Genomic DNA, 57,671 nt, shown 5'->3' with positions numbered 1-57,671 from the left:
ATAAACAGAGAAATTTATATATAGAAGTTTTAAAAAGTGTTTTAAGCATATTTCATGCGCCTTATATGTATGAAGAGACAGTTATAACAAGTGATTTGAACGGCCTGTTGTTCACCACAAAAGGAAAGGCGGAAAAATCATTAGGATGGAAAGAGTTGTATGTGACGGATAAAATTGAGGAAGAGGACGATCAAGAGAAAGTATCCATCTTACCTGTAGTTAAACAAGGTGAATTTGTTCAGGGTTTAGTAAAATCAAAAGAAGGTGTAACTACTCCACCAAAACCATATACAGAGGGTCAATTGATTACTATGATGAAAACGTGTGGTTCTTCAGTGGAAGATGAAGAAAGTAAAGATATTCTTAAAGAAGTAGAAGGGCTGGGTACGGAAGCAACTCGTGCCGGTATTATAGAAACACTAAAAAATCAATGTTATATAGAAGTAAAACGTAATAAGGTAAATGTTACACCGAAAGGAGAAATACTTTGCCAATCTGTCCAGGGTACGTTGTTAGCAAAACCTGAAATGACAGCGAAGTGGGAAGGGTATTTACGTAAAATTGGTAAAAAACAAGGCTCTAAGGATGTGTTTGTTAGTCAAACTAGTAAGTTTGCAAAGGATCTAATTGAAGGGGCTACAAAGTCCATTGCTGGGCTGAAAATAGATAATAAAATTCAAGAAATGAAATCAAAGGATACGATTGGTAAATGTCCGAGATGTGGGAAGGACGTTGTAAATCGTAAAACTTTCTATGGGTGCAGCGGTTATAAAGATGGATGTAAATTCTCAATTCCAGGAGAGTATTTAACTAAGAAAATTTCAGAACCAAATGTAAGGAAATTATTAGAAGGAAAGAAAACGGGATTAATTAAAAAGATGAAAGGGAAATCAGGGAAAGAGTTCGATGGTTTCTTGAATCTTACAGCATCTGGGAGACTGGACCTTGAATTTGCAGCAAAATGTAAAAAGGTAAAATAGATCTTTACGGAATAAAATAGATTTTGACTATATAGTAGAATCTTATAGAAGCTTAATAGAGTTTACCAATGTATTTATTGACCGATATGAATTGATTTGATAGGATAATATAGAAATCAAGAACAACATGTAGAGTGTATAGATTGGACAGGAAGGTAGTATTAAATGTTCAAACAAACTGCATGTGATTTTATCACTTGCCTAATAAGGTAGGTGATAAAATGCTTAAATTTAGACTAAAAAAAAGTGATGATAATTTGGAAATGGATTTTTCATGTGATTTTGAAAAGATTATTTCTTTAATTATTGGGACGTCTACATTAGTAGAAGCGATTTTAAATTCACTTTAAGTAAAAAGACTGCAACGATTGTTGCAGTCTTTTTACTTTTACTGATGCTAAAGGTTAAAAAGTTTTTTAATACGATAGTAAAGTCATATGAAATCTTAATTTTAAGATGAAAGTATCTTGTAATAAGAAACAAAAAAGTTTGTTATTTATTCAAAAATGTGATGATTATGTGGTTTGTTAGTAAAGAATTTTTTATAAAAAGACAAAAAATAACCAGGAACCATAGTAGGTAAGGGGAGAGGGAAATTGAATATAAAAGCTACTTTGCAAAAAGGTAAGTGGGTGTTAATAACAACTGGACTAGCAATTTTGTCCAGTTTGCTTTTTTCATACATAAAGGCGAGTCTATCAATTGGGACTGGAAATGTGGTGAATGTAAATCAAAAGATAGAAATTAATTTCTTATATGTATTGATACCTGTATTAGTTGCTCCTGTGATAGAAGAATTTTTATTTAGAAAGATTTTGCCACTTGGATTAGAGAAATTGTTGGAGCGGATCAATCGGACAACAGCGATTATTATTGCCAACGGTATCTTTGCAGCAGTGCATTTTGACTGGTTTTTCTTCCCTTACTTTGTAAATGGTTGCATATATGCATGGGGTTATGAAAAGACAAAAGATTTGAAAGTACCAATGTTAGCGCATATTTCTTATAATTTGTTTGTGTATTTAGTAACAAGTTTGTTAGCAAATTAATATAGCGCTATGCTTCATTTGTTAATAAGGATGTGCAAATGGAAATATCGAAGATGAAAGATTAGAATTTTACCCTATTCAAGAGTTTATAAATTATATCCATGAAAAATATTTTAGTAATCTGTAAATAAAAGTGAGAAACTGTGACTTAACTCATAAAGTTGCATACCAATAACCCATAACTTTGCATATAATTGCGGATTTTAATTCCTAAGAATTTAAAATTTCACTAAAAACAATCCATAAATTTGCAGAAAGTTTGTTTTGGAAACATAACATTGCAGGAAGTTTCTATAAAATAACCCCCTTTTTATACTTATATACCAACATAATCCCTATAAATTTAACAAATAAAAAATAGTAAGGATTTTCATTCCTTACTATTTTTTATTGACATACATCACAATTAGGTACATTAGGTTCGCGGAGTTTGTCATAGCCTGGTAGAGTAGGACAGGCTGTTCCAAAATTTACACATACATTCCTTAGAGTACCATATTCTCTGTGTATATATTCGCAGCACTTCTTAGCAGGATAGTATGGTGAGTCGTAACTACAATGATAATAATTTGGATATACATATGGGAAGAAATTATACTCTGGATAATACATGTCATGTGGTGGCAAAGGTCCAGAATAATCAGGGCATATGTTACAATCATTTACATTATAGCCTCCAACTAGTTCATATCCTTGCCATATCGGAGGACAATCTTTTAAATTAAAACACCTTCTATAAAAGTAAGGTGGAAATTGTCTCCTATAAGTACAACAAGAAAAAACATTATTAGTATACAAGTAAACACTCCTTTCAAAACAACAATGTAATAAAATTATATTCTTAAGTATTCAATATGGAGCTTATCTTTTTAGCCTAAAAAATAGGATTTAAAGATAAGAGGGTATAAGTGAGTTAATGGTAACCCTGCGGAAGCATAACCCTGCATTTTATGCAAAGATATGCTTCTTTTAATAGAAACGAACTAGTAATATAGTGTATATTGCTAGTTTTTTACTTTTATACTTTTATATTTTTATACTTTTATANNTATAAAAGTATAAAAATATACTTTACGTGAACCTGGTTATGGTTTAGAATTTAGTTATGGATGTTATTGGATATTAAGGTTCGAGGAGAAAATATAATGGAGGGTTTGTATTGAAGTTTTTTAAAAGGATTAACAATGATAATTTCTATGAACTAGTAAAAGATTTCCCTGAATTAAGAAAGTTGCTAGATCTACATACAGAAGAGGAGTTGTTTGAATTAGGTTATTGTATATTAGAAGATTCCATACTTGCTATAAGGTCAATAGATTTGAATTCAACTTTTAATAAATCCATTAGAAGTGAATTGTGTTTTTGGGTACAAGATATTAGTAGTGTAATTCATAATATTCCTGAAAAGCTTCGTTTACGTGATACTACTTTTCTTAAGGAGGAACTATATAAAGCAATTACTGTTTTATATAGCCTAAAACAGCGTAGGTTTGAAGGAATATTAATATCAAATGCACGAACTGAAGAATGTATAAAAAATATAAAGAAAAGAGGAATAGGGAAATGCACAAAGCAGAATATATAGAATGTCCATATTGTAAACATATCCATTCTGATTATCATGATTATTTAGAGGTTGGTGATCTAGGAGGAGAATTTCAAATGAATTGTGTAGGTTGTAAAGAGCAGTTTAAAGTAGATTTCTACAGCGTTTTTTGGTTTGAAACAACAAAGAAATAATAATTATAGGGTCTATTAAATCGAGAAAAGTAATTTTCTTAAAGAAGGGTGAAGAAATATTAATGTGGATTCAAGGACTATTTGCAGTTCTATGTTTAGTTAGTTTCATATCATTTTGTACTTTTACGGGGATTTATTTGTTTTGGAAGAAAACTGATGAAGTAGCTATTGCGGTATATGGAAGCGCAATCCTTACAGGAGCAACCTCGATCACAATAAACATTTTGTAGAAGGAGTTGAGGGTATGTCAACTAAGTATACGGCTCTACGTGGAAAGGTAGTTATTAAAGAAGAGTTTATAGAACTGGTTAATTTAATAAATAATGGACATTGGAAAGAAGCAATTATTAAGTATCCTTTCCTAAAAGAGCATTACAAAGTTAAAGGGAGTACGGCCGTACCTTTTTGTAAGAATGCTATTACTATTTTTACTAATCCTGACTTAAGCCCAAGTATGTATGGAGAATTACATCTTGAGACAGATCCTGGTCATTGGTCAACAGATAGAAGTTACTTTACAGATCTACAGGGATTAGAGTGGAGTTTTATTACTTGCTTAAGTGATTATCCAGACGGAAATGAATTAAACAAAACACCTATAGCATCCTTCATTAATGTTGTTTTAACAAAAGTGGCCAGTCACATTATAAGACTAGAAGAATACTACCAGGAGTGGGATTATGAATCTGTTGGCTACGATTTTGATCAAACCTTTAAAAATAAAATTGTTAGAACATCAAAATTTAGTTATATCTGTAATAAGTGTGAAAGGCCTGTGTTTTTTTGTGATGGAGAATGCTAAGTTGTTAGAAAAGGAGGTAATATTATAGCATGAGGAGAATCAAGACTAGATCAGTTTCAAAAAAAATAGAGGGAATGCAAGCCTTATTTTTAGGAGTACTTGTTACAAGTAGTGGGTTAGCTGGTTTATCTTTATTAGCTACATATGAAACGATAAAGACAGTTTGTGGGGTTACTTCTAGTATTGCAGCAATAATATTTGTCCTCTTGCTTAAAATAGAAGATAAGGAGGAAAAGTGAGAAAATATAAGAATACTAAAAATAGTTGGATATGTATAAATTGATGGTAAATATTTCACTGTTTGAAATTTATATAAAAGGAGTGTCGTAAGTGGGTGTTTATGTTTATTCATTAAATAATTCTAGAGGGATTGTCTATGAAGACAATGAATATTTAGCAGAATTAACGGTTGCAGAATTTTACAATACGAATAGCGATGAGGTAGACATTAAATTAAAAGAAATAACAAGTTTAGAAGAATTAAGAGAATATACTAGTGAACCAGGAGAAGTTATAGCATTTCTATAGTTATATTTTTTTGCGCTGGTTTTTGAATCCTACTGAATTAGATAATAGGGTTTAATCAAATAACATTTTGTATGAGAAAGGAATGAGTGAATTGAAAGAAATTATAACAACTCAAAAGGCTATTGAACAATTAGAAAGGGGATTACGACACCGCCGTAATATGTTGAATTCTTTAAATGATTACGATGAAAGCGCAGAACTTATAAAAAGGGAGATTGGTTCTATTGCAGCATTTTTAAATAAACAAGGGGTTGAAATTAAAAAGGAATCTCCAGAAATTTTAGTATTAAGATTTATAGAGGTCAGATCAGATTACGTTGCTAAAGAATTGCGTGAAGAGACTACAAAAAACTTCTTTTACCTTGAATCGGGCACCCTAAAACCACTTGCTAATTACAAAGTTTTTGAGAAAGAAATTATAGATAATCCTGATGAAATTAAATGCTATGAACAATTAAAAGAAATCGAAGAAGAAGTTTGATATTCGTTTGTAATTTCACTTTACGTTTTCAAAATACATCGCCATGTTGGAGGAGGGAAACTAGTTTATGGGAGTAGCTTGGCAATACTTTAGACAATATGAAATAGTAAAACACGAGGAGAACGATTTTGATTACATGATAAGGTATTTAGGTGGAGATAAATTACTTCTTACGTATCTAACAAGTGGTAATTTAACCGGGGTTTTTTCAAGTTTTAACATTGATATACCAATGTATTGTGAATTTGATCCACCAAATTCAGGGGTATTAGAATTAGTTTCTCCAATTAAAATAATTAAAGTTTGTGAGAAAGTGATTAAGATTTTAAAAGAGGAGATCAATCCTGAATTTACTGATTCATCTAATGAAGAAAAGTGGAGATTGTGGGGTCCTGACGATTTAAGTAATTATAAAAGTGATACTATAGAGGACTTAAACAATAGGTTTATCAGACAATTAATATGCATTCAAGAACTTTCAAGACAAGGATTTTATTTTGTAAAAGATATTGATTAAATAAGAGGTCTGAAATAAGTTGAAAACAACTGTAGGTAAATTTCAGGGGAGGGGAAATCCGGAAAGTAGATAATAAATTAATATTTTCTTATAAACGAATGTATATATGCTATTATTTGTAATACAGAGGATTGTGTAAAGGAGAAAACAAAATTGAGTTATTATTTTAGTACAACGAGAAATGAAAATTCAAATAAAAAAATTGATTTGTTTTACATATTTTGTTTTGTAGGATTAGCGGTTCTTATTGTTATATATGCGTTTTATTTACCAGCTAGAGAACACGAAGAAAAACAAAATAGTAAAAATATATTAATTGCTGAAGAGTTGATAGCGAAAGAGTTGAAAATAGATAAGAAAAACTTTGATGTAGAACTAAAAAAAGAGGAAGCGAAATTAATGCTCAATAGTTGGACGAGTAATAAGGTCAATTGTTTTGTTTTTGCAAATGGAAAAAGATTTGAAGTTTCATTGGAAATGGAACAAATAGATGATCATAATACATTTAAGCCTGTTAAAATTAAAAGAATTGTAGAACGTTAGAAGTATATAAGAAATACAAATGGAGGCTTAAATATGGTGATTGAAGGTATAAATCAAATGTCTATGGCTATAGGTATTGCAGGTATAGTGACATCAATTTCTTTTGGTTTTTTTGTAATAAAAAATAGATTAAATAAGTTTGATGAATATAGCAAAGAAATAACAGGAAGAGATGTTGATGAAGTTGTTAATTACTTAAAAAGTAACAACATTAAATCCTGTGTAGTAAGTAGAAGTCATAAGGGGATTAAAATATCTAAAAGATCTCAAAAATAGTATAGTAAATATATATATATAAAGATCACTTGTCTTGGAAACAGGTGATCTTTTTAGTGAATAAAATTGCTACTTGCCAAAAGCAGGTAGTGGTTATCCTATTCATATGTTCTGTAAATATTATAACACAATTCTTTTCGTTAAAATGAAAACATAGCGCTATATTCTTATTTTTTATATGTTATAGAAGTTAATTTTTAGGATGATTTAATTGTTCGAGTTCATATTCCAACTTCTGTATATCTTCAGCTTTTTTTATTTCTTCCCTGGCATTTAATTCTTGCTCTAAACGAGCTGTGGATTCGCTGTTTATATATCTTTCGTTTTTATCTTCTAAAATAGTTAATTCCTCACCGGTAGCAGTGTGATCTACAGCAATTCCACCACATTTTTCAGCTATCCTCATAGCGCCATGTTTCTCTAAGAAAGGGAAGGCATATGTTTTATCGTTAACAAATTCATAACTGAAATTGCAATCATCTTCATTTTTTCTTAATAAGCCACCAGCGTAATACATATTACCTAAATTCACTAGCCAATATGTTATTTGTTTATCTTTTAATGGGTTCATCATTGATGATCTCCTTTGGAATATTTAGTTTTGTATAGCGCTATGTTACTTTTTATTTGGGTCTATTTTAATCATTTGAATTTGGAAGATGTCACTATGTTTTATATCCAGTTCTCGCATCTCCTCTTTTAGTGAGCGCCAGGATTCAATCTTGATAGATTTAGTAGACCTATCCCGTAAAGTGTATTGATGGATATAATTTGCTTCTTCGTTTTTTGTCATTATTTAACCTCTGTTTTTATTATATTTATTTGGTTTCTGTAGATGTGTAAAAATTATATATTAAAGGAAGAGTGTGAGTCTGAAATTGACTCTGTTCGTCTATAGTAATCATAATATCTTTTTAATGATAAATTAGATTTAAAACCTGCCCGTTGCATAATTTTCTCAGGGCTATTTTTCTCCTGGATCTGCTTTAAAATATAAGTATTTCGGAAATGCTGCGCAGCAATCCCTTTTCTGAGATTGGCTCTTTTCACCTCCAAACGAATCATTTTTTGTATTGAGATTTCAGTTAGAAATTTTGGCGCGTCATCATCGTAGCTCCAATGATATGTCCCACGGGTAAAATCAAAAGCAACAAATAGTGGATCGTTGCTGTGATATTTAGGACGTACAGGTTCAGGGATAGTTTTATAGTAATTGTATAAGTGTAATTTGTCTTCTTCCTTCAAATGAATGATTCTATTTACTTTTGAGTCTTCAGGAATCGATAAAGTGTTATTTTCGAAATGAACATGTAGCATTTGTAAAGAAACAAGTTCTTTTAAAGATAATCCATAGTCCAGGAGTAATGTAACAATAGAAACGTTTCGCCCTAAGATCATTGGGCGTGTTGTTTGTTGTTTTTCTGTAAGGCCTTCTAGAGAAGAAATGACTTCTTTTAAGCGTTTTTCTTCCAGGAAAGAAACGAAATCTTCCTTACGTAATGCCCGATCAGGTGGTTCTATTTGAATAACTCCTTCAATGGGGCTTGGTAAATCTAAGTATTCGTACAATCTGTTTAACACAATATATATGCGGTGTATAGTTTTGTTAGAGTACTTACGATCATCTTTTAAATAAGTAAAAAATGCTTCGAAATCTTTTTTGTGTAATAATTCCCAAATGTCATTCGCGTTAAACCTTTTTGATAGATGCAGCCATTGAATAAAACTTTCTACATCATACATATATCGTTTAATTGTTGAAGGTTTTCTTCCCTTACTTAATAAATATGAGGAGAATCCTTGTATTGTATCCTGGATCATTTGCATGAATATCAGCCCTTTCAACTTTTCATTTATAACAGAAAAACAGTGTGAATTTAAACCGTTCCACACTGTTTATTAATTAAATTTGATTATTTTTTATTATGTTTAATAGAGATTTTTTAATCCACTTCCAGATAACATAAATAAGTGTCCACGTTACAAGGAAATATAGATAGCTAGGAATTAAAAGTTTTATTGTTGAAGCCTTTATCAAGTTCCATACGGATATAATTATGGATTCCTGTAGATTGAAGTAAAAGTCACCTAAAAACTTTGTCGGCTCAATATTAAATGAAATTAGGGTGCAAAGGATAAATAATGTAAAAGGAATAGCCATTGCGATTGGTATTGTGAAAAAACTCAATGTTTTTTTAAGTGAATATTTCATGATTTTCATTCCTTTCTTATTTAGTGTCTGATAGCTACTAGGTACAATATTATTGATATCATTTTCATATAGTGTGTATCCTTATTTTCGAAAATAACTATTTATATTTTTTTATAATCTGTTATTTCTCTCTCGTATCTTTTTACTACTCTGTAGAATGTAGAACTACTTGTTATATCACTCCTTCTCATAGCAGCTGTAGCTGTGATTCTTCCTTCTTTCCATTCATTATAAGCATCGATAAATTCCTGAGTGATGGGTGTACGAGGTCTGCCTAAGTGCTTTCCTTGTGACTTAGCTAAAGCAATTCCTTCAGCTTGACGTTGCCTTATGTCCTGGCGTTCTTTTTCAGCAAATGCTGAGAGAATGGTTGCGGTTGCCTTTTGGATAGCGCTTTGTATGACATCATTTGTGGCATTACCGTTATAAGTTACATTTATAAATGGTTCTTTCAAGAATTCTAAATTTATTTTTTGTTCTTCGTAATACTTAAATTCCTCTAAAATGTCATTCATAGTTCTTCCTAATCTTGTTAAAGAGTCAAAAACGATTGTATCACCTGATCGGGCATATCTTTTCATTGCTTGATAATTTTCTCTATCCATATTACTGCCGGTTTTTTTATCGATAAAAATATCTCGCTCGTCAATTCCGTTTTTTCTCATATTTACAATTTGGCGTTCTTCATTCTGATCTTTACTAGAAACACGAACATAGCCTAATTTTTTTGTACTCACAAAATAACAACCTCTTTCAAAGTAAGAATCTTAATATTATTCAATCTAGTTAACTTGAATTATACCAAAAATACACCAAAAGGTACATTCGGATTTTGAAGTGCACCAAAATTATTTTTCTTACCTTTTGAAGTGTATTCTTCAATAGTTTTTCGTATTCCTAAAAGGTGTACCTTTTGGGATGGTTTTGATAATAGGTGAAAAAATTAAATGGTATAAAACAGACTATTACAATATTATCCAATTCATTTAAATATTCCACTTGTTAGAATGATGTTACATTTATGTTAAATATTAGTTAAAATGGAAGTGTACCAAATATTGTTAAAGGGGATGGGAAAGATTATGAGAAATGTATTAAAAAGATTGGGAGTTTCTTCACTTGCTCTAACTTTAGGAGTTGTTTCATTTGGTGTACTATCACCTAATGCAAATGCGGAAGTAACTAGCAACACAAAAGTAGTAGAGGTAAAACAACCAACTCTTACGAAAGACCAAATTATTGAGAGATTCGAAGAAATCAACCTAAAGTATCCTAATAATGTGGAGTTCTCAAAAGAAGATGCAGACTTTGTAAGAACTTATGCAAAATCTACGGTATTTGGTGAATCCGAAGCAGCAACTCTCGCTAGAAAATCCGAATATTTTAACAAGGGTGGCGGCGGTTCTGGTATTTCAGCAACTATGAATGGTTATGTATGGGATGATATTGGTGTTATTAATCACTCATTTGGAGCTTATTTCTCAACAAAAATAAATTCAGGACAAGCCAAAAAAATTACAAATTCTGCTACAATTACTGCATATGGTGCTGTTGGGAAAGGTGGGATCGGAAAGGTATATAGTAATACGTTAAGTGATTCTATTAACAATACTAATTATCTATACTCAGATCTAAGTGAAGGTTATACAGCCTATGCGGTTGCTTACACTAGTAAGTATGCAAAAACAACTGTAAATGGACAATACGGAACTTTTACAATTGCTACTTATTAAATTCAAATAATGAAGGCAGGTGAAAAGCTTGTTTTCTAATTTCAATCTTACGGGTACGATAATTACAATTGCTATTATTGCAATTGTAGTGCTATTAATAAGGTTTATGCTTAAGAGTAACAAGCAAAAATAAAAAGAACCTATATTGGGTTCTTTTTATTATGTTAATAATTATTTGTGTTACGCATTGTAATGGGGTAATGACATAACATTTTAGTATTTTATTGTGTTAAATAGTTTCACCATGTGCATATTGAACAAAATCTACTTTTTCTTTTGATACAGATTGTAAGTTTGTAGTGTTACTGAAGCTGAAAGATAAAAAACCCGTGACTATAGCAAAGACTAATAGAGATTTTTTCATTATTTTAAAGCTCCTTTCTCTGAAGCCTTTTTATCAGCTTCATTTGTCATGTGTAGATACTTGCTCGCTTTTTCATACGATTTTAACTCGTAAAACTTATTGCCTAGAACAGCTGAATAATCTTTTACGTATTTCCATAACTCTTCTTTCTTAAAATAAGAAATCCCTGCCAAAATGATGTCTTCTAATTCATCTGTACTTATATTGTCATTTAATCCTTTTAGAATATTGAAATGATGAGTATACTCTTCATTTGAAATTTTTAATCCGTTTTCAATATGCAATCTGACAGCGTTTGTATCATTTAATTTGAAATACTCCTGCGCTAATAAGAACAATGTTTTTTGGTTATTTACAAGTGATCCATTTAGGTATTTAATTGCTAGTTCGGAAAGGTTTTGATCTGCATACAATAATCCTAAATTATGTTTCACCTTTGCTGATAGTTTATCCTCGTCGTGTTTATTGAAAGTATTTAAAGCCGCAAGGAAGTGTTCTTCCGCACTTTCATACTGACCGAGGGAAGTACAAGCAAGGCCTAGTGTGTTATTACAAGCAGCAACTTTGATTTCATACCCTGCATGCTTTGAAAATAATTCCTTTGCCTTTGTAGTATATTTGATTGCTGGTAGTGGCTGATAAATATGATAGTGGAAAGAACCAAACATATAATTAAATTCAGCTATTTCAAGTTCATCTGGGATTTCTTTTAATAATGTTTCAGCTTCTTCGTATTGTTCTTTAGCAGAAGTGTAATCTCCCATGTTAATTGAATAAATTGCTTTAAAAAAAGAATGATAGTATCTTAGGAAGGTATCTGCTTGATCAGGTAAACAATCTATCTTTTCTAAACTATCTTTATAGTTTTTAACGTCATGGGTAAGTAACTTATATCTGAAGTCTAGTAATGAATAATAGATAAGGATATTTTGATCTTCTTCAATTTGATGAATCTTACTATCAATTTCTTTCTTGTAATTCGTGGATTTTAGTACATTTTGTGAAATGATGGATTGATACCAATTGTTCAGTAAGTTTGTTATTTCCCCTTTGGAGACAGTTTGCACATTCATATTTAATCCCCTCATTCTATTAGTATATATTTCCATAACTTTACCATATTACCTTAATTTAAAGGGAGTGGTGTTGTTGAAAAATAAAAAACTGAATATTCTGTTTTATGTTAGCTTCTGGAGATTTTGATTACTTTGTTTTTATATGTATGCCTTTCGGCATAACTATTTATGTTTATTTACTTACTAGTATTCATTGATAATGAAATTTTTGTTAGGTAAATAAAGAACCCTCTGAAAAAGGGTTCTTTATTAATTCATAAGTTTTATGATTTTATAGCGATGGGGTAGTACGCTAATAATCCCTGTATATCAAAATGACTTCTTTTCACTCTGTACTCATTTAATTTTTCTAGCGAATTTCTGAAGTTTTCTATACTGTTATCAAACAACTCTAATACTGGCCAACTTTCACTCTCTTCCGAACCTAATTTTAAGAATTGCTGAATGTGTGATATATCAAATTTGTTGGCGAAAAGCCCAATTGGAAATAAATTAATTCCTGAATATCGATGTTTTAGAGAAAGTAATAATTCGAAAGTATCGTAATACTCGTCCAGTTCTTGTTCATCAAACGAAAGTTTACTTGTATTATAGATTTCAGACATGTAAGGATGCACAAACATTTTTTCAAATGGATGAATATAGTTTTCCTTTTCATATAAATCGTTAAAAGTTATGTGTATTGAGCCATATGATCCAGTGAATTCCAAGAAATTTTCTGGACGATTTATGTGTGTCCTAATTCTAATCTCTGTAAATAATTTATTTAATAGTTTGTAGTTTTTCTTCATGGTTGCAGCGATACCGGTACTATATAGCCCGATTATCGCTGGTAATTTAGAACAACAATGATAAAAATCTGATCCAGTTATATTTTTTGCTGTAGTTAGCCTTTGTAAAGTTTCACAAATAATTGATTCATGAGTTTCTTTTTTTGAATAATAGGTAAGTATTGTTAACAATACTGCTAGCGTACGTGCTTTTTCTTTAATGATTTCAATATGTTCTTTTTTATCTTCGGTAGTATGATTATCAGGAAGAGTAAATGATTTTATAAATTGGACTAGATTTTGCGTTTCTTCTGTAATCATTTCACGTAACTCTATTTCTAAATTATTTGTAATATACTTCTTTAATTTGTTTATCTTAACTTGAATATTTTCATGATTAGTTTTTTTTAGTTTAGAAATACTTTCTACGTTTTCAGCAAGTGTACTGAAGAAGCTGTCAGCTCCATTACTATCTATTATTTTAATTCCATCTCTAATTTTTATTAGTTCCTCTGCTGGATCACCTAATTTTTCAGTGAAAGCATGCCAATACCAAGAATACCGGCGACCTTTTACAGATTGTATAGTATTTCTTAACGCAGTATCCCATTCGGCAGACCAACCAGATGTAATGATTCCGTATTCGTCAAATACTCGCTGCAATAGATTTGATAGATCTTTATGATAAGTTTCTAACTCATGACCAACATTTTTAAATCTTACGTCTTTATAGTCACCATGAACTTTTATAATAGTGCAGTTCGCATGAACTAATGGCTTTATTCCTTCTATATTAGATACATCATGTAAAGTTTGAAAATCAATATTCATTTCTTCTAAAGCTTGTTCCATTAATCGATCAAAGTTTGTGGTTACTATTACTTTGATATACCCATCTTTAACTAACTTTGCAATTGATCTGTGTGCCCTTGTTGGTATTTTAATGTTCTCTTCATCGTCTTGTTTAGGTTCAAAGAATTCTGCTAATAATCCCAATCTAGTAGCAGGAGTGTAAGCTAATCTTTCAATTACTTTATCATATGTAGGTTCTTGTTTGTATTGCTCCTTATACCACTCTATTGGGTCGTTATGGTTAGCCTTTTCTATTTCCATTATTCTTCTACATAATTCTTTAACTATTTCCCAGCCTGTAGGAATGTTAGCGGAACGTGATATACCAGAACCTAATAATAAAGCGTATACGCCTTTATTTGCTTCCATAGAAAAAGATAGTGACATTAAGTGGTTGTCCATGTGTTTCTCCTTAGTCTTGTGTATTTTTAAATAATCGTACCATATTTTAACTGTATTTGGTTGAAAGTTACTTATAAGTAACTTATAATTTGAGTATATGTTGCTTATAAGTAACGAAAGGGGGCGTTATGATGTTATTTATGCTAAATGAAATTATGACACCAAGAGAGGCTTGTGATCGTTGGGGGATTACACAAGAAGCGCTGCGAATGAAATTGAAGCGAGGGAAAGATAACAAATTAATAGATGCATTGATTGAGGGTGGAAAAGTTAAATACTACAAGCCTGAAGGGAAACAACGTGGAGAATGGATTTTAACGGTAGAAGCTATGGATTTGCTCTTTCCTAAAAGGAAGGAAATAATTAAATGAATTGCCCTAAAAGTGTTAACAAAGTTATCTATTTCTGTTATTATAAAGATAACAAAGTTATCACTTTTGAAGGGGTTGTTATAAATGGAAAAATACATCGTAAACTATCATACTGGTGTAACAGAAGAAATTGAGGTAAGTGATTTAAGTGAAGCGAAAAAAGTTGCTGAAGAAGGTATAGCTTACACGCAAGAGAAAATCACAATTGAAACTTTAGATGGCGAAGTAATAACAACCTCATATTGGTATGGAATATCCCCACAAGAGGATGATAATGTACTTGAAACGGTTGGTGGCGGCTTTTATCAAGTGTGGAGCGATGAACTGGGGGAGTAATTCCCCTTCTCGTTGGTTTAAAAGAATTTGCTGAGATACTAGGTTGGGATAAAGCACGTTTAAGTACAAAGTTTTCTCGACAACGAGATGGGAAGAAAGTAAGACCATTATTACCTGAGCCAATCCAGATCCTTGCTTCTACACCTATTTGGACATTGAAACAGGCAAAAAAATATAAAGCTATAATTGATGGTAGGTCTGCTGAATAAGCAGACCTTTTTTATATAAATTCTACATAAAATTTAGTATCGATGATTCCGAATGCAACTTTACAGGGAAACGGATTTTTTCCTACTGAAGCAGCACGCATACAAGAAAGTACCCAATGTTCTAGTTCTAAAGGTAAGCGATATAATTGAATACTACCATCATTGTTTTTTACTGTTATAACAGGCGCAGTTACCCTGGTTGTAGCAAAATCATCCGTAGTTATTATTGCTACAGCATCATTAGTGTGAAAACCAGCACTTAGAACTTCATAAATCATTCCATCTTTTTCATTAATAATCATTGGTATATTTAAATACGGATAATTATTTATATCGTTATGAATAATTGCTCCTGCTGCGTTCTTCCTTACTTGAGCCTCTTGCATTGTTTACACTCCTTTATAATGGTTTAAACGTACTGACGTAAATATATTCTATTTTGCATCTATTATATTATAAAATTGCAGTTTCATCCTATTATAAAAAGCATCAGTACATATGACAGCGCTATTTGGTGGATCAATATCAACAACAGTCATATAGCTAGAGAGCAAATAACCATCTTCATAATATGTAATTAGTATTTCTTCTTCAGATAATAAGGAACATAACAACGTGTTTTCAATTAGTTCTTTTTCTTCATCTGTTAAGATTGGTCGAGTTACTTTGTTTTTCTCCTTGATAATTTCACGTATTCCAGCAAACTGTTCAGGAATTGCTGCAAATGGGGTGAATTTTACCATTCCTCTTCCTTTTGGCATATTAGCGTTATTCATGATTTGTGGCCTCCTATTAGTGTATTTCTGTGTCTAGTTGTAGCGCTATGCGTGTAGGAAATCCCTCGTAAAATACTGTTCTTCCCAAACTTTGTGCGTATTTCATCCATTACTTTTGTTAACTTCACTTCTTGTTCTCGTTTCGTAACATTATCAAAAAGAGAGATTTGTTCTTCCCCTTCTTGAATTAGGTTTGTTAAGGATATGTTTATGCTGCGAATGGGTTCGCCAGTATATTGTTGATGCAAAAAGTATGTACATATATGATAAATATCCATCGTTAAATTTGTTGGCCGGTTTAAAGTATGTGTTTTTCTAATACCGCCTGTATAACTTTTGCTATAACCGACAGAAAAATGAACAGTTTGAGCAAGTTTATTTTGTCTTCTAAGCCGATAACAAACCTCTTCAATATGCTCCAGCAGGATGATCGGAAATTCTTCAATTGTATAATCACGCATTAGAATTTGGCTTTTTCCAATAGAAGTTGTGGCAGGAACATATTTTTCTGAGATACGACTAAAGTCAATTCCGTGACTATGTAAGTGTAATTCTTCTCCAATCTTGCCGAAGCTCTGCTTTAAGTATTTAAGGGGATAGCGAGCTAGATCTCCAATAGAGTGTATTCCCTTTCGATTTAACTTTTCTTCAGTTTTATGTGATATGCCCCAAAACTTATTAAGGGGGCGTATGCTCCATAGCTTTGTAGGTACATCCTCGTACTTCCAACAAGTAATTCCATTTTTGTTCTTCTTCGCTTCAATATCTAAAGCAACCTTACTCAATAATGGGTTAGGAGCAATTCCAATCGTGCATTCAATTCTTGTATGGTCGTATATTTCACGTTTGAATTTCATGGCGAATTCGTACGGATCATTGGCGAATAAATGAATGCTATCGGTAATATCCATGAAAAATTCATCGATGCTGTATTGGTGAAAATCCTCAATAGGAACGTATTGTAAAGCTAGTTTTGTTATGTAGTTGGAGCATTTAATATAAGTTCCCATAATTGGATTTACAACTAGAATATCTTTACGTCGAGGAATCTCGTAAAGCCTTGCCATCTTTTTTACACCCAACGCTTTTAAAGGGGGTGTTGCAGCAAGAACGATTGAACCATTTCTATTTACATCGCCGACTACAGCCAACTTTGTATGCATGGGATCAAGTCCCATTTTGATGCAACTCACTGAAGCATAAAAGCTGCGTAAATCAACACATAAGATGATTCTATTCGGTAGGATTGAATAGTCATACATCGTGATTCCTCCTAAAGTAAAAGAACGTTTGTTCCTATTATACACGAACCTACGTTCTTTTATGAAGAGGTTTTACAAATATAATTCGAATATAAATATTTTGTTAAGCAGAATATTTAACAAAAAGTTTGAAACCCCAAAAACGAATCTTTACATTTAATTTTTTCTTTCTTCCCTGTGTTTTTTTCATAATCATAATATCCTCCCTTAGAATAGCTGAATCGCTTACAGACCATATTATAATCATTCATCTCCTGGATTCTAAGGGTAATTTTTTTTAAATATATAACTTTTTTGAGATAAATAATTTCACGGACTATTTAGTGGGATTCTCAATCTACCTATTCCGACAAAACTTAGCAAAGACCGTACGAGCTTCGTCGATGAATTTTAAGAGGTATTTACCCTTTAACATGGAATTCTCCTTATAGGAGGTGGCGTAGCGCTATGTCAGAAGCAGAGATAGTATATACCAGCAGTGAGGTCTATAGTCGTTTAGGGGTGAGTGGCAGCACACTTAGAAAGTATTCGGATGTCCTTGAACGTGAAGGGTATGATGTAAGAAAGAATAGTCGAGGTAGAAGGGAATATACAGAGTTTGACGTTGTACTTATTGAACAGTTAGTAGAATTGAGTAAGCAAGATGGTATGACTTTAGAAAAAGCTGCGAAAATGATTGCAAAGCAATTTGGAATCGCTAATAAGAAAGAGGAGTCCCAGGGATCAGATCCAGTTCCTTATCAAATGCAATATCAATTTCAACAACAATATAGCGCTATGATAGAAGAAATTAATAAGTTGCAGCAAGCAAATCTATTAGAAATGGAAAAGAGACTAGGTGATCGTATAGATCAAAAGAATAAATTAATTGAAGAGGACATTAAAGAAAGGAATAGATTAATAAAGGAAGATATGAAAGATCGGAAGGAACGAGAAGAAAGGATAGAAAAAAGGTTAGAGTTAAGGGACGATAATCTTATGAAGATGGTCAGAGAGATACAAGAAGCAAAACGTACTATTGTATCGGCACAGAAAGAAATAGCGGCAGCTAGTTTGAAAAAGAAGTCATGGTGGATGTTTTGGAAATGAGTACCTTTGGTAAGGAATGTGCAGAATTTGTAGGAAGAAATTATATAATACTCTCTTGTGGATCGTTTTTAATTTATCTTGAAAAGGGATTCTAATATAGGAGATTTACATTTGTATGTTGAACTATTAATCAAGAAGGGGGGCATTTTGGTGAAAGATAATGATGTTATCAATATTAAATATAAACAAATGGATAAAGATCCTGAAATAAAAGAAATAGTTAATGGAATAGAGCGTTTGATTTTAGGTGATAAGGCCGTTGGATTATTGGAACATTTGGGTCTAACCCCTGGAAAGGTTCAAAAATCTTTAGATGAGCAATGGGAAAGAGAGTTTGATGATTTGTTAGAAGAAAATAAAAATTATATTTTTGAAGAAACACGGAATCGTTCTATTAATATTTTTCAAATGTGGATGAAAGAAATGAAAGGCACTGAAATAAAATTCACGGAAGAAACTATTTTTGCAAAGTTAGAAGAATTCCGGCAAGAGGCAGAGTTGCAAGTTATAAAAGAATTGGTAGAAGCGAATTTGTAAACAATAATACGTATTTGTGTTATCAAATTACACATAACTTACCGCATCTAAAATTTAGATGTATAAAACGAAAGAAAATTGTGAATAATTATAATGCGGTTAAATGAAACTTTTTTATGCATAAATTTCGATTGGTTAAGCTACTGATCATAGTGTATTCAGTCGAGAAGGAACAGGAGATCGTCACGAATAATCAACACATACATAGCCTGGTGCGCCTATATACATCAAGTGTTTGAAAAAATGTCACAATAGGGATATTATTGTTTTTAAAATTGTTAACAATACATATGTGAAATTGCCTGGTTCAGTTGCCCTAAATTGATACTGGGCTATTCGTGTTTACGTTAATGCTCATTTATCTATTTTCTTTAGGGGAATTTTGTTTATGGTAACGAACAAATACTTACCTAGTGAATGAAATGTTACAAGACGAGGTTGTAGCATATCTTAAACGACAATATAGTTATTAGAAAATTTTAGAAGCATGTGATTTTAGGCTCATCATGCTTCCCTAAAAAGCTGTGACTAATTGGCAGATCAATAGACTAATTAATGTGTTCAAAAGATTCAGCAAGACTTATATAACTATCCCTTAGACTATCGGCCTCCTGTTGACGACATTCTGCAATTGAAGCACGTTCTATATTGCAACGTTCTAAACCAGGATCTCCCATAAGCTCATAGATTTTCTGTACTGGCATCATTGGGTTAATTCTTCTTGAATCTTCTGGTAGGTCTCTTGTCGTACTATAGGATCTACCATGACCAGGATAAAAACTATCTATTAATGTGGTTGTAATTTTAAAAACGAATTTAGAACTAAATTGCTCTTGAACAACTTGGAAATCTCTAGACCCACAATCTCCGAGAGTTTTTTCCGGTGCTATTGAATCATATAAAATATCTGCTTTTTCTCTTATCAACTTACCAATTTCTTCGCCCCGAGTTTTTAAATTCTCATCTTCATTAATTCCTGCCTTATTTTTTGCTTTTAAGACCAGCATGTATAAAATACCTGCATGGATAGTGCTGAGAATTCCCTCGATAGAATTATTATTCTCAAACCTTCGAAACAAGGTTCGAGATAAAGAGTGGAGATCATTTAATAATGCAGTATCAGTTTCATTAGATCTAGCATAGTCGAAAACTAAATCCTGAAGTGCTTCTAAATCTGCAGCGTTTTGCTCGAAAAATGCTTGGTCGATTTGTTTATTGATTCGGTCTGTAATTTCTTTAACTAATTGTACCAGTTTTCTTTTCTCGGCCATATCTTCTGCTATAGCTTTTATAATCGCAATTACAGCTTCTTCTGAATTGAAGTTTGCTGCTGTAAAACTAATTACTCTTTGATAAGTGGTTGTTGAGTTAGAACATGCCATATAATCACCTCTCAAGAAATATTCAACTAAGATAGTATTTTCAGTTTTCGACAAAAGCATTCTAAAGTTATGAAATTTTAACTACTATATTATCTCGAAAAATTTTAGAATAGAGTAAAACCTTATGGTTTTACTACCATTTAATAACCATTAAGCTAGTAAATGTATACAGCATCATTTACTTACTGCATCCTTTTTTATTTTTATAATTTCACATACCATATTAAAAATAAATTTTTAGTAATTGACACAATAATCTCTAAAGTGCTACGTTTTTAATGGTAAAGTAATAAGAGGTTTGTTATTTAGATCTAACATATATAATAAGAAAAGGTACTGGAATTCGTTAGAGAGAGGTAAACTCTATTCTCACACCCTTTAAAATTCTATATATAGATAAAATGATGATACGAACCGTATATGTAGTTATGTAGAGAGGAAGAAAGTATAAGATGTTTAAAAAGGTTACATCGGTTGTTGCTTCTGTTTTATGTGCTAGTTTTTTACTGACAGCTTGTAGTAGTGGAGAGAAAGAAACTAAAAATACAGCAAAGGCAACTGACAAGAAAGAGACAAAACAATCCATTAATTTACCGTATATAGCGGAGATCCCAACAATGGATGTAACAAAGGCAACTGATAGTGAATCAATGAATGTAATGCGTAATGTGTTTGAAGGTCTGTATATGCTAGGGAAAGACAATAAATTAATTCCTGGTGTGGCGAAATCTTATGAAGTAAGTGAAGATAAAAAAACGTACACATTCCACTTGAGAGAATCGAAATGGTCAAATGGTACGTCTGTTACAGCTGAAGATTTTGTTTTTGCCTGGAAAAGAGCTGTGAATCCTGATACAGCGGCAGAATACTCGTTTTTATTTTTTGATATAAAGAATGCAAAAAAAATAAACAGCAAAGAGTTACCTGTAGATCAGCTAGGGGTAAAAGCAATAAATGATAATACATTAGAAGTACAATTAGAACAACCCGTTCCTTACTTTATAAATTTGACAACGTTTCCAACGTTTTTACCAATAAACGAGAAGTATTTTAAATCAAAAGGGAATCAATATGGTCTAGAAGCAGACCAGTTAATTTATAATGGAGCATTTACTTTAGAAAATTGGAAGCATGAGCAGGGTTTTCAATTTAAGAAGAATAAAAGCTATTGGGATGAAAAAACAGTTAAATTAGACGAAATCAACTTTGATATTATAAAAGATAAGTCAACAGAAGTTAATTTATATGAATCAGGTCAAATAGATCGTGTAGGGCTTACAGGAGATTTTGTAGACAAATATAGAAATAGCCCTGACTTCAGAGAGCGTTCTGAAGTAACTATGCAGTTTTTGCGTATGAACCAAAAAAACGAAGTGTTAAAAAATAAGTATGCAAGATTGGCAATTAGTAAGTCGTTTGATAAAAAGGCCTTTACAGAAACTGTACTAAACAATGGTTCGCTTCCAGCGGAAGGGATTGTGTCGCTTAATTTCGCAAAAGGACCGGACGGGAAAGACTTCCGGAAAGAGAATGGGAACTTAGTGAAATATGATGTGGTTGCAGCGAAGGAAGATTGGAAAAAAGCCAAGCAAGAATTAGGGAAAGAAGAAGTAACATTAGAATTGCTAACAAGTGACAATGCATTAGCAAAGAGAAATGCAGAGTATTTAAAGGGTGAGCTTGAAAAGAATTTGGACGGATTAACTGTGAATGTTAAACCGCAGCCACGTAAACAACAAATTGAATTGTTATTAAGTAGTGATTATGACATAGGTGTAGATGTATGGGGGCCAGATATTCCTGATCCTATTACATTTTTAGATTTATTTACGACAGATAGTACATATAACTTTGATAAATATTCAAATAAACAATATGATGAACTCATTCATAAAGTGAAAATGGATTTTGCTGGTGATGAAAAGGCACGTTGGGAAGCGATGAAACAAGCAGAGAAAATCTTATTAGAAGATGGAGCTGTAGCGCCTTTCTATCAGCAAGGCAGATCGTATTTACAACGTTCTTCTGTAAAGGGTATTGTGACAAATGACTTTGGTGGAGAATTTAACTATAAGTGGGCTGAAGTTAAGAAATAATAGGGGAATATGAGACACTTCTAGTTTTTGTTAATTATTTGGTAGTATAATTTGATTTTTTAAAAGGGAGATAGTGATCTTGATAAGATTTATAATGATTGAACATAAAGTGGATGATTTTGAATTAGATAAATACACAAATGAATTAATGTGTAAAGTTCAACAAAGTTTAAATTCGAATGAGTTATCATTTCATTGTAATGAAGAATTTAAGCGTAGTTGTTCACTAAGTTTAGCTGATAAACAATACTTTATTGATTTTACTATGTTTATGACTCCACTTGGATACGATCAACTAAAAATCGATATTTCAACGAAAATTAAAGAAAATGCTGATAAAGAATTACATGCTTTGAAAATAAAGTTGAAAGATTTAATGATAGAAGATTGGAAGCAATGTGTTTGGCTTACAGACCATCAGTCAGAAGAATTTGCTGAAGATCTATATAAAAATGTTCATTCTGTTGAAAATGGTTTGAGACGTTTGATTAATACTGTTTTATCTCACCATTTAGGTGGTGATTGGTGGAGTTTCATGCCTAGTCACTTAGTTGAAAAGTATTCAAAAAGAATTAGTGGTTATCGAGAGAAAGCGCCAAGATTTAAAAATGTCCATGCAAATTTGTTATCCATTGATACTAACGATTTGACTAGTATATTAAAGTTTAAAACATATAGGATGAAAGGACAAACAATTTTTAATAAATCTGATTCTCTTTTTCCTGAATATCTTGTGATGACTCCAGCTCTTAAACAATTGGAATATATTATGAGTGATATTATAAATAATGATAAATCAATTGAAAATCATGGGGATGATTTGACTAAATTATTAGAAGGACAAATGGAAGTAAGTATAGATTTTTGGGAGGATTTCTTTGCCCCATTATTTCCTTGTTCATTAAGAGAATTTAGTGGTAAATGGGATAACTTTAGTAAGGATAGAAATCATGTAGCTCATAATAAGTTAATTGATGATAAGTTACATCAAAAATTCAAGAGAGGTATGGAGGGATTATTAAGGATAATAACTGAAGCAGAGGAGAAGTTTGAGGAAGATTTAAATAACAAAAACAGTGAATTTCTAGAATATAAAAAGATATATGAAATGGAACAATTTAAACAAGTCCAGCGCCAAAATAAGCAGTCTATTGCTGAACAGGCAGGAATAGAGATTATGAGTGAAGACCAAATCTATTTCTTATTTTTAGAGCATGTTTCTTATAGTTTTGAAAGAATTCGTGATGCAATTTACTATAGAACTGATATTGAAGTGACTTATGATGAACCTTGTGAAGATGTATATGAAAAGATATTCGAGATTAAAAATATTCTACTGAATACAAGTATACATGTGGAGTCGAAGGTTGAAATAGATGAAGAAGAGGGATGCACTAGTATAATGAAACTAGCAGTTTATTATAATGCTGACCTCAAGGGGGATTTTGAAATTAGTTATATAAACGGTGAAGCAGAATATAATGATGACCAAGGTAATTATATGCCTAAAATTAGTGAAGAGCTTGATATTTCATCTTTAGATAAGTTAGAGAGGCTTATCAACGAAATATTAGAAAAAGAAATGCCGGAGCCTCCGGATATTTTATAGACATACTGTTCCATATTTATTAATAGAACATATCCCCTAAAATAATAGAGTTCTACGGAAAAAATGGAGTCATTTTATGACTCCATTTTAGTTACAAGTTATATAGGATTATAGTATAATTGATTTGCGTATATTGCGTTAGAGATTTCCATATTCTTTAATTGCAATGAATGACAGATTGTAGGGGTAGGATCTTACAGTCTGTTTTTTTATGGTTTCCTATAAGTCGTCTTATGTAGTCAGATGCAATTTGCATTAAGCAGATTCTAAGATCCTGGTTTAAGTAATTGTATAGTTGTAGCTGTCTTCTAATGTAATCCTGGTCTTTTGGTGCGAAACTTTTAATCATATCAATAACGGTATCGTGTTCAAAAAAGAAATATTTATCGTTTGCTTCAATAACAAACACATCATTTTCTATAGGGTGATTTTTGAAAAATAAATCAAAGAAATAATTTGAATTTTGATTTTCTATTAATACGTTCATACTTTAATTCTCCTGTCATAGTCAATTTATTTATTGTTAGGTAGTAAAATTTCAATGATCTTTGGGACTATAGGGTTACTTATATGGTAATACACCTCTAAACCTTTTCTATCGCAACCTACTATTTTTCCTTTCATTTTAGAAAGATGCTGTGAAACTGTTGATTGTGGTATTTGTAATTTATTAACGAGTTCTGAAACATTCAATGTGTTATGTTTCATAAGAATAGTTATAATTTCAACACGGATTGGATGGGACAATGTTTTTAACATTTCAATATTCTCTTCAGTTATAGTAGTTTTAGTGTAGTTCATTTTGCATTTCTCCTTTTGTATGTGTACTTTGATTTATCCATAAACTTTTATAGATATTACATACTTCTAAAGCCCAATTTACATCTTTTTCGTGTTTTGTACCTTTAGCCATTATTCGTAGGGTCTCATTGATCCATTCTTGGCAATCTTGATAGTTTTGAGATGCCTGGGCATTAATAGTAGCTTCTATAATTTGTTTTCTCTTTGGTATTGTCATGCGTGTTCTCCTTTCTCAAGAGCTATAGCGCTATATAGTCATGGGATATATATAGATATGACTTTTACGAATAAACTCAATTTCCTCACCTCCTCCAACTGAATAAGCTTCAGATAATAACTTTTTGCATCTTATAATGGTCTTTAATTCTTCAGTAAGATTCATATAGATCCTCCAAGGGGTTAAATACATTAGAGTAGAAAAGTATAAGAAATTAAGCAGATAACCATGATAACTCCAACTATAGTAGTAAATAGTGCCAGGAAGCTAAGAACTATATAATATAGGAAGTAAGCACCGATTAAGAGCGCTATTAAAAGACCGATTATGAGTGATAATGTCCCGATTGTATGTAGAGAAATTACATTTAAAAATACTAAAACAATGACAACTAAACCTATAATACTAAGGGTTCGCATGGTTACCGCTCCTTCCTTATCATTTATACATTTATACATTTATACATTTATACATTTATACTTTTATAAAATTATAAATGAGTGTATGTTTATCTTTAATTTAAACTTTCAGTAGATGAGTAGTTTTATTACGACATGGATATAATGATTATTGAACAACTTGAGTAGTATATTCAGAGAGTGTATTTTTTAATTCCTTCTGAGTATGTATAGATGGTTTATACTTTTATAATATTATACTTTTATAAAAGTATAAACCAGTTTATTTAGAAAGGTATAAAAATTAATTTTATACCTATTCTTTGTTCTTCTTTAGTTCAAGTGCTTGTTTAACAGTGTTTTTTATGATCTTTTGTTTTGCTAAAGGTAATGATTCAACTTTCTCCTCAACTAGCATGTTTATCACTTCATAAATTTTCATATCCTCAATTGTACCGAGAGTTGCTATTGCAGTATGTGTTTCTATAGAAAGTCTTACAGATTTTGGTAGATCTTTTGTAGTAAGTTTTCTCTTAGGTTTTTCGAAGAGTTTTCCTTTTTCGGGGAAACTACGTTCTTGCTCTTCTTTTTGTTCAGGCGTAAAATTTTCAGATCCCTCTGTTTTCTTCTCTCTTTTTTCCGCTTCTTTTTTCTCTTGCATCTGTCTTCGCATACCAATTTGGTTTGTATTAATATTGTTATCCATTTACTTATTTCATTCCTTCCAAGATTCCGATTCTTTCTTCGAGCTCGCTTGCGATTTCTTGATATACATTATGAACGTTTTTATCATGTATATCCTTCATGTTATAGGTGATTCCTGTTCTATCGAACCTTTTTAAGCGGGCCATCTGTTTAATGATAGTATTAAATATATTTGGTTTACCGAAAATCTCTTCTGCTTCCTGAAGGATGTCCTTATCAATCTCATTCCCGTTTTGCATTAATACAGGTAATGCCCCGACTATTTCTAATGGAAGTTCATAATCATCTGCTAGTGAAAAAACATGTTCAATGTATTTTTGAGCGCCTTTTAGAGACCTTTCTTGCGTTTGTAATATTACCATAACATAATCACTTGCAACTAGTGCGCTATCTGCAAATTTATTTAATTGTGGTGGAACGTCAATTAAAATATAATCATAGTTTTCTTTAATTACACTTAGCTGCTTCGCGAAATATGTATCCTGTGAATAATCATCATCGAAATTTCTGAAAAGGAACTTTTCGTATGTTTGCAAGTCTTCATATGAAGGTAGTAAGTCCAAGTTTGGTAATGCATTAATTAAAGCACTTTCTAAATTTTCATCTATAAGAGCCATTGCTAGAGTTTTCTTAAATTCAGGTTCGATTGAATGTATTTTCTTCATTGTATTAAATAGTAGATCGGTAGCATTTGCTTGTGGATCTAAGTCTACTAATAAAGTTTTTTTGCCTTGGTTTGCAAGTGTATAAGCTAGCATTACTGCATTAGTAGTTTTTCCAACTCCACCCTTAAAATTCCCAGTTGTAACAACTGTACATTTTTCTTTCTTCATTTTCCGTCACCTCGTAAAAAAAAGTTTTTTATACTTTTATACTTTTATACTTTCATTTTACAGCATACATACAAGGAAGTAAAGTATAAAAGTATACTTTTATACTTTTATAAAAAAATGAGTTTTTTTCAGAAGATACAATAGACTCATAGATCGATATTTATGAAACGTTATAACAACAACGTTTTCATGGTATTCTTTAATAAATATAGTGCTTTTATACTATTATAAAAGTATAAAAATATAAAATAATATACATTATAACTTTTAAAAAAGACAATTTTATAATATTATAAAAGTATAAAAATATAAAAGTGAATCTTCATTTTTAAAAAGTGTAGAATGTTGCAATATAGATAGTTATTTACAAACAAAAAAACTTGTTGTAACGTTATAGACAACAAGTTTTCTCAACGCAATTCGATTTAGTTTGATAATATACATAAAAAATTCGGAAGAATTTGTAGGATATATAAGACACATAAACACAAAAACAAATAAAAAAAGAACGGCTGTCTATGAGACTGGAAATCTCAAGGACAGAGGAAGTAGATCTGCTGGAAACATTTCTACTTCTTGGTGAATACAATTTGCTGGAAACATCTTGTATTCCATTTACGTAACTGCACACTCAGTTAGTAAACTTCCCAAACCGTTCTAATTAACTATGCTATTGAGATATGAAATATCTCCTATTAGTATAGTTAATTAGTGTAGATTTGTAAAGATAGAAACCCCTATTTAAGTGCATCTATAAGCGTATTTAATCATGGTTTTTTCTACCTTTTTCTACAATTCGGGAAGTCTATTTATTTAGGTGAGCAGTGATATAACTGCTCACCTTTTTTTATTGTCTTAAATCTAGTAGAAAGGAGATCCAACGTGAATACAGTACAGAAAGCTATTAATCTTATACTTCATAAAGGTTTACGAAAATATAAATCTAAAAACTCAAAAGCTGCTCTAGTATCAATTACAAAACAAGAGAAGTTTGAAGACAAAATGCTGAATGGTAAGAAGAATAAAAAAGGATCTATTTTTATCACTCGTAAAAAAGCTGATTTAAGCGCACCTTTTGGTACAAGAGGAGTAGTGTTAACATCTGAGGAAGCTACACTGGATCATGTTGGACAAGCTTCTCACTGGACTCCTAATGTATATAATTTTGGTACATATAGTGAAAATGGTCTTCGTACTATTGTTGGCCACACTGAAAAAAACCTACAACAAATCAATTGTTTTGTGATTGACATCGATTCAAAGTCATTCCCAATGACAGCAATCAATGATGTTGCGTTAAATGCTGGTTTTGGTGTGCCGACCATGATCCTTCAAACTACAAAGGGTTACCAAGTATATTATGTGTTAGATAAAGCTGTATATGTAACAAATAAAAAGAACTATATTGCTATTAAATCAGCAAAAAGAATCTCTCAAAACTTGAGAGAAATGTTTGCTGAAAGCCTACCACAAGTAGATTTAACATGTAATCACTTTGGCTTCTTCAGAATGCCTTCAGAAGAGAATATTATTATGTTCTTTGAGGAAAATGTATATTCTTTCAAGGAGCTGCAGGATTGGAGTAAGAGACAAGATGATAACAAAGGCAAAGAACTTTTCGCAATTCCAGGTGAAAATAACGTAATTGAAACTCCATTTTCTAAAAACAAACCTGTAGAGCAGCCAAAACAGGTAGAAGAAGCGTGGTTTAAGCAAGTTATAAATTGTACGAACATAGCGCCACAACAAACAAAAGCAGGGCGTAATAATGCAATTTTCACTCTTTCATTAGCATGTTACCAAAGTAAAATAACAATTAAAGAAACACTAGATATGATGGATCAGTTTAATAGTAACCTGGAACAACCTTTAGATCATGTTGAGGTTAGAGGGATTGTCATGTCTGCATATTCAGGAAAGTACCAGGCTGCTCATAAGGATTACATTGATCGTCTACTTCAAACATATGCGACACCTGGACAAGTTAATTCGTTTAGATCACCAGCTGCATTTTGGAGAAAACATAAAAAGCAACGTGAAGATCGAGTACGTTCTCATTGGCATGAGTGGGAAGCGGATATTATTGCTTTCCTGTCAATGAATTCAAAAAACAAACCTGTGCTATACTTTACACAAAAAGAACTATGTGAAGCGATCAATATTCCTAGAAGCACCCTAAACACTGTCCTAAAAAAGAGTAATAAAATATATAAGACTGTTGAAGGAAAAGGGAAAACTGCAAAAACAGGTTTTTCAACAATCGGCATGTTGATTTCGTTTGCTTTACGTGAAAAAGGACAAAAAAGAGAGAGTTATTTAAGCTATTTAAACGAGCTGTTTCCCCAAATGGGTAATATCTTACTACAAGCAAAAAACAATAGCGCTATGGCAGAAGAAACGACATCATACAGCCTAATTGAAGGACTACCAGCTGGTTAATTTTTAATTGTCCACTGTGCCAATACATAATTATATCTACGATACATCTTTCGGGCAGATAGCTATAGCGTTATACGTTTAATAATTAAGTATTTACTTCTTGGTAGGGGGCTATTTTAAGTTCTTAAGGGTTATGTACTCTTTATGGTATGTGAAATTATATAGACTGTTTTAGAAATCTATTCTATTGGTGGTGTGCTACATGGGTAAAAATTATTCTGTAGATCGTGATAAAAAGGGACGTTATAGACATTCTTATGTATTTATGAGGGGGACTAATGTAGAGATTAAGTTACTTGGTCATGAAAGTTTGTTAAAAGGAAAAGTTTCAACTATTGAGGAATATTATTGTGTTTTAGATGTGGAGGGGGACGATGATCCTTATCAGGTAACTGTTAACTTTGCAGAAATAAAATATATAAGGCATCAAGAGTTTGTGTCGGTTGAAGAAAGATCCCCGAATTATACAGTTGAAGATAAGAAAACATCATTCGTGTTTGATATAGGGGAAAAGATAGCTTGTGCGTTTAAAGATGGTAAAGGTATGAAAGGATTTGTATTGTCTGAGGGAGCTTATTATCTGTATATCAAAACAGATAAGGGTAAATTCTACACTATCATGAAGAGTGCTTTATCATATATTTTACATGACGAACATACTGCATTATTAGAGACAAATGATTTTTATACAGAGGAAATGAAAGCAGCTGGTTATAGTAAGCCAACGGAGTATGTTTTTTCTGTAGGGGATCAAATTACGGTGTTTTTTGCTAATGGTAAAAGTGTGGCCGGTGTAGTTCTTGATGAAAGTAAGTATTGGGTATTACTACAGTCTGAGAAGCTTCAAATTACTGTTTTAAAAGGCAGTTATTCTTATTTCAAGCATCAAATTTATGAGAATAAACCGTTCTTATACCAGGCTAATAAGCGGTTAAAAAAGGAATTGAAGAAGTAGGGTCTTAATTCTTTTTTTCTTGAAATGTAACACTTTATGAGTATAAGAATATTCTCCACCTTTTAAAGTAATGTAAAATTAGTAAATTATGTGGATAGTACATGCTGTGACCTTCATTTTTGGGGTCACGCATCTATTAATTAACATATATATGCATAATTGCATAATAAAACAATGGGAAAAATAGTATAATATGGTGATGTATTTTATAAATTTTTTTGATAATCTAATAGTTACATAGCGATATACAAACATACAGAATTTACGCTATTGGTATTTTGGGGGAAGTTTTAACGTTACATGTCGTATTAATCGATGATAGGAACGAAAAGTCTCTGTTCCAGAAGGGGCGCAATAGTTATGGATTATAAAGCCAAAAAAGAAGATGAAGAATCAAAAAAATTATTTAACAGTTTTTTAAGTACTCTTATTAACGATATAGATTTTCAAAAGAGAAATCAGGAAGACATTGCTAAAGAAATTGGCATTACTCCTGGAACATTTTCGAAGAATTTATCAGGAAAAAATCAATTTGGATTTTGGAAGTTAATTAAGTTACTGGACATATTATACGAGAATGACATTAACAAAAAGCGTAAGATGTTATGTGCTTTTTGTTCAGTTACAACAAGTAAAAAGAATCTTAGAATTGCTATGGAGTATGCAAATGCTACTGGTGATCTACTGCTGTTGAAATTTATTGTAGATCAGGAAAAGAATTCAGCTCTTGCGATGAATCGAGAATGGGCATATGTGTATGAATTGGTATGGCAGCGCAGCAGCGGTGTCATTGCAAAACAAGAATTGTTAGATAAACTTGAAGATCGTAAAGGCAGTAAGGTTATTAAAACAAAGGAAATGAAGATTATGTATGGCATATTAACTTGCTATACTATGTGTGATTTAGAAACTTACACCTCGTTATTTGAATATGCTGACGTTTTACTACCAAAAGTTGAAGATATATCCGATAGTTTTATCAAAACAGCTTATTTAGGCAGAATAAAAGAGTGTTTGTCATTTGCTTACTTGGTTCAGGACAAACTTGATAATCTTAGATATACATGTCATGAGATTTTAGAACTAGAAGATCCTAATAGTTGTTTTAATCTTTTAAGAGCATCAGCACTCGTATATTTAGCGGAGTCGTTTACTTTTGAGTGCTATGATAGTGCATCTAAATATATAAAAGAGTCCCTGGAACAATTAGAGCCATATTACTTTGAACGTGAGAAACAAAGGCGACAAGAGATTCTTAATACATATGCATTTATTAAGCTAGTTAATAAAAAAGATTTGGATAAAATCAAAATATATCACCCTGCTGAGGAATCTTTCTTAGAGATCATTAAGGGGAATTACAAAAATGCAGTTACTATTCTTAATGATTTAGAAAAGAAAAATGGGTTTTTAACTCCAATGCAATATTGCTATTTGGGGATAGCGAAAAATGATATTACTTTAATTGAAAAGGCAATTGAGCTGTTTGAATGCGCTGGTAATAGGTTCTATTGCAAATTCCCTAAAAAAATGGTGGTAGAATTTAATAAAAATGGTATAATATATGAGGGTGGTGCTATATGAAGAAATTGTTATTTGTATTAACAAGTATAGTTCTTGCGGCAGGAATTATTTATACTGCTGCTGGTAGTAAAGAGCAACCAAACAATATAGTGAAAAAAGAATCAGAACAATTATTAGTTAGAATGGGAGATCCCGGTGGTGGAATCGGGTAACCTTTAAATAATTTGAATGCGATTGTCTCAATAGAGGCAATCGCATTCGTTGTTTTTAGGGATATTTCCTAAATATCGAATTCGAAATCCGTGAAATCATTGTGAATTATTCACAAACTATAATTGTTACCTGAATCTTAATTAATAAACTATATTTGGATAAAACAATTTACTATCGTCAAAATGTGAATTTAGTGTTAAAATGAGAACAAGTGTTCTGAAATTACGTTTAATTTTTTTGTATTTTTAAAATTACAAAAAAAAAATCCAAGTTATCTGATGTATTGATAACATAGGATTTTCCGAAGATTTATGATATGTAATTTGGTTAGATGTTACAATTTTTAAGAAAATATGGATTGACGATATTGTTCAATAGTTGTAATCTTGTTTGTGATAGATTGTTTGTAAGAACATCTAACAAGCGAACTACTAACAATTACATAGTACATGGGCAGAAAGCAATAAGAGTTGGCGCTCTTATTACTTTCGACCTTCTTAAAACAAACAAGGTGTTTTAGAAAGGCCGCCCACTTTGATGAAGCATAACTAGATGCAACATCAATAATATTATACTGTTTCGTGTGTTTATACAAGGGTATACTTGCGCGATTTTACTGGCAAATATTATTGATTTTATTCAGTTATTCTTCAAGAAGTGGTTCTTCGGATATGAGGAAAAAGGCGTAAACTAAAGTACATTAGTTTACGCCTTTTTTGTTTTTTTATCCGTAGACTGCATTGAAAATTTTATAATGCTCGCCTTGAAATTTGTTTTAAGAGTTATGTGATTCTTGGTTGAGTTGAAAAACTTGTTGTTAGATGTACAGCTGATCCTGAGAAAATCGGCTGTTAAATATAAAAATTAAAGATTGGAGAAGATGTTCATGCGTGCAAAAGAATTTAGCAAAAAAACACATAGTTTAAAAGTTGTACAAGAAATGGATACTGGTGCTTTAGTAAGAAAGGCACATTCAATTAGTACTTTTCAAGGACAAGAATATATCGTTTTAGATAATGGCAATCTGTATGATCCAATGCAAAAACGTGAAGTTCCGTTAGCAAGAATATTTAGGTACATCAAATGTGTAAGAAACAGCTATGGCGTTATAATCGCGAAGAAATCTAATACGAATGCTAAATTGATGGAAGTTAAATTTATCAAGAAATCAAAGCAAGTTAGCTAATAATACAATATTTGATCATTTAATTGTGCATGAAATTTAAATGCACCAGGGATCATCTAAAGTTTTGGAATCGACAAGAGTTGGTATTATGGGGATTTAATCCTATCAAATAATTATCTTCTCATTGTTATTTTAAGGTGATCCCGATTGTCCTTTGAAAATTACATATAGATGCTGGGGGAGTGCCATGACCACTGTTTGCCACTCCATTTCGTGAATAGGGAGAAGAAATACACGAATAAACCCTTAGGGTCATAAGTACCGCTTGTAATATAGCAACTAGTGGTGGTCTATCTTGTAGGGCATTAAGCTCTACAAATTACTTAAAGGTTTGCTGTACATTAGATCATAGTTAGATCATAGCGCCATGACGGATTATTCCTGAGCGATTGACTGTACAATCATACCTTTAGCGAGTGGACGAAACGAGACTAATCGTCACTTTTGTTAAATGAAGAATCTCCTTCTTGCATTTGCAAATGTATAAATATAGACCTTTAATTTTTAATCATTTTAGGATTGAAAAGAGTTTTATGTAGAATTAAGCTGATCAAATATTAAATTGTATAAGAGGTAGCTTGTGAAAAAAATTATACGAGCTGCATTTAAAGGGAGTAAGAAAAATGGGAAAGGAACACCGTGAAAGGTATGTAAAAAAAATTGCAGGTGTTATAACAGCAAAAAGGAAATATCCTACGGGATATTTAGTTGTAGGAGAATATGATTTAAGTTTAGAGTTTCAAAAAGAAATGGTAGATATGTTAGATCACGAAGAAGTAGTGACCTGCCATTTAAATTTTAATAAATATGATAGTGAAACTGATTGTATTGTAGCCTTGAAGAGAGCGAAGAAGCAATTAGGCGAAAGCAGAGGATCAGGAAAGATGTTGGTTTTAGTTATTACAGCATTTGATCGTCTTACTAAAAAGTATATGGATGCAGTAAAACAATTAATTGGCTGTAAGGATATTGGTATTAATCTATTGATTAGCGCAAATATACCATTGGTTCATATAGTTGGGTTAACTGAGTACATGATTACTTTCGATTCAGCAGCTAAAGTCTTATCGGAATTTTATCGCTATAATACACAACAGGTCATTTGTTCACTATATAACGAAACTTTAGCTCGAAATAGTAGTAGAGTTTGGAGGTGAGTGAGCTGAATGTTAACGCAAAAGCAAGGAAAATCCTGAAGAGTAAAAGTATTAGCGTTGGCTTATTTGACTTAGATGAACGTTATAGCTTAGGTAAAAAAGTTAATATTTTTTGTAATAGTATAAATGCAATTTATACATTTACAGTGATTAATATAACATTGGTTCGAAAAACACATTGGGTTGTACATTTAAAGTGAGATCCATTGTGCTATAGCGCCATGAAAATAAAGGGTCCCACATGTTGATATGATGATATAATAATATAGTTACTATCAATAGAATGGGGAGAAGAGACCATGTTTAAAAACATGAAATTATTATCGGTTTTATGTGTCTTTATAATCACAATACTTTCGGGTTGTAGTGATAATTCACTAGCATTTAAAAAGGGTGAAAAGTATAAAGAAAATGATGGATCAACATTCATAGAAGTAGTTGAAGAAAATGAATGGAAGATGCATCGTGGTAAAGATCGTCCTAACGAATATGCTTTGTACAAAGTAGAGGAAACGGAATTTAAAGCTGGAAAATATGCTGTTTTATCAATTTCACTAAAAGAGAAGTTTGGTAAAAGTGATCCTTTACGACTTGCCGATGGTGGAGAAAAGTATTTAGTTTCACCGACTGAAAATGGAATTTCTACTAAAAGGGTAGATTTATCATCAAATAACTATTGGGAGAATTTCCAAAAAGAATTTAAGGCAGCTGATGATAAAGAAGAGTTCCTAAAAAAAATATCTGAAGGTAAAACTCGTAAGTACGAAAAAACAAACTAAATTCCATACAATGAAGAGCAGAATCATTTAAATGATTCTGCTCTTTTTTATTGTCACAATCAAGTAGGGGAATGGGAGGTAAGGGGATATGTTTGGCCGAGATCAACTGTTATTTCCAGCTATGATAACTTTTATGGTTTTAATGATTTTGCTATTTGATGCATCGCTATCATTCATCATGATTCTTACAGGAAAGACAATGTAAGAATGGAAAACGTCAAAGCAGCTGTAAAAGATGCTTGTTTGTGGTTGTTGGTTTTGGTTTTAACAACTTTAACCTGGCTGGGAATTGAAAAAATGGTTATTACCATGCTATTAGACTGAATTTATTTTTTGTTTGCAAACTCTTTTTGCACAATTTGAATGGGGGAAAGTCATGAATATTGTTGCAATATTTCATTTTGTAAGTGGTTTAAGAAGATCGACTATTGTCAATGCGGAGAATATAGAGAAAGCGAGTATATTTATTAATAATAAGTTTTTTCAGGGTGTTGGACATGCAATATTTGAAGTAGAGATGCAAGAAAGTAGAGATGGATTTGAGGGTATTGATGGTAAAGTAGAAAAGTTTGAAGTGTTTCGTGATCAAGTAATGTTTATTGATTATCAAGTTAAATAATTTATGTAAAAAGAGCAGATTCTTGTGGCTGCTCTTTTTTATGTATCGAGATTAGCAATAAACAAAGCATATTAAGTATCTTCAGTATGTTTTGTTTGTAATTAATCGATTAATTACAAGCTGATTAGAAAGTGGAGGTGTTAGCATGGTAAGGTTTGGTCAAGTCGAAAAAGCTGTTGAAATTGTGAAGGAAGAAGTTCAGGAGCAAGAGAATGTAATCACAGCTGTTGTAGGTGGTATAGGAACAGGAAAAGATTTTTCTGTTATAATACCTAACATTCTGCTAGAGGAAGAAAAGAATTTAGTAGTAATAGATCCAATAGATCAAATATCAAATGTATATACATTTAAAGAAAAACAAGGATATCATATTCTAACGTATAATTTAGAAAAAGAAGATATTTTGAAGCAGCTAAATAATGATTTAATGGCAAAAAAAGAAGAAAAACTTTTAATTCATGTAATCTTCCCTAATGAATTTTTTGGAAATCAAGAAATGAATAGTCAACGTGTTATGGAATTCTTAATGGAAATAAAAGAAATGCAAGATATAAAGTGGGGACAAGAAAAATCATTACATCTTTTCCTTATGGAATATGAAGAATATGCATCTCCTAAGTTTCATACCATTTTTCAAACATGGTGTGGTTACAGAATTAGCACCACATTGAGTGTTCAGCATGTACTAAGATTAGATGATGTTATTCTAGATAATTGTCATTATGTACTTTATAAAAGAATACTTGATCCACAAACAGCTGAATGGATTGCAGAGAAGCTGAAATATCATCATGTAGAATTTCACTCAAAATTTTTAGTAAAAAACTTATTGTTTTTACCATTGACAGCAGGTATGTTAATGGATTTACCTCTTAATTTAGGAATCTTACAGAAAAACTATAGAGATAATCCTTATGGAAATAAGTCATGGACAAAACTTGTAGAAACTTACAATGCTGAGGATATTTTGGGCAGAGCGTTATATCCTAAAGTGTAAAAAAATCTAAAGATAAAGATGATAAAAGAGCAGCTCTTTAAGGGACTGCTCTTTTTTTAATAGTCAGTTGAGTATAAGAGTGGAGAATTGATGATCTAGAGAAATCAGGATTAAAAGTGAGTGTGAAAGTTGATGACGAAATCTTTATTTTACTTTTAACCTGGGGGAAATGGTTGGAGACGGGCAATGAAGAAAGTTAGAAAATGTACGAAGTGCCAGGGCAAAGGTTTCATATTCGGTAAAAATTACATAATAAAAGAGAGTTCATTTGGTTATGAAACGCAGGAGTTTGGTATTAAAGTAACCTGTACTAACTGTTATGGGAAAGGTGTGAAATAATTAATGCCTGCCTATGTATATATTATTCTAATAGTTTTACTTCTTACAGGTATAACGTATTTAGCGATAAATCCGAACAGGGTTTGGGGAAAACAGGAGTATATTATTTTAGTAAGTTTATTTCTAATATCTATTACAGTTGTTAAAAATCTTGGAAGTGATATTAATACAAGTATAGAAAAAAACAATAAACAGATTGAACATAATATCAAGACAATGGAAGAATTGTTAGTAAGTGAATTTAATATACCAGCTGAAAAAATTTATTTAGAGGAAAAGACAAAATATTACAAAGTAACAACTAATACAGGTATTTATAAGGTCACATTTAGGTATGATTCTCAAAAAAATATAATTGGTATTCAGAAAATAGATCCTATACTAACCGTAGCAAACGAGGGGGGAAATCATGAACAAGGAAGTCACAATAAAAATTAATGAAAAAGGTTGGGAAATGTTCGTTCAAGTTGGAGAGAACTTATATGAAGAGAAAGGTGTCATGCAGAAGTTTAATGATGCTTTAAACGTAAAAGGCGTGTTAGACGAAGATGCTGCATGGATGTCAGATCCTTTGTTTCAAGTACTTAGTGAAAACTTCTTTTGCTATCAGGTAGCAAATGCCTTAATAAAAAGCTAGTAAGAGGGTGAATGTTTTGAATGCAGCAGAAAATGAACGTAGGATAGGTCAACTGGAAGAAGAAATTTGTGGTATATGGATATCTTTATTTATAGGATGTATTATGTTTTTGGCATTACAGTGGGGAATAGAACCAATGATGAAAAATGTACTAGATAGGGAGGGTTTTCCAACTACTCTTGTTGATATTATTTTTAATTATATTATTGGTGCTGCTTTCTGGATAGGGTACATCATTGGAATTATAACTATTTTGAAGAAAAAGAAAGAAATTAGGAGATATAAAAAAGAAAAGAATTCTACTTCAAAAATTAATATACAAAAAGATGATATAAATCAGAATCCCGTTTATGTAATTGATCATAGCAAGGATAAAAAAAATCGATATGAAAAAGGGGATAGAGATATGATGAAGCGAGTATTTAACCAAAATAACAATGTTTCTACTAATTTGGGTAAACAGAACACTAATAAAACTAGAGGTAAAGGAAGTCCAATACGTTCATACAATGGATCTACTCATTCTTCTAATAGTACGGAAAGTAATGACATTAATAATATTGTTTTAGGTGTTGCATTAGGAAGTTCAATTTATTCATCAGGGGATGATAATAATTGTTCCCAACCGGATTCTTCATCGATGGGTGATAGCGGCCCAAGTTGTGATTAATGGTTTCTTGAGGATTAATAAAATAAGAGAATGTAAAAGAAAGAGCAGATCCTTAATTGGCTGCTCTTTTTTATTGGTAAAGATTAGCTATAAACAAAGCATATTAGGTAGTAATCAGTATGTTTTGTTTGTAATTAATCTCAAAAGGAAAGGTAATTTAAGAAATTAGGGAAGTGGGGATGGAGATATGAATAAGAAAAAAGCATTAATTAGTTTAGCGTACGCTATGGCGCTATATAGCTTAGTAGGTTGTTCGAATTCTACTAATACAGGTACTATGGCAGCGGAGAAAGAAAAGGCTGCTACAAGTGAAAATAAAGAAGTTACAAATACCGAAGAGAATTATGAATTAGGCGAAATTAAGATTACGAATAAAGAACGAAATAAGGAATCAAGAATTGAAGTTTTAGAAGCTCATATTGTTGATGATGGCGTAAGGGGAACTGATCCTCGAAATACAGCCTTACAAGAAGTAATCATTTTACATGATAAGGTACAAGATTGTAATTATCTATATACATATAGCTCCAGCAGTACGGGATCGGGTTCAGCGACAATGAAAAAACTAGAGTGCGGTAAGAAAGAGTAAGGTGATTCTATGAAGAAGCTAATAAAAATGATATTTAGTATAGAGTGTCTCATATTTGCACTGATGATATGGTTTTTCTTATGGTCTTATACATGGATGACTAATGAAGCAAAAGAGGATAAGGTAAAATCCCTACAAACTTATGAAAATATTAAAATAGCAGAAGAGTTAATTGCAAAGGAACTAAATAAGGATATTAAAAATATTAAGTTATTTGATAATAGACAAGGCAAAGAACTAAATAATCAAAAATGGGTAGAAGAGGACATGAATTGTAATGTCAAAACGGATGATGGAAAGTATAAAGTGTATTTTAATGTCAAAAAAATAATTGATAAAAAAACGAATACTGAAATGTATGCCCCTAAAAATATTGAAAAATTAGTAAGGGAGTAACTTAAAATGGTCAATATTATTATCATTTCAGGAATTGTTTTTCTAATATTAGTATGCCTAGTTCTTTATATCCATTGGCTTATAAATTAAAGGGAGAGAAGAAATATGAAAATAAAAGAAACAGATTGTAAATATACGTATTGGGAAGAATCAATAAAAATGTTTTATAAAAAGCAAGAATGGCAACGAAAAAGAGAGCAAGCAAATCAAGAAAAACGAGAAGGTAAGTAGCATGGATTCGCAAACAAAGAAGAACAAGAGATCAATAAGAGGGTTAATTAAAATAATAAGCATAAGTATACTAGTTGCTGGCTTTTTCGTTTATATAGGATTTGGTGTTAATGAATATGTGGATAAAGGCAATAAGATGTTTGCTATAAAGGAAGAACAAACTCAAAAAAACATAAAGATAGCAGAAAAGATGATTGAAAAAGAATTAAATATTAGTAGTAAATATTTCAAAATGTTTGGTATACAAAAATATGTACTTGGACAAGTAGAAGTAGAGTTACACGCTGATACGGAGGATTTTTGGATAGAAAAGGATTTAACTTGTAAAGTGCAAGTTAATGGTGAGAATTATAGTCTTATTTTTGAAACCCAAGAAGTAGAGAGTGAAAATGAAGAACTAGAAATGTATGAACCAGTAAAAATTAACAAGATCGTAAAGGAGCATTCATAACATGTCAGCTGATAACAAAAGATTTGGTGTATATGTACAAGGAGTACTTATAGACAGTTATGATAATATTATGAATGCTTATGAAATAGCAGGATTTTCAACAAAGGCTACAAACATACCGCATGAAGTTCGAATTATATCTGAAAATAAAGTAATAGATCTATTAAGACAAATTAGAGAAAAAAGAGTGATTATTAAACCTATAGAACTGCCTCCTCAGGCTGTTAGATTGGATGAATATCTTGAAGAGATTTGTGACTTAATTCACTGTAATGATGAGGAAGGAAAATACTCACTTCAAGTTTTTACTGATAGAGAAAAGGGCAGGGATGGTGAGTGTTTTGTAGGTATATCTTATGGTATAAAGTTGGTGAAAGATGAAGAAGTAAAATGGAAGCAAATTATCATTCGAGGGCATGATTCAGCGTTAGCTAGTGACTTAGCAAATTTTCATCGTGCCATGCTCTTACAAGTATGTAATGCCATAGCGTTATATTTTCAGCAGGGTATTTATAAGTGGAAGGATATTAAATGTAAAATTTTATATGATTTTAAGGTCTTTAATAATGAAGCTTTTAAATATGATTCATCAGATTCTTTTGTAAAGCATCGTGTCTTTGATAAAGAATATAAAGATAAAATAGAAAATACACTTAGTGGATGGAGATAGGTAAGGGGGTTAATAATGTCAATTTGCAATGAAGGAATTCATGAGGATTATACTTATGGATTCCTTTTTTATTCTGAAAATAAAAGAATTGTTTTAGATGATGGAGATCAAGAGTACCCAATCGATGCAGCTGAAGTACTCCTGGAAAAAGAATATGTGTTTATAGAAGAATTAATGAAGCTTGATCCATTAAAAATACCAGGGTTGAGAGCAAGGATTAAATTACAAGTGAATTAAATAGAAATCAAAAGTCTATCAAAATATATGGTAGGCTTTTTAGTTTTATTTAATAAGGAGTGGTTAAGAGTGCTGAACAAAGTAACTATTGAGTTTGGAGAAGGAACAAAAGCCTGGAAGGATATGCAGGATGTAATGATTGTTTTAAAAGAAAAAGGATATTCTGTTGAACCCTATGAGGGAATTGGCACTGTAAAACTAACTAAGGAGATTGTTGATGAAATGTCTGAGGAAGATAGAGGTGCAGAGTCATTAGCAGCGGTATACCATTCTAAGTAAATTGTCATAGCGCTATGATTCGACTGAAAGGAGGATTCTATGGAAGAGAAAGCAAGAAGTCCAACCAATCCCCTTCTCTCAACTGAGGATAGATCCTCATGGTTGTAAAGGGAGGAGGAATACGATTGTGGTTTAGAAGGTCATTTAGTTTACTATTTGTTGTTATGCTTCTGTTTGGAAGCTTGGCCGACTTTGTAACAATTGGACATGCAGAAAGTACTTCGGACCAGAAACAGGATCAAGAGAAAAAAACGGACGATGTGACTGTGCTGCAAGAAAAATCGGATCTGAAGAGTACAGGAACTAATCCAAACGAGGTAGTTGTGGCAAATGGTAAAAAAGGTAGTGAGTTGTTTGATTTTGAAGCCTTTATTAAGCCTTCAGACATTGTAGATGGAACAGCACCTTTTGATTCGAATGATGAAGCAGGTAATGATTCCAGCCCTAATAATGGCATTGTAAGGACGTTTGATACAGTAACATATCCGCTGAAGGTGACAATTAATCCTAAGAAGAATGAAACGCTAAAAAATATTAAGATGAAAATCACCGGTACATTAGAAAATGGAATTACAAACAAACGTGTAAATGCAAAATTTGCTGTTGGCGGAAAAGAGGATTTAGAAAAGGGTATCGTATCTTTTGATATGGAATACACGTTAAAAGAAACAGGTAACTCCTTAATGATCCCTGTTACAGTGGAAATACAAGGGGCAGAGCATGGACTAAAATTAAAACCTAACATAAAAATCCAGGTTATAAGTGTAGATGGGAAAGATATTACAAATGAAAATGTATCGCAATCATTTGATGGTATTAGTCCCGTTACTACTTCAGGAAAGGTTAATGTAAAGGCTCGCTTTACTGCTTCTTATGGTGGAATGCCTAGATTGGATTATAAGGTTTATGATCCCAATGCAAAAGAGGATGATCGTACAATCATATATCCAGTCGCTTTAGATTTATTTGTTAATAATTTACCTAACCGAACTGATTTACGAGGGGCTACATTCCCTGCTGGAAAGATTAATTATCACTTTAATTTTTCAGGAAAAGTCGATTGGGATTATAAATCGTTAGGTGCAGAAACATTGAATTTTGAGGGTCGGGATAAACCGATAAAGATTTTTAACTATCAGGCTATTGATAAAATAGTAGATAAAGTGCCACAAGAAGGTACGGAAAGTTTTGAAATTGGGATGAAGGGCTATAAAGATCCTCGTGCTGAGACAGCAAACAGTCCTAAATCATATATTCCAAAAGATAAATGGAATGCTAGTGATATTGATAAATACACGATTGACAGTGTATGGGATAGTGGAAAAGTACGTTTGAATAAACCAGAAATTACAAAGGATCGTGTAGGTTATACGGGGAGTATAGAAGACTATGTAATTGGTTCAACCTTCCCAACGATGATGTCAAGGCCAGGTTATTCAGTAATTCCTACCTTCGGAAAGAATGAAAAAGCATTTTCAAGCACACGTTTCTTAATACATTCAACAAATGAATATTATCCTGTACTGGGTAAAAATAATAAGGATAATCTACCGAATAATGTGTATTATTACTTAGAATTTGTTATTGATTCTTATGAGGATGGCAAGGGGAATACAATTCCTTATAACACTGTTGGAAGATACACACTTACCGAAAGGAATAACCCTAAAGGTGCATATTCCATACAAACTACATTCCATACAACAGATCATAAGGAGTTAGGTACCCCAAATGTAGGCTATAGCGCTGTATCTAAAGGAGATCCAACAGTTATAGTAGGACAAAATGTAAAAGTCGTAAGTCATTTGAATGTTCGTGCTGTTACAGAAGGTGGTACAACGATGATTTATAAGTGGAATACAGATTCGTTTTATCTATCGAAAAATGGTGCGGAAACAGCTAAGAAGAACATGTTAAACGAAGGGTATCCCAATACTTCTGCGGGAAGAGTGACAAATAGTGATAAACAAAAAATCTATTTTGGAATATCTAAAAAAGGGGATAATTCCTTTGAAACACTAACCCAAAACAAAGATGAGGATTATGATTGGTATAGCGCATATGATGAGGCAAGGAAAAATGGTGAGGTAGCTGCTATCAAAAATGATATCAATGCATCTATGGGAGATGGTGAGGTTGTAGCATGGAATATTCCTTTAGAGGTAAAAACAAAGAAAATAGGTAGTGTTAATGAAAAAGGAACGCCAAACATAACGGTTACGGATTCAATAGTTTATCCTTCAGCTGATAGAAAAGTAGGTTATCGAGTACGTGGTGAAGGGAAATATAATAACTTTACTGAGTATGATGAAAAGGGAAATATAACAAAACTGCAATCTCCTGTAGGAAGTACTGTGAATTTTGAAACGCTAGGCATTATGAATGGTGAGACAAGTAGTGATGTGAAAACAAATAAAAATACTTATTACAGTTCAGATAATGTTAGTGTCACCGTTGATAATTTAGTAAAGTTACCTGATGCAATGGATTATAATTCATTAGATGAAAAAGTAGAAATGAGAGTAAAAATACCAAAGGGCCTTGATTACGTGGTTGGTTCTGCTAAATATGGTGATCAGTACGTTGAGCCGAAAATTGAGCAACAAAATGATGGAAGTAATCATTTGATTTGGCAAGACACATTGACTCGTGGTAATAAAACGCTCAAAAAAATTAACTTTGAGACAAGAATTAATCCTGTATTGCTTCCGCAAGGAAATCAGGTAGGTTTGGAAATTAAGAATGTTCTTAGTAGTGCGATGGATACAAGAGCAGAAAAATTTAGAACAAGTTCTAAAAATATTTCAGTTGTAAAAATTGGTATGGTCGGTGTGAGTGAAACACTTGAGAAAGTGACAGGGAAAAAGAACAGTGATTATGTGGTCGGTGTTCAACCGTATACAACAATCAAAGATGAGTCACATATTAAGGCACTTACATATGTTCCAAGAAATAAGGATCATAATGGATCTGCTTTTAATGGTGTCACTTTCTTGAGACAAATAACACTAGAAAATGCTAATAATAAGAACGTTGAAATATGGCTTAATAACAGCTTTGTTGAATCGAATAATCCAAACAAAATTGATTTAAAGTCAAATGGTTGGTATAGGTATACAGGAGAGCAGGATCTATCAAAAGTGGTCTCTATTTTCCTGTATATAAATGATTCATTAAGTAGCAGTGATATTGTAAAAATGAATCTTGTTTACGGCACACATAAAAATGAATTTGGAGATTTTTACGTAAGTAAAACAGTGGTAAATACCTCTGTTGATTACAAATTATCTCCTGTTTCTAACCAGGTGAAATATACAATTGTGGCAGATGCAAATTTAGGTCTTAGAAAAATAAGAATCAATACTGCACCTGCTGATATTGGTTTGCCAGTAATTGTACGTTTAGACAAGGATATCATTTATGAGGACTCTAATAAGAGTAATGTTGCTGTTAACTTATATGATAAGGCTGACAACAAGCTGGTTGACAGTAAAGTATATACAATTCAGGAATTACCGGAGGAAATAAAATTCAAGGTAGATCCTAAATTTTTAAAGAAAAATAATAAGAGAAACTACGAGGTTAGATTTGAAAAAGTCAATAAAGAATCTATATTTATCGTAGATGGGAAAGGCAAAGTAGATACAGATGGTTATACTTCTTCTGAAGAAACTGTAAAGGCAAATGCTAAAACATCTGCTGAGTTAAAGTATAAAGGCGTTATAATGACGGAGCGTGAAGTCGGAAGAGAGATGGAAATCTTTTATGAAACACTTACAATTCCGTTAAAGCAGCTGCCTAAACAAAAAACTGGCTATGGTTTTGAGTTGAAACCATCAGTTAGTTATACAAATGAATTAGCAGTCCCTTATGATGTTAAGGCAAATGCTTTAGTAGATAAGAGATTGATTGATTCTCATTTGAATTATGAGAAAAAAGGAGATCAAATAGTTGTTCCGTTAGAAGAAGCTGAGAAAACAGGCAGCACGGACAAAAAGAACACTGATTATCTTTTTGAATTGCCACATATTAATGTGGAACAAAAAACGGGTAATTTATTTACAGATCAGCAAGTAAAAGATCATGATCCACGTATTAAGAATGCAATAAAAGATGGAAAAAGAAAGTTATATGTTCCGATTTGGGCAGACCTGGGAGAATACAATGTTTTAATAGCATCAGGAATCCCAATAGGTACTAATAAGGTTAACTTTGAGGTAACACAACCATTAAGTCTATATGCATATATGTACGGGACAATTGGCTCTCAAACACTGAAAGATGATGAATTACTGTTAGAACCTGTTGATCCAAAAAATCCTTTCTCAAATGGCAAACCGCCTTCAGGTTGGTCAGATGAAGATGTTGCTTGGTTAAAGCAATAGGAAAGGAGTTGAAAAACGTGTGAATGTCCTAACCTATAACTCGGCCAAGAAACAAATTATCTTTATGGCACTATACTTTGTAATTACAGGAATTGTAATACGCTTAATTGGATATTCGTTGCAAGGAAGCCTTTCTGCTTTTGCTCAATCAGGTATTGGAGATTTACTTTCAGGTAATTTATCAGTAGGTAATTTATCATTAGGTGATTTGTTCCACTTTGATTTTAGCTTTGATACAAGTCAATTCGATGGATTTAGCCTTAATATGTGGATTGGCTTTGTAAAAGACAAAATTCATAGTTTTATGGATGATTTAATGCCCACTACATTAGGTGCAATTAATATGCTGATGTTGAGCAAATACCTAACTGTAGAGCGTGCTATTAAATTAGGAATTAGATTGTATTAAAAAAATAAGTGGGTAAGAAAAGAGACGTGATTCTTAATTACGTCTCTTTTTTATATAAAAAAACAAAAATTGAGAGGATGTTGTAAAAATGTTAGATCAAAATACGGATCGTAGCTGGTGGATGATTGGAGCAGTAATCTTAGGTGCAGCAATGGTAGGGATTACAGTGGTTGCTTTCCCTGAATTGGGAAACTCGGTAATTGATGTCTTTAAACAAAAACTTGCTTCAGTAAAATAACTCTTTAATTAGTGGATGTAAACTATTATCCAACAAATTAGGGAGAGAAAACTCTCCCTTTATTTGATTGGAAAGGAGTGAAAATAGTGAAAGAACATCCTTTCATCCTAATGATAATAGTCTTTGGACTTTTCTTAGTGTCTATAGGTGGTTACTACTATAGAGAGAATTTTGCTACGGATTCGGTAGTGCAAGGGATTACAGAGACAGTCCGAGCAAGTGCCATATCTAATATGGATAATAGTTCGCGTATTCAAAGCGGAGAGCTATACCTTTCGAAAAGTGATTTTGAAAAAGATTTCAAAAAACGAATTGAGTCCAATAAACTTGTAAAAATCAGCGGTAAGGCGAAATATGAGTTTAAATATTTAGATAAAAAAAATGGATCTATTAAGGCGATTAGGACAATTATTCAAGATGGTGAAAATACGTATCAAGCGACTTACAAGGTAAGTATCGCGGCATCTTAAAAGAAAGGAGAATGTCATGTTAGGAACATTTAAGAATGTAGTAGTAAAAAATAATAAAAATAATATTGATTTTAATTCGAAGATTTTCCAACAATCGGTAGAAACTATACGGAATGATTTGAAAAACAGTAAGGCTGAATTAGTTATTGATGCTATGTTAAAAGAAGAAGCAAGACGAGAAATCAAAAATCTTATCAAAAATAATTATGCAGCTCATTTTATGGATTGTGATGAAAATAGGTTGGATGAAGTTTACGAGTACGTTGTATCTGAGATTGTAGGTACTGGTGTTGTCGAAAGATTAATTAAAGAACGACCAGATATTACTGATATATCATATAACGGTAGCCATTTAATTGTAGAATCCAGTGATTATAAAGATATTTATAAAGAATCGGATCAGCAAATTACTGAGAAATATATAACACGAGTAATTCAGAAATTTGCTCATGCAGCAGGGAAAGAGTTTGCACCTAAAACCCCAATCTTTGATGGTGTATATGATTCAGTACGAATTAATGCAGTTCATAACCAAAATACAATAGGGAATTCTACAATGTCATTAAGAATTGTTCGCCCGAAATTGGTATTACATGAAGGGAACTTTGAAACATTTGCCCCTACGTTTATGCTTGAGTTCTTTAGAATTCTCATGGAAACTCGAAATAATATTGTGATTTCAGGAGAAACAGGGACAGGTAAGACTGAGTTTTTAAAGCTTTTGTTCTCGTTTATTCGGTTTGAACATAAGGCAATCATAATTGAAGATGTTCCTGAAACGCATGTAAAAAAACTATTTCCTGATAAAGATGTATATAGCTGGTTAACCGGAAATGGAGTTACTGTTACAGATCTTATAGAAGCTGCATTACGAAATAATCCGCGCTGGATTATGATTTCAGAATTACGTGGGATGGAAGCATATGAGATGATTCAAGCAGTATTTTCGGGACATCATGTTGTTACTTCTTTGCACTCTGTAGATGCTGAAACTTCTCCAAAACGACTTGTTAATATGTCGAAAATGGGATACCAATTTGATGAAAAATCTTTTGAAGAGGATATTTTGCGATATTTTAATTTTGGTTGTCATATTAAGAGATTGGTAGTAAAAACAACTAAACAAGGAAATGTAAAGATTAATAGGGTTATTCGTTATCTAGCAAAGGTAGTGGAATATTCGCCAGAGGGTAGCAGAATGGTATTTGAACAAAAATATCAAAATGGTAAATTTACTTATTCAACAGGAAGTCTATCTGACCAATTTTATGAAAAGTTAGCAGAAAATGATATAACTTACAAACTTCCTGATTTTAAGGATGTAGTGGCTGTTAAACAGGGGTTAATCATTAGTAGATAAATAATAGAAAACTTTGGGGAAGGAGGTATAAAGTTTGAAGATCTCTACTTTTAATGCAAAAACAAAGAAAAAGAGATTTGTAAATGCAGAAGAAGTAAATGCGTTTAAAGTAGCATATGGGAAGCCTTTAAATAAAAAAGATTATCTTAGATATGCTGCTGTTCCGGGCTTAGTTACGGGGGTATTTTCTTTTCTCTTATTATATATATGGTGGCTTTCACTGGTTTTAGGAGTGTTGGGATCTGTATATGGATTGAAAGTGTTAATGCCCAATATTGTTAAAAGGGCATATGAACGTGATTCTTATAAGGAAAGAAATAAATTTGTCAATAATATGACCTCTCTTTTGTCGAATGAGAATAAAACATTATTTACCGCTTTGGATCAAGCAAGCGAACGCGCAGAAGGCGAACTGAGAGGCGATTTGAAAATATTAATGGCAAATATTTTGGGGGCGGATCAAACACAAGTAATTCAAGCTTTTAAAAAGCTATCGAGTAAATATCGTGAAGATATTACGTTTGATCAGTATTTAGAACAACTTGAAACGTGTGTTTTAGAGGGAAGAACAAACCTGGAAACATTAAAAGATATTAAAACTCATCATAATGAAACGAAAGAAAAAAAGGATGAATATGAACGTAAAAAGGAAGGGCATTTGAAAGATATGAAAATGCTATGTGGCGTTATAGTCGTATTCGTCCTGGCTATTACATTTTCATTTGGTTTTAAAACGTATATAACAGCATTTGCAAGACATCCCATCGGCTGGATTGCAAGTGGTATTTACATGAGTTTAATGTTTTTCTTCTTTAAATCCTTTACTACATACCTTTTTGATGACTCAATAATGGAGGTAAAAGCATGAAGGTAGTAACAGCAAAAAGTAGTAAAAAAAATCGTTACAATAGATTGCTGGCGGAAGAAGATTTATATAGTATGTTGGAAGAGATGGGAAACACAAAACAAATGATAGATAAATTTCAAAAGAAACGATTCATACAATCATTTGTTATGGGGGTATTCGGATTGCTACTAGGTCTATTTTTCTCAAGTTGGTGTTATCTAGTAGCACTTGGATTACCGTTTTTTTTATATCGTTCCAAGTATACACATGTTACTAAAATGTATAGTGCCTTTAAATTTGAAAGGCATTTAAATTTTTCTAAGTTCACTAGATTATTAATACCGTACTTAAAAGAATCAGATGGATCAATAAGTTTATATCAAGTTTTTCGAAAGATACTTAATCGAATGGAAAATCCAGTGGATAAAAATTCGTTGGCCAAGTTAATGTCTGAAATGACAGATAAGCCGAATGATATTCAGCCTTTCACTGATTACGCTATGCGTTCAAGTGGAAGTGATATGTCAATTAATATTATGCAAACTATTTATGATTTTCAACAAAATTCAAGTGATACGAATGTTATTAATGAGTTAGGACAAATGACAAGCGCTGAGTTACAACGAGCAATTGATGAAATAATTGCTTTTAAGTTAAAGCGATTTAATTTCTTCCCTACGAAAATGGTAATGAGTTCATTTATATTAGTAGTGGGGTTTGCAGCAGCGGTATTGGTACATCACCTATCATCTATTAATCTCTCGTAAATAATAAGGGAGGGTGAAATATGCTAGATGGTGCAATTATGACAATTACAAAATGGTTTATAGGGTTAATGTTGATCATGTTAATGGTAGCAGTAACCCTTTTTTGTATTCAGTTGAGTGATGTTAATTCGTATAAACAACAAGTTAATTATCAAATTGAAAGACATGGTGGATTAACAAAAGAATCTGTTCAGAATTTAAAAGATTATAGTGATAAGCAATATAAAGGTGCTTTTACTGTGAAAAGTGATCAATTAAATGAAAAAGTAAAATTTGGTGATGTTGTTGATTATCAAATAGTAGCAAACTTGAAAATTATTCTTTTTAATTTACCTGATGTAAAGATGGAATTTAGTGGATCTGCAATCTCGCAAGTGCGCTAGAGAGAAGGTGTTTGAGAAATGCTTGAAAACAATGTATTTCGCTTAATGATTTTTATGGGTGGAATAATTGTACTCATTGCGATCATTACGATTTGTTCAGACGGAATTCCTGATGTGGAAGAGGTATTTCAGCACTTTATCTCTCAAAAAAACACAAAGTATTAAGTAAAGGAGTCAATTAGATATGGCTAGGAAAGTTGGTAAAAATGAAAAAACGCCATTGCAGAATGCAGCAGCGGTGCTTTTAAAGAAGCAAGGAACGACATATGAGGAATGGTCTCAAAAGATTGTAAGTGACAATTGCTTGTCTCTACTTCAAGGGGGGAATCCTGAGTGGAGAAATAAAATGTTAGAAGGAGCTGCGATGGATCTCATCGCAGCTTCTGTTGTTGAAGAAGAAAAAAAGAACAAAACACAAGGTCAATCGGATGTACAACCGAAACCTAATCATTTAACTCAAAATAATCAATCACATAAATAAGAAAGTGGGAATTTAAAATGGATCTATTCAATATTTTTGCTATCAAATTATTAACTTACAATGATTTCTTTGATTCTGTAAGTAATGCATTAACAACTTGGTCTGGAAAGTTACAAGGACTTGGTATAGTAGTTATTGTTTTCTGTGTATGTATTATTGCTTTCATGTTCATGTTCGGTGAAGGGCCAAGCCGTACAGCGAAAAAATGGTTGCTGTATGTTATTGTTGGAGGCGTTCTTTTATGGGGAGCAGGAGCTTTTGCAAGTACAGTTCAAGGCGTTACATCTGGTTTCTAAGAAAAACACTGGAAGAGAAGCTTATTATTTTGTAGGCTTCTCTTTTGTTTAAAAACATCCTATACATGAAATGAGGCTAAGAGAATGTATATTGTAGAATTTTTGCAAAAAGATCAATCTAAAACATTTAAGAAGTTTTTAAGGAAAAATAAGGCTGGGAATGGGAAACAGCTGGGATTAAGGATGGCTGAAGAATTAATTCAAAGGTATATTGAGCAAAATCAACAAAATGATAAAGTAGCACTTCTACTTCAGGATATTGAAAACGAGAAAGCTTATGAATTTGAATTACCTGTAGAAGTCAGTGAGAAATTTTCACTTTTAACTGCTATTTCAAATGACCTCGAAAAAGGAGTAGAGTTTCATTTAGGAATGGAAATTAAACAAGGTATATATACAAGTTATCAATCTGAAGAAAAGCAAGTTGAAATAGAACAAGAAGTAGAAAATCCTAAGAAGAAAAAAGGTGGCTTTTTAGCGAAATTCTTTGGCAAAAAGGAAGAGGAAGTAGAGAAGAATAATACTTCCAATGAAATGTTAAATGATGGTGGAATGCAAAAAGAGTTTGCAAAGGAAGATGAAGATCCTTTTACAGTAATGTCTGTACATGAAATGCAAGGTCAGGGAGCAAACGTTTTTGAAGAATCAGACATTCAAGGGTTACAAGAGCAGGCCGCAGCTTTATCTGAAGAAAATGAGAAAGATCTTTTTGCTATTGAGGATGAATTAAATGAACAACTGCCTACAGGAGTGAATTTAGAAAAGGAAAATGAAGATCTAGCATTTGCAGTAATTGAAAATGATCCAGTTCAAAGCTTGGAAGAAGAATTGCTATATGCTGATTTGGAAAAGAAAGAGCCAACTGAAGAATCCATTGTTGAAGTTCAAACAAAAGATGTAGAGTTTCCTGAATATAGTCAATTTGTGGATTTGAGAGAAGTTGAAGAAAAACAAAAACGGTATGATTCTAGATTCACTGTAAAACATCTATTAGGATTGCTAGGCATTAGTGAAGAAACTGCAGAAACAGATTTAGAAAAGAAAAAATTACATTATGTAAAAAATGTTTTAAGTGGAAAAGAATTTTTGCTCATCCAGGATAGATATTATCAAGATATTAATAACCTGCAAGATGAAATTCGTTTAACTCTTGAAAATATTCATAAAGAAGTTATGATGCGTGATTATCAAAAAGAAGCAGAGGAAAGGCTACAAGAAATCTTTGAAAATAATTTCCAACGAATGGTAGCAGAGTTGGATGGATTTGAAAATAAAGAAAATCAAGAAATGCAGCAAAAAATTAATGCATATCGTGACAAACAACAATTAGAATTAGAGTCATTTAAGTTGCAACAAGAAGCGGAGTTAACAGCATATTCTTCTGAATTAGAAGAGCGCAAAAATACATTAATAAGTGCTCGTGAAGAAGAGTTAAAGAAAGAGAATGATATTGTACAGAAAAAGACAATTGTAGAGAAAGTTTATGAGTTGAAGGTAGAAGGTAAAAACGATTTAATCGATAAAAAGAGCATGTATCTATCTGAGTATATTGATGCTGTAGAAGATATTATGAATGCAGCCTATGAACAGCAAGAGGGAGAATTTGTACGTTTAGATGAAAAAATCAAGCAGCTAATTCCTGTTTGGAAAGAAGAAATACAAGCAGAATATGATAAAGAGATAAAAGAGCGCCAATTAAAATTAGAAGAGGATAAGAATAATAGAGAAAGAGAAGAACTAGCTTTACGAAATCGAGAACAACAAGCTCAAGAAACGAAGAATAATGAAAAAATACGTGAGTTACAGAATCTTGTAGAAGAATTAAATGATAAATTAATTAAATCATATGCTGGTAAAGGTCAATTACCACCACAATCAATGTATATGTATCAACCTGTACAGCCTGTACCACAGCCAGTATATATGTATCAACAACAGCCAATACCACAACCTGCACAACAGCCAGTTCAGCCACAACCAACACAGCAACCTGTAATGCAACAACCTGTATACCAACCACAATCGGAAGTTACTCCTAAGAAACGTGGGAAACTTTTTGATCAATTATTTGGTTCTAAATAGTATGCAGAGAGGTTAGGAGGATATGCGAGTGGGAATTGGAAAACTCTCATTGAAAAAGAAGAAGTATCTTCATCACAACTATAAAATTGATGGAGAAGATCTACCTAATGAAAAAAATACGATAAATAAGAAAGCACTCGCAATTTCTTCAGCTGCGGTGCTTTTTCCATTGAGTGGGTTGAATTTTATAGCAGGTACGTACCAGTCAATCATAAATGATCTATCAAAGACAATTGAAAAACCAACTATTTTTGATGTGTTTGGTACAGATTGGGAGAAAAGTGTATCAATTAAAAATGCATTTTTACCTGTGTTACCTACAAATGTATACTTGGTTAGCTTATTGGCTTCAACGCTGGTAGGTTTTTTGGTGTATTCAAAAATTAATTATCGAAGTGATGAAAATGTAGCCTATGGTCAAAAAGGAGACAGTCGCTTTACTACAATAGAAGAAATAATAGAGCAATATCGAGAAATTCCTGAGAAAACAGAAGTGTTTGAGGGATATGGTGGTGTACCTGTTTCACATTATAAAGACAAATATTATATCGATACAGATACCGTAAACACCGCTATTCTAGGCGTTTCACGCTCCGGTAAGGGTGAAATGATAGTAGTCGTAATGATTGATAATTTGAGTAGAGCAAAAAATCAATCGAGTATGGTAATAAATGATCCAAAAGGCGAGCTGTATAGTGCATCCAAAGAAACATTAGAAAAACGTGGTTATGATGTCCAGGTTTTAAATATTTTAGATCCCTTACAAGGTATGTCTTATAACCCGTTACAGCTCGTCATTGATGCTTGGGTTAATGGAGATGATCAAGAAGCTGCAAAACGTGCCAACACATTAACTTTCTCGTTATATAACGATCCTAACGCTGGCGACAATGCATTCTTTAATACATCTGCCCAAAACGCTATTAACGGTATTATCCTAGCGATTGTTGACTACTGTGTAAAGAATAATTGCATTGAAAAAGTTACGATGCACAATGTATCCCAAATGCTAAATGAATTAGGAACATTTTATTACAAAGAGAATCCCGATGATTTTATTGAAAAGAATGCTTTAGATGAATACTTTAAGAGCTTACCACAAGGAAATGTAGCAAAGATGCAATATGGATCAACTAGTTTTGCGGGAGAAAAGGCTAAAGGTTCAATTTTGGCCACTGCAAACCAGGGGCTGCAAACATTTGCAGATAAAATGTTTGCAAAAATGACATCAAAATCTAGTTTGGATCTAAAGCAAGTAGGTTTCCCTAAAAATTTATTCTTCCAGTTAGATGAACGTTTTCTAAATAAACGTGTTACAGTATCATTTCATAAAAATGATGAGAAAAAGACAGAAATAGGCAGCTACAAAATTAAGGTTAAAGCTTTAGGCATGTGCAACATGAATTTTGATGAAACATTAGAAGATGGAGATCTGTTATTAATTCGTTATCAGGATGAGGAAGATCCAAATAAGAAATATCGATTGTTGTATAGATTGAAATTTGAAAAATTATTGGATGAAAAGGGAAGAGTCGTTTATCAGAAAAAAGAAGGATTTGAGGACAAGCCTGAATATAAGAGACAAGTGATACTAGATATGATGGCCAATACATTCCCTCTCAAACCTAAAACGAAATTATCGTATTCTGACAAGCCAACAGCTGTTTTTATGATTGTTCCTGATTATGATAAATCAAACCATGCTTTAGCAAGTATCTTTGTTAAGCAGCTGTATACAGAGTTATCCATGAATTGCAATGATACGAAAGGTAAAAAATGCTATAGACGTGTTCATTTCTTGCTAGATGAGTTCGGAAATATGCCACCTATCGATGATATGGGTGGAGTATTAACAGTTTGTGCTGGGCGTAATATGTTGTTTAATTTAGTGCTTCAATCTTACTCGCAAATTGAAAAATTATATGACAAGGAAGCAACAGAAATTAAAGATAACTGTCAAAACCATATTTATATTATGTCTACCAACAAAGATACAATTGAGGAAATATCGCTTCGTGCAGGCCATAAAACGCCTATTGGTAAATCGTCTAATGAAAGTCATATGGAAGCAGATAATAAATTAACTAAAAATGCTGATCAGCAGCGAATTATTACACCAGAACGTTTATCTCAATTTATAGAAGGAGAAACGTTAGTACTTCGTGCACTTCATAGACAAGATATTAATCGTAAGAAGGTAAGAGCATACCCGATTTTCAACACCAAAGAAACTAGTATGCCTTATCGTTGGCAGTTCTTAGGGAAGGACTTTGATACCTCCAGGGATTTGAATGAAATTGATATACCTTCTCTACATACTGGATTAGATCTAACAGATCTGTATTTGGATTTCTTAGACTTTATATTAAATAAAACTGCGAAAAAAGAGTACATGAAAAAGCAGCAAGCTAATCCTGTAGTTAAAGAACAACTCACTATTGATGATGTTGTTAAATCATTAATAGGACTTGTAAAAGAAAAACGAAATTTAAATGATACAGAAGATATTCGCAAAAGATTGATACAAATGCTATTAAATTATGCGAAAGATAATATTGTACCTAAAACAGAAGAAATTGCATTTTTAATAGAGCATTCTTCAGATCATGCAATTACAAGTTATCTCGAAGAACTATTGAAGATATTGACAGAACAATAGAGTCAAAATAAAAAAGAAAGGTAGAACAGTTATGGCTGCTACGAAAATAAAAGAATGGATTTTACAGTGTAAGAGAGTAGTAATTACTGGGGTGCTTACAGTTACTACGTTGTTATTAAGCCTTATATTTGCTCCTTCCGCTTTCGCTGGATGGTGGACCGACATAGTATTTACAGTAAAAGATATTGATAAAGCAGAAGTGATTGCATTCCTGAAGAATGACTGGATAGAGTATTCAAATATATTTGGTTCTTTTCTTCAAGCGTGTGAAGGAGGGATAATCCGAACACTGTTTAGGATAGCATCCTCTTTAGAGGGATTAATTCCTGAAACATTCTCTTTCTTTGATATATTGAAGGATGCAGGTCTGAATGATTTTGCATCATCCCTAATGAAAGGGCTATTCTACGCTTTGTTCGTGTTGGTGATAGTTTGGTTAGGATTTAGAACTATTATTCAACACAAGCCACCACGATTTAAATCGGTGGGGGTTAACATTATTATAATGATTGGGTTATTAGGTGGATTAAATGAATTTATGGCAGATTTACAAAAAATGTCCACTGATTTTTATGAAGAGGTAACTGAAGGAGATAAAGATGATGGGGGATTAGCATGGAATTTAGTAAAGCATAATACAGCTGATTTGGTTTATCTAAGTACGGTTGGTTTTGATGCTATAAAAACTGAGGATACAAAGGCCGTTTCTGATGGACAGATAAGCAAGAATAATCTAAATGAAGAGATGTACTTAAAAGCAGATTTAGGCGATTTGATAAGTTACGAAGTTGTAAAAAAATTAAAGGATAATGATAATGTAGCAAAAGAAACACAATTTTTAGCTTACAAGGTTACAAATAACGGAGCTGAAGAAGATCTTGAATCAATTGAGGAAAGTTTTTTCAATCCTTTTAGTGATACTTTTCCATCAGGATATAATCGTTATCCGATGAAATTTGGCGTTTTGTTTTGGGGATTATCAGCTTTAGTAGTAGCTTATTTGTTTACCTTATTTGTATTTATTATGACAATATTTGAGATTGCAATGAAGAAAATTATTGCCCCATTAGTATTCGTAACGGATATAGAGACAGGTGAAAAAACAAAAATGGTTATACAGGATATCCTGAGAGGATTCCTGTTATTTGCGTTTACCGGAATAAGTTTACGTTTCTATGTCATTGTGGTTAATTTCCTAGCAGATCAGGATGTTAACACATTCCTATATATTGTAGCTATGATCTGTTTAACTACTGCATTAATTAAGGGATCTGAATCAATCTTGAAATACTTTGGTGTAGATGTTGGATTGAAAGAAGGAAAGAATAATTTAATGAGTGCTATTGGTACGTTAGCTACTGCTAATGGATTAAGAAAAGGTGTAGGAAATATGGTTAAGGGTGCAAAAAATATGATGAGTGGTAGTGGACAAACACGTGAAGATACACCTAAACGTTCTGAAATGGATTCGGAAGATAAGGATGGAAATCCCAGCGGAGAACAAAAAAATAATGCGAAAAAAAATGGTCTGCAAGGGAAGAAACTTGCTAGAAATACCGGCGCTGCTTTAAGTTATGTTGCAAATCGCGGGGTTGGCGGCATGATGAATGATGCAGGGAATAAGATGTCTGAAACTGTAGGCGGTGCTGTTAATAAAGGAAAAGACAAGGTTTCAGGTGTAGCAAAAGGTGTATCAGATGGAGTGAAAGGAACAATAGATGAATTTAAAGGCGGCCAGGCTGAAGGGAAACAAAAAGCCCAGGAAAACGCTGATCGTCAAACGCTAAATAAAATCGGAAAGGACATCCATAATAATGCAAACTCAGGTGTTGAACAAACTGGAAGTCCGAAATTAGCGAATAATTCAAATGCACATTCTACTGCAAGTCATAATGCTAGTGAAGGGACAAAAGAGAAAAAACAAAAAGCAGTACAAGATATTGAAATGGAGAGTAAATTAAGAGAAACGGGAAGAGCTGA

The 57,671-nt window shown here is 32.2% G+C and carries 68 protein-coding genes (1 of these 68 running past the window's edge); 53 read left to right on the top strand and 15 right to left on the bottom strand.

Features of this window, described 5'->3' with window-relative positions:
* From CN409_RS21250 to CN409_RS21200, 12 genes are all read left to right on the top strand, one after another.
* Positions 1–980, top strand: partial view of a type IA DNA topoisomerase gene (locus tag CN409_RS21250; protein WP_141527726.1) — the final stretch only. It extends 1,177 nt beyond the left edge of the window; only the last 980 of its 2,157 coding nucleotides appear in the window; its start codon lies off the left edge, out of view; it ends in the stop codon at positions 978–980.
* Between the two features lie 221 nt (positions 981–1,201).
* Positions 1,202–1,330, top strand: coding sequence for a hypothetical protein (locus tag CN409_RS32575; protein ID WP_257153256.1), 129 nt, complete (start codon positions 1,202–1,204; stop codon positions 1,328–1,330).
* Positions 1,331–1,576: 246 nt separating this feature from the next.
* Positions 1,577–2,029 (top strand): CPBP family intramembrane glutamic endopeptidase, encoded by a 453-nt coding sequence (locus tag CN409_RS21245; protein ID WP_141527725.1) that lies wholly within the window; start codon positions 1,577–1,579, stop codon positions 2,027–2,029.
* Between the two features lie 1,159 nt (positions 2,030–3,188).
* A complete protein-coding gene (locus CN409_RS21235; RefSeq protein ID WP_098217897.1) occupies positions 3,189–3,614 on the top strand; it encodes a hypothetical protein in 426 nt (141 codons plus the stop codon).
* Complete coding sequence (locus CN409_RS31965; RefSeq protein ID WP_170955801.1) at positions 3,593–3,769, top strand: hypothetical protein; 177 nt, start codon at positions 3,593–3,595, stop codon at positions 3,767–3,769. Before CN409_RS21235 ends, CN409_RS31965 begins: the two co-directional genes overlap by 22 nt.
* Positions 3,770–4,013: 244 nt before the next feature.
* On the top strand, positions 4,014–4,571 hold the full coding sequence (locus CN409_RS21230) for a hypothetical protein (RefSeq protein ID WP_098217896.1): 558 nt from the start codon (positions 4,014–4,016) through the stop codon (positions 4,569–4,571).
* A 29-nt stretch (positions 4,572–4,600) separates the two neighbouring features.
* A complete protein-coding gene (locus CN409_RS21225; protein WP_098217894.1) occupies positions 4,601–4,810 on the top strand; it encodes a hypothetical protein in 210 nt (69 codons plus the stop codon).
* A gap of 91 nt (positions 4,811–4,901) precedes the next feature.
* Positions 4,902–5,099, top strand: coding sequence for a hypothetical protein (locus CN409_RS21220; protein ID WP_098217893.1), 198 nt, complete (start codon positions 4,902–4,904; stop codon positions 5,097–5,099).
* 82 nt (positions 5,100–5,181) lie between these two features.
* Entirely contained in the window at positions 5,182–5,580 is a 399-nt protein-coding gene (locus CN409_RS21215; protein ID WP_098217891.1) for a hypothetical protein, read from the top strand.
* A gap of 67 nt (positions 5,581–5,647) precedes the next feature.
* Positions 5,648–6,097 carry a vacuolar protein-sorting protein 36 gene (locus CN409_RS21210; protein WP_098217889.1) on the top strand — a complete coding sequence of 150 codons (450 nt, stop codon included), beginning with the start codon at positions 5,648–5,650 and terminating at the stop codon, positions 6,095–6,097.
* A gap of 153 nt (positions 6,098–6,250) precedes the next feature.
* Positions 6,251–6,640, top strand: coding sequence for a hypothetical protein (locus tag CN409_RS21205; RefSeq protein ID WP_098217888.1), 390 nt, complete (start codon positions 6,251–6,253; stop codon positions 6,638–6,640).
* A gap of 33 nt (positions 6,641–6,673) precedes the next feature.
* Positions 6,674–6,916 carry a hypothetical protein gene (locus CN409_RS21200; RefSeq protein WP_098217886.1) on the top strand — a complete coding sequence of 81 codons (243 nt, stop codon included), beginning with the start codon at positions 6,674–6,676 and terminating at the stop codon, positions 6,914–6,916.
* Between the two features lie 190 nt (positions 6,917–7,106).
* Here CN409_RS21200 and CN409_RS21195 read toward each other — a convergent pair whose 3' ends face one another.
* The 3 genes from CN409_RS21195 to CN409_RS21180 all read right to left on the bottom strand — a co-directional run bounded on the left by CN409_RS21195 (position 7,107) and on the right by CN409_RS21180 (position 9,865).
* Positions 7,107–7,487, bottom strand: coding sequence for a hypothetical protein (locus CN409_RS21195; protein ID WP_098217933.1), 381 nt, complete (start codon positions 7,485–7,487; stop codon positions 7,107–7,109).
* A 275-nt stretch (positions 7,488–7,762) separates the two neighbouring features.
* Positions 7,763–8,743 carry a tyrosine-type recombinase/integrase gene (locus CN409_RS21190; protein WP_098217885.1) on the bottom strand — a complete coding sequence of 327 codons (981 nt, stop codon included), beginning with the start codon at positions 8,741–8,743 and terminating at the stop codon, positions 7,763–7,765.
* 486 nt (positions 8,744–9,229) lie between these two features.
* Entirely contained in the window at positions 9,230–9,865 is a 636-nt protein-coding gene (locus tag CN409_RS21180) for a recombinase family protein (protein ID WP_098217881.1), read from the bottom strand.
* 345 nt (positions 9,866–10,210) lie between these two features.
* Here CN409_RS21180 and CN409_RS21175 point away from each other — a divergent pair, with 345 nt between their 5' ends.
* On the top strand, positions 10,211–10,861 hold the full coding sequence (locus tag CN409_RS21175; RefSeq protein WP_098217880.1) for a hypothetical protein: 651 nt from the start codon (positions 10,211–10,213) through the stop codon (positions 10,859–10,861).
* A gap of 363 nt (positions 10,862–11,224) precedes the next feature.
* Here the strand turns inward: CN409_RS21175 and CN409_RS21170 are convergent, their stop codons facing one another.
* Both CN409_RS21170 and CN409_RS21165 read right to left on the bottom strand, forming a co-directional pair.
* Positions 11,225–12,298, bottom strand: a complete 1,074-nt coding sequence (locus CN409_RS21170) for a Rap family tetratricopeptide repeat protein (RefSeq protein WP_098217878.1) — start codon at positions 12,296–12,298, stop codon at positions 11,225–11,227.
* Between the two features lie 266 nt (positions 12,299–12,564).
* The gene (locus CN409_RS21165) at positions 12,565–14,325 is read right to left on the bottom strand and encodes an SIR2 family protein (protein WP_098217877.1); all 1,761 of its coding nucleotides are present in this window, start codon (positions 14,323–14,325) and stop codon (positions 12,565–12,567) included.
* A gap of 131 nt (positions 14,326–14,456) precedes the next feature.
* Here CN409_RS21165 and CN409_RS21160 point away from each other — a divergent pair, with 131 nt between their 5' ends.
* Both CN409_RS21160 and CN409_RS21155 read left to right on the top strand, forming a co-directional pair.
* A complete protein-coding gene (locus tag CN409_RS21160) occupies positions 14,457–14,696 on the top strand; it encodes a helix-turn-helix domain-containing protein (RefSeq protein ID WP_000898271.1) in 240 nt (79 codons plus the stop codon).
* An 84-nt stretch (positions 14,697–14,780) separates the two neighbouring features.
* A complete protein-coding gene (locus CN409_RS21155; RefSeq protein WP_086401563.1) occupies positions 14,781–15,032 on the top strand; it encodes a hypothetical protein in 252 nt (83 codons plus the stop codon).
* 220 nt (positions 15,033–15,252) lie between these two features.
* Here CN409_RS21155 and CN409_RS21145 read toward each other — a convergent pair whose 3' ends face one another.
* From CN409_RS21145 to CN409_RS21135, 3 genes are read right to left on the bottom strand one after another with little or no spacing between them, the layout of a single operon-like run.
* Positions 15,253–15,627 (bottom strand): hypothetical protein, encoded by a 375-nt coding sequence (locus tag CN409_RS21145; protein WP_098217875.1) that lies wholly within the window; start codon positions 15,625–15,627, stop codon positions 15,253–15,255.
* A 48-nt stretch (positions 15,628–15,675) separates the two neighbouring features.
* A complete protein-coding gene (locus tag CN409_RS21140) occupies positions 15,676–16,017 on the bottom strand; it encodes a YolD-like family protein (RefSeq protein WP_098217873.1) in 342 nt (113 codons plus the stop codon).
* Positions 16,014–17,279 (bottom strand): Y-family DNA polymerase, encoded by a 1,266-nt coding sequence (locus CN409_RS21135; RefSeq protein WP_098217872.1) that lies wholly within the window; start codon positions 17,277–17,279, stop codon positions 16,014–16,016. The genes CN409_RS21140 and CN409_RS21135 overlap by 4 nt, the downstream gene beginning before the upstream one ends.
* A gap of 447 nt (positions 17,280–17,726) precedes the next feature.
* On the opposite strand from CN409_RS21135, the gene CN409_RS21130 reads away from it, so the two are divergent.
* Positions 17,727–18,368 carry a DUF3967 domain-containing protein gene (locus CN409_RS21130; protein WP_141527724.1) on the top strand — a complete coding sequence of 214 codons (642 nt, stop codon included), beginning with the start codon at positions 17,727–17,729 and terminating at the stop codon, positions 18,366–18,368.
* A 150-nt stretch (positions 18,369–18,518) separates the two neighbouring features.
* A complete protein-coding gene (locus tag CN409_RS21125; protein ID WP_098217868.1) occupies positions 18,519–18,905 on the top strand; it encodes a hypothetical protein in 387 nt (128 codons plus the stop codon).
* Positions 18,906–19,453: 548 nt separating this feature from the next.
* Here the strand turns inward: CN409_RS21125 and CN409_RS21120 are convergent.
* Entirely contained in the window at positions 19,454–20,287 is an 834-nt protein-coding gene (locus CN409_RS21120; RefSeq protein ID WP_098217866.1) for a hypothetical protein, read from the bottom strand.
* 452 nt (positions 20,288–20,739) lie between these two features.
* Here CN409_RS21120 and CN409_RS21115 point away from each other — a divergent pair, with 452 nt between their 5' ends.
* Together CN409_RS21115 and CN409_RS21110 are read left to right on the top strand one after the other, a co-directional pair.
* A complete protein-coding gene (locus CN409_RS21115; protein WP_098217865.1) occupies positions 20,740–22,383 on the top strand; it encodes a peptide ABC transporter substrate-binding protein in 1,644 nt (547 codons plus the stop codon).
* Positions 22,384–22,462: 79 nt separating this feature from the next.
* A complete protein-coding gene (locus CN409_RS21110; protein WP_098217863.1) occupies positions 22,463–23,992 on the top strand; it encodes a hypothetical protein in 1,530 nt (509 codons plus the stop codon).
* A 157-nt stretch (positions 23,993–24,149) separates the two neighbouring features.
* On the opposite strand, the gene CN409_RS21105 is transcribed toward CN409_RS21110, so the two are convergent.
* The 6 genes from CN409_RS21105 to CN409_RS21075 form a co-directional block, all read right to left on the bottom strand.
* Positions 24,150–24,479, bottom strand: coding sequence for a hypothetical protein (locus CN409_RS21105; RefSeq protein ID WP_098217862.1), 330 nt, complete (start codon positions 24,477–24,479; stop codon positions 24,150–24,152).
* A 26-nt stretch (positions 24,480–24,505) separates the two neighbouring features.
* On the bottom strand, positions 24,506–24,793 hold the full coding sequence (locus CN409_RS21100; RefSeq protein ID WP_098217860.1) for an ArsR/SmtB family transcription factor: 288 nt from the start codon (positions 24,791–24,793) through the stop codon (positions 24,506–24,508).
* Complete coding sequence (locus CN409_RS21095; RefSeq protein WP_098217858.1) at positions 24,780–25,010, bottom strand: hypothetical protein; 231 nt, start codon at positions 25,008–25,010, stop codon at positions 24,780–24,782. Before CN409_RS21095 ends, CN409_RS21100 begins: the two co-directional genes overlap by 14 nt.
* A 191-nt stretch (positions 25,011–25,201) precedes the next feature.
* On the bottom strand, positions 25,202–25,429 hold the full coding sequence (locus tag CN409_RS21085; protein WP_098217857.1) for a hypothetical protein: 228 nt from the start codon (positions 25,427–25,429) through the stop codon (positions 25,202–25,204).
* Between the two features lie 295 nt (positions 25,430–25,724).
* A complete protein-coding gene (locus CN409_RS21080) occupies positions 25,725–26,114 on the bottom strand; it encodes a CBS domain-containing protein (protein ID WP_098217855.1) in 390 nt (129 codons plus the stop codon).
* 4 nt (positions 26,115–26,118) lie between these two features.
* On the bottom strand, positions 26,119–26,946 hold the full coding sequence (locus CN409_RS21075; RefSeq protein WP_098217853.1) for a ParA family protein: 828 nt from the start codon (positions 26,944–26,946) through the stop codon (positions 26,119–26,121).
* Positions 26,947–27,828: 882 nt separating this feature from the next.
* Between CN409_RS21075 and repS the strand changes: the two genes are divergently transcribed.
* The 34 genes from repS to CN409_RS20920 form a co-directional block, all read left to right on the top strand.
* Positions 27,829–29,385 (top strand): replication initiation protein RepS, encoded by a 1,557-nt coding sequence (repS, locus tag CN409_RS21070; protein WP_098217851.1) that lies wholly within the window; start codon positions 27,829–27,831, stop codon positions 29,383–29,385.
* Positions 29,386–29,587: 202 nt separating this feature from the next.
* Positions 29,588–30,340 (top strand): hypothetical protein, encoded by a 753-nt coding sequence (locus CN409_RS21065; RefSeq protein WP_141527723.1) that lies wholly within the window; start codon positions 29,588–29,590, stop codon positions 30,338–30,340.
* A gap of 360 nt (positions 30,341–30,700) precedes the next feature.
* Positions 30,701–31,924, top strand: a complete 1,224-nt coding sequence (locus tag CN409_RS21060) for an AimR family lysis-lysogeny pheromone receptor (protein WP_141527722.1) — start codon at positions 30,701–30,703, stop codon at positions 31,922–31,924.
* Positions 31,921–32,076: a hypothetical protein gene (locus CN409_RS31960; RefSeq protein ID WP_016083823.1), complete on the top strand. Its 156-nt coding sequence runs from the start codon at positions 31,921–31,923 to the stop codon at positions 32,074–32,076. Before CN409_RS21060 ends, CN409_RS31960 begins: the two co-directional genes overlap by 4 nt.
* An 887-nt stretch (positions 32,077–32,963) precedes the next feature.
* The gene (locus tag CN409_RS21055; RefSeq protein WP_016083824.1) at positions 32,964–33,263 is read left to right on the top strand and encodes a hypothetical protein; all 300 of its coding nucleotides are present in this window, start codon (positions 32,964–32,966) and stop codon (positions 33,261–33,263) included.
* 623 nt (positions 33,264–33,886) lie between these two features.
* Positions 33,887–34,420, top strand: coding sequence for a hypothetical protein (locus CN409_RS21050; protein ID WP_098217845.1), 534 nt, complete (start codon positions 33,887–33,889; stop codon positions 34,418–34,420).
* On the top strand, positions 34,417–34,620 hold the full coding sequence (locus CN409_RS32405) for a hypothetical protein (protein ID WP_140161642.1): 204 nt from the start codon (positions 34,417–34,419) through the stop codon (positions 34,618–34,620). Before CN409_RS21050 ends, CN409_RS32405 begins: the two co-directional genes overlap by 4 nt.
* Positions 34,621–34,719: 99 nt before the next feature.
* Positions 34,720–35,199: a DUF5512 family protein gene (locus CN409_RS21040; protein ID WP_098217844.1), complete on the top strand. Its 480-nt coding sequence runs from the start codon at positions 34,720–34,722 to the stop codon at positions 35,197–35,199.
* A 376-nt stretch (positions 35,200–35,575) separates the two neighbouring features.
* The gene (locus tag CN409_RS21035; RefSeq protein WP_098217842.1) at positions 35,576–35,818 is read left to right on the top strand and encodes a hypothetical protein; all 243 of its coding nucleotides are present in this window, start codon (positions 35,576–35,578) and stop codon (positions 35,816–35,818) included.
* A 145-nt stretch (positions 35,819–35,963) separates the two neighbouring features.
* A complete protein-coding gene (locus tag CN409_RS21030) occupies positions 35,964–36,815 on the top strand; it encodes a type IV secretory system conjugative DNA transfer family protein (RefSeq protein ID WP_098217840.1) in 852 nt (283 codons plus the stop codon).
* Between the two features lie 342 nt (positions 36,816–37,157).
* Entirely contained in the window at positions 37,158–37,592 is a 435-nt protein-coding gene (locus CN409_RS21020; RefSeq protein ID WP_098217838.1) for a hypothetical protein, read from the top strand.
* Complete coding sequence (locus CN409_RS21015) at positions 37,564–37,791, top strand: hypothetical protein (protein ID WP_001031663.1); 228 nt, start codon at positions 37,564–37,566, stop codon at positions 37,789–37,791. Before CN409_RS21020 ends, CN409_RS21015 begins: the two co-directional genes overlap by 29 nt.
* 16 nt (positions 37,792–37,807) lie before the next feature.
* A complete protein-coding gene (locus CN409_RS21010) occupies positions 37,808–38,461 on the top strand; it encodes a hypothetical protein (protein WP_098217836.1) in 654 nt (217 codons plus the stop codon).
* A 187-nt stretch (positions 38,462–38,648) separates the two neighbouring features.
* Positions 38,649–39,050, top strand: coding sequence for a hypothetical protein (locus tag CN409_RS21005; RefSeq protein ID WP_053513359.1), 402 nt, complete (start codon positions 38,649–38,651; stop codon positions 39,048–39,050).
* 9 nt (positions 39,051–39,059) lie between these two features.
* A complete protein-coding gene (locus CN409_RS21000; RefSeq protein ID WP_086401591.1) occupies positions 39,060–39,446 on the top strand; it encodes a hypothetical protein in 387 nt (128 codons plus the stop codon).
* A gap of 105 nt (positions 39,447–39,551) precedes the next feature.
* A complete protein-coding gene (locus CN409_RS32570; RefSeq protein ID WP_016083833.1) occupies positions 39,552–39,677 on the top strand; it encodes a hypothetical protein in 126 nt (41 codons plus the stop codon).
* Position 39,678: 1 nt separating this feature from the next.
* A complete protein-coding gene (locus tag CN409_RS20995; protein ID WP_098217834.1) occupies positions 39,679–40,128 on the top strand; it encodes a hypothetical protein in 450 nt (149 codons plus the stop codon).
* Position 40,129: 1 nt separating this feature from the next.
* The gene (locus tag CN409_RS20990) at positions 40,130–40,798 is read left to right on the top strand and encodes a hypothetical protein (protein ID WP_098217832.1); all 669 of its coding nucleotides are present in this window, start codon (positions 40,130–40,132) and stop codon (positions 40,796–40,798) included.
* 15 nt (positions 40,799–40,813) lie between these two features.
* Positions 40,814–41,035, top strand: coding sequence for a hypothetical protein (locus CN409_RS20985; protein WP_098217831.1), 222 nt, complete (start codon positions 40,814–40,816; stop codon positions 41,033–41,035).
* A 69-nt stretch (positions 41,036–41,104) separates the two neighbouring features.
* Entirely contained in the window at positions 41,105–41,314 is a 210-nt protein-coding gene (locus tag CN409_RS20980; protein WP_240518653.1) for a DUF8088 domain-containing protein, read from the top strand.
* Positions 41,315–41,412: 98 nt separating this feature from the next.
* Positions 41,413–45,699, top strand: coding sequence for a fusion protein (includes pXO2-28-29-30) (locus CN409_RS20975; protein ID WP_098217828.1), 4,287 nt, complete (start codon positions 41,413–41,415; stop codon positions 45,697–45,699).
* Positions 45,700–45,718: 19 nt separating this feature from the next.
* On the top strand, positions 45,719–46,108 hold the full coding sequence (locus CN409_RS20970) for a hypothetical protein (protein WP_098217826.1): 390 nt from the start codon (positions 45,719–45,721) through the stop codon (positions 46,106–46,108).
* Between the two features lie 88 nt (positions 46,109–46,196).
* The gene (locus CN409_RS31955; protein ID WP_000886821.1) at positions 46,197–46,346 is read left to right on the top strand and encodes a hypothetical protein; all 150 of its coding nucleotides are present in this window, start codon (positions 46,197–46,199) and stop codon (positions 46,344–46,346) included.
* Positions 46,347–46,432: 86 nt separating this feature from the next.
* Positions 46,433–46,816 (top strand): hypothetical protein, encoded by a 384-nt coding sequence (locus tag CN409_RS20965; protein ID WP_098217824.1) that lies wholly within the window; start codon positions 46,433–46,435, stop codon positions 46,814–46,816.
* 16 nt (positions 46,817–46,832) lie between these two features.
* Positions 46,833–48,176 (top strand): CpaF/VirB11 family protein, encoded by a 1,344-nt coding sequence (locus CN409_RS20960; protein WP_098217823.1) that lies wholly within the window; start codon positions 46,833–46,835, stop codon positions 48,174–48,176.
* Between the two features lie 34 nt (positions 48,177–48,210).
* On the top strand, positions 48,211–49,044 hold the full coding sequence (locus CN409_RS20955) for a hypothetical protein (RefSeq protein WP_098217821.1): 834 nt from the start codon (positions 48,211–48,213) through the stop codon (positions 49,042–49,044).
* Positions 49,041–49,790, top strand: a complete 750-nt coding sequence (locus CN409_RS20950; RefSeq protein WP_086401600.1) for a hypothetical protein — start codon at positions 49,041–49,043, stop codon at positions 49,788–49,790. Before CN409_RS20955 ends, CN409_RS20950 begins: the two co-directional genes overlap by 4 nt.
* Positions 49,791–49,810: 20 nt before the next feature.
* Entirely contained in the window at positions 49,811–50,173 is a 363-nt protein-coding gene (locus CN409_RS20945) for a hypothetical protein (RefSeq protein ID WP_098217819.1), read from the top strand.
* 18 nt (positions 50,174–50,191) lie between these two features.
* Positions 50,192–50,338, top strand: a complete 147-nt coding sequence (locus tag CN409_RS31950; RefSeq protein ID WP_170955797.1) for a hypothetical protein — start codon at positions 50,192–50,194, stop codon at positions 50,336–50,338.
* Between the two features lie 19 nt (positions 50,339–50,357).
* Complete coding sequence (locus tag CN409_RS20940) at positions 50,358–50,654, top strand: hypothetical protein (RefSeq protein WP_086401602.1); 297 nt, start codon at positions 50,358–50,360, stop codon at positions 50,652–50,654.
* Positions 50,655–50,671: 17 nt separating this feature from the next.
* Positions 50,672–50,950: a TrbC/VirB2 family protein gene (locus CN409_RS20935; protein WP_000362938.1), complete on the top strand. Its 279-nt coding sequence runs from the start codon at positions 50,672–50,674 to the stop codon at positions 50,948–50,950.
* A gap of 84 nt (positions 50,951–51,034) precedes the next feature.
* The gene (locus CN409_RS20930; RefSeq protein ID WP_098217818.1) at positions 51,035–53,032 is read left to right on the top strand and encodes a hypothetical protein; all 1,998 of its coding nucleotides are present in this window, start codon (positions 51,035–51,037) and stop codon (positions 53,030–53,032) included.
* Between the two features lie 22 nt (positions 53,033–53,054).
* A complete protein-coding gene (locus tag CN409_RS20925) occupies positions 53,055–55,691 on the top strand; it encodes a VirD4-like conjugal transfer protein, CD1115 family (protein ID WP_098217816.1) in 2,637 nt (878 codons plus the stop codon).
* Positions 55,692–55,722: 31 nt separating this feature from the next.
* Positions 55,723–57,671, top strand: a 1,949-nt coding sequence (locus CN409_RS20920) for a pLS20_p028 family conjugation system transmembrane protein (RefSeq protein ID WP_346426541.1), incomplete at its 3' end; no start/stop codon positions are given.

This window comes from Bacillus sp. AFS012607 (assembly GCF_002558005.1).
Lineage (GTDB): Bacteria > Bacillota > Bacilli > Bacillales > Bacillaceae_G > Bacillus_A > Bacillus_A thuringiensis_S.
This window is presented reverse-complemented; position numbering and strand designations above follow the sequence as displayed.

What these genes read in the sequence shown, in the direction of transcription:
- CN409_RS32575 (WP_257153256.1), top strand. Translation starts at nt 1,202, where the DNA reads ATGCTTAAATTTAGACTAAAAAAAAGTGATGATAATTTGGAAATGGAT.
- CN409_RS31965 (WP_170955801.1), top strand. Translation starts at nt 3,593, where the DNA reads ATGCACAAAGCAGAATATATAGAATGTCCATATTGTAAACATATCCAT.
- CN409_RS21230 (WP_098217896.1), top strand. Translation starts at nt 4,014, where the DNA reads ATGTCAACTAAGTATACGGCTCTACGTGGAAAGGTAGTTATTAAAGAA.
- CN409_RS21225 (WP_098217894.1), top strand. Translation starts at nt 4,601, where the DNA reads ATGAGGAGAATCAAGACTAGATCAGTTTCAAAAAAAATAGAGGGAATG.
- CN409_RS21215 (WP_098217891.1), top strand. Translation starts at nt 5,182, where the DNA reads ATGAGTGAATTGAAAGAAATTATAACAACTCAAAAGGCTATTGAACAA.
- CN409_RS21210 (WP_098217889.1), top strand. Translation starts at nt 5,648, where the DNA reads ATGGGAGTAGCTTGGCAATACTTTAGACAATATGAAATAGTAAAACAC.
- CN409_RS21200 (WP_098217886.1), top strand. Translation starts at nt 6,674, where the DNA reads ATGGTGATTGAAGGTATAAATCAAATGTCTATGGCTATAGGTATTGCA.
- CN409_RS21195 (WP_098217933.1), bottom strand. Translation starts at nt 7,487, where the DNA reads ATGAACCCATTAAAAGATAAACAAATAACATATTGGCTAGTGAATTTA.
- CN409_RS21190 (WP_098217885.1), bottom strand. Translation starts at nt 8,743, where the DNA reads ATGCAAATGATCCAGGATACAATACAAGGATTCTCCTCATATTTATTA.
- CN409_RS21175 (WP_098217880.1), top strand. Translation starts at nt 10,211, where the DNA reads ATGAGAAATGTATTAAAAAGATTGGGAGTTTCTTCACTTGCTCTAACT.
- CN409_RS21170 (WP_098217878.1), bottom strand. Translation starts at nt 12,298, where the DNA reads ATGAATGTGCAAACTGTCTCCAAAGGGGAAATAACAAACTTACTGAAC.
- CN409_RS21165 (WP_098217877.1), bottom strand. Translation starts at nt 14,325, where the DNA reads ATGGACAACCACTTAATGTCACTATCTTTTTCTATGGAAGCAAATAAA.
- CN409_RS21160 (WP_000898271.1), top strand. Translation starts at nt 14,457, where the DNA reads ATGTTATTTATGCTAAATGAAATTATGACACCAAGAGAGGCTTGTGAT.
- CN409_RS21155 (WP_086401563.1), top strand. Translation starts at nt 14,781, where the DNA reads ATGGAAAAATACATCGTAAACTATCATACTGGTGTAACAGAAGAAATT.
- CN409_RS21145 (WP_098217875.1), bottom strand. Translation starts at nt 15,627, where the DNA reads ATGCAAGAGGCTCAAGTAAGGAAGAACGCAGCAGGAGCAATTATTCAT.
- CN409_RS21140 (WP_098217873.1), bottom strand. Translation starts at nt 16,017, where the DNA reads ATGAATAACGCTAATATGCCAAAAGGAAGAGGAATGGTAAAATTCACC.
- CN409_RS21135 (WP_098217872.1), bottom strand. Translation starts at nt 17,279, where the DNA reads ATGTATGACTATTCAATCCTACCGAATAGAATCATCTTATGTGTTGAT.
- CN409_RS21130 (WP_141527724.1), top strand. Translation starts at nt 17,727, where the DNA reads ATGTCAGAAGCAGAGATAGTATATACCAGCAGTGAGGTCTATAGTCGT.
- CN409_RS21120 (WP_098217866.1), bottom strand. Translation starts at nt 20,287, where the DNA reads ATGGCATGTTCTAACTCAACAACCACTTATCAAAGAGTAATTAGTTTT.
- CN409_RS21115 (WP_098217865.1), top strand. Translation starts at nt 20,740, where the DNA reads ATGTTTAAAAAGGTTACATCGGTTGTTGCTTCTGTTTTATGTGCTAGT.
- CN409_RS21105 (WP_098217862.1), bottom strand. Translation starts at nt 24,479, where the DNA reads ATGAACGTATTAATAGAAAATCAAAATTCAAATTATTTCTTTGATTTA.
- CN409_RS21100 (WP_098217860.1), bottom strand. Translation starts at nt 24,793, where the DNA reads ATGAACTACACTAAAACTACTATAACTGAAGAGAATATTGAAATGTTA.
- CN409_RS21095 (WP_098217858.1), bottom strand. Translation starts at nt 25,010, where the DNA reads ATGACAATACCAAAGAGAAAACAAATTATAGAAGCTACTATTAATGCC.
- CN409_RS21085 (WP_098217857.1), bottom strand. Translation starts at nt 25,429, where the DNA reads ATGCGAACCCTTAGTATTATAGGTTTAGTTGTCATTGTTTTAGTATTT.
- CN409_RS21080 (WP_098217855.1), bottom strand. Translation starts at nt 26,114, where the DNA reads ATGGATAACAATATTAATACAAACCAAATTGGTATGCGAAGACAGATG.
- CN409_RS21075 (WP_098217853.1), bottom strand. Translation starts at nt 26,946, where the DNA reads ATGAAGAAAGAAAAATGTACAGTTGTTACAACTGGGAATTTTAAGGGT.
- CN409_RS21065 (WP_141527723.1), top strand. Translation starts at nt 29,588, where the DNA reads ATGGGTAAAAATTATTCTGTAGATCGTGATAAAAAGGGACGTTATAGA.
- CN409_RS21060 (WP_141527722.1), top strand. Translation starts at nt 30,701, where the DNA reads ATGGATTATAAAGCCAAAAAAGAAGATGAAGAATCAAAAAAATTATTT.
- CN409_RS31960 (WP_016083823.1), top strand. Translation starts at nt 31,921, where the DNA reads ATGAAGAAATTGTTATTTGTATTAACAAGTATAGTTCTTGCGGCAGGA.
- CN409_RS21055 (WP_016083824.1), top strand. Translation starts at nt 32,964, where the DNA reads ATGCGTGCAAAAGAATTTAGCAAAAAAACACATAGTTTAAAAGTTGTA.
- CN409_RS21050 (WP_098217845.1), top strand. Translation starts at nt 33,887, where the DNA reads ATGGGAAAGGAACACCGTGAAAGGTATGTAAAAAAAATTGCAGGTGTT.
- CN409_RS21040 (WP_098217844.1), top strand. Translation starts at nt 34,720, where the DNA reads ATGTTTAAAAACATGAAATTATTATCGGTTTTATGTGTCTTTATAATC.
- CN409_RS21035 (WP_098217842.1), top strand. Translation starts at nt 35,576, where the DNA reads ATGAATATTGTTGCAATATTTCATTTTGTAAGTGGTTTAAGAAGATCG.
- CN409_RS21030 (WP_098217840.1), top strand. Translation starts at nt 35,964, where the DNA reads ATGGTAAGGTTTGGTCAAGTCGAAAAAGCTGTTGAAATTGTGAAGGAA.
- CN409_RS21020 (WP_098217838.1), top strand. Translation starts at nt 37,158, where the DNA reads ATGCCTGCCTATGTATATATTATTCTAATAGTTTTACTTCTTACAGGT.
- CN409_RS21015 (WP_001031663.1), top strand. Translation starts at nt 37,564, where the DNA reads ATGAACAAGGAAGTCACAATAAAAATTAATGAAAAAGGTTGGGAAATG.
- CN409_RS21005 (WP_053513359.1), top strand. Translation starts at nt 38,649, where the DNA reads ATGAATAAGAAAAAAGCATTAATTAGTTTAGCGTACGCTATGGCGCTA.
- CN409_RS21000 (WP_086401591.1), top strand. Translation starts at nt 39,060, where the DNA reads ATGAAGAAGCTAATAAAAATGATATTTAGTATAGAGTGTCTCATATTT.
- CN409_RS32570 (WP_016083833.1), top strand. Translation starts at nt 39,552, where the DNA reads ATGAAAATAAAAGAAACAGATTGTAAATATACGTATTGGGAAGAATCA.
- CN409_RS20995 (WP_098217834.1), top strand. Translation starts at nt 39,679, where the DNA reads ATGGATTCGCAAACAAAGAAGAACAAGAGATCAATAAGAGGGTTAATT.
- CN409_RS20990 (WP_098217832.1), top strand. Translation starts at nt 40,130, where the DNA reads ATGTCAGCTGATAACAAAAGATTTGGTGTATATGTACAAGGAGTACTT.
- CN409_RS20985 (WP_098217831.1), top strand. Translation starts at nt 40,814, where the DNA reads ATGTCAATTTGCAATGAAGGAATTCATGAGGATTATACTTATGGATTC.
- CN409_RS20975 (WP_098217828.1), top strand. Translation starts at nt 41,413, where the DNA reads ATGGTTGTAAAGGGAGGAGGAATACGATTGTGGTTTAGAAGGTCATTT.
- CN409_RS31955 (WP_000886821.1), top strand. Translation starts at nt 46,197, where the DNA reads ATGTTAGATCAAAATACGGATCGTAGCTGGTGGATGATTGGAGCAGTA.
- CN409_RS20960 (WP_098217823.1), top strand. Translation starts at nt 46,833, where the DNA reads ATGTTAGGAACATTTAAGAATGTAGTAGTAAAAAATAATAAAAATAAT.
- CN409_RS20950 (WP_086401600.1), top strand. Translation starts at nt 49,041, where the DNA reads ATGAAGGTAGTAACAGCAAAAAGTAGTAAAAAAAATCGTTACAATAGA.
- CN409_RS20945 (WP_098217819.1), top strand. Translation starts at nt 49,811, where the DNA reads ATGCTAGATGGTGCAATTATGACAATTACAAAATGGTTTATAGGGTTA.
- CN409_RS31950 (WP_170955797.1), top strand. Translation starts at nt 50,192, where the DNA reads ATGCTTGAAAACAATGTATTTCGCTTAATGATTTTTATGGGTGGAATA.
- CN409_RS20940 (WP_086401602.1), top strand. Translation starts at nt 50,358, where the DNA reads ATGGCTAGGAAAGTTGGTAAAAATGAAAAAACGCCATTGCAGAATGCA.
- CN409_RS20935 (WP_000362938.1), top strand. Translation starts at nt 50,672, where the DNA reads ATGGATCTATTCAATATTTTTGCTATCAAATTATTAACTTACAATGAT.
- CN409_RS20930 (WP_098217818.1), top strand. Translation starts at nt 51,035, where the DNA reads ATGTATATTGTAGAATTTTTGCAAAAAGATCAATCTAAAACATTTAAG.
- CN409_RS20925 (WP_098217816.1), top strand. Translation starts at nt 53,055, where the DNA reads ATGCGAGTGGGAATTGGAAAACTCTCATTGAAAAAGAAGAAGTATCTT.